This window comes from Alkalibacillus haloalkaliphilus, assembly GCF_007991275.1.
Taxonomy (GTDB): domain Bacteria; phylum Bacillota; class Bacilli; order Bacillales; family Alkalibacillaceae; genus Alkalibacillus; species Alkalibacillus haloalkaliphilus.
In genome coordinates, this window is the sequence record NZ_BJYA01000015.1 from 1 (window position 1) to 57671 (window position 57671).

Here is a 57671-nt window from a genome sequence, read left to right on the forward strand (position 1 = left end):
TTTTTATATAAAAATTCTGTTTATCTATTAACTTAATCATATTTTCACTTATTCCGAATAGGCTAGTACAAATGAGAAAAGGAATGGTGAAATATGAGTAGAAAACTAAATGAAATTAGACATAGTATATCGAAAAGAAAAAAGACACAACGATCAAAACTAGGAAAAGATGCTCCGTATTTGCCTTCTCGTGAAGAAAGCCATGGATATATGCCTTTGTCTGAATATGATTCACAAGGATTCCCGAAGGTTAAAGCTTCTCTTATGTCCAAGCTATTGTTATCTGCTTTTATATTCTTTTTAACTTTCTTTATTTACTATTCACCTGCTCCTTGGATGAATCAAGCACAAAACCAAGTTCATGGATGGTTGACAGAGGACATGCCTTTTGCAACGGTACAAGCCTGGTATGATTCCCATTTTTCTTCTTTGTTTGTATCAACAGCATTGGACCAACCTGCAAGTCAGCAAGACCAAATGGTTGATACAGTACCAGTAAGTGGGCTGCACGTCGATAGGGTTACAGAAGGTTCTAAGGGTGTATATATAGAAGTTCATGAAGAGAAGGGTGTTTACCCTGTTGAACGTGGAACTGTCTTATTTGCTGGCAATATGCCTGATACAGGACGAACAATCATTGTTCAACATGAAAGCGGCGAAAAAACAGTGTACGGTAACTTAGCTGAAATAGATGTTTTTCATTACCAATTCGTCGATCCAACTAAAAAGATGGCAACTGTTAAACCTGATGAACTAGTAGGGTATTCAAATTTATATTTTGCTGTACAAGATGGAGAAGATTATATTGACCCGTTGCAAGTCATTTTAGGAGATTAATATGGCAGTTGTTCGAAAAATACAACTTCATCCTCTATTTATGATTTTATGTGTTGTAGCATACTTTTTTGGTCTATTTGCGGAATTATTTTGTTTAACTTTAATTGTGTTCATTCATGAATTGGGTCATTATATAGCAGCTAGATATTTCAAATGGAATGTATCTAAGATTGTAATTTGGCCTTTTGGCGGTGTGATGGAAACAGAAGATTATTATAATAGGCCAAGTAAAGAGGAACTGATTGTAACTATAGCTGGACCACTTCAACATGTGTGGTTGTATGGCGCCATTTTCATATTGAGTTATGTTGGGGTGCAGGATAGTTTTCTTTTTTTATTACTGGCTATGAATACAGCTATACTCCTTTTTAATTTATTACCAATTCTTCCGTTAGATGGCGGAAGAGTTATTTTTATTGGCCTAAATCAGTTGCTCTCATTTCATAAGTCTATTGCTACAATGACGTTAATTTCAATTATTTTAATTGGTTTTTTAAATGGTATACTATTGTTTATAGGTTGGTATAATATCCAAATAGCATGGATTTCTATTTTTTTATTGTTAGATAATTGGTTTACATGGAGAGAGAAACATATCTTCTTGTTAAAACATCTCTTATCGAGGTATTTTGTTCAAAATGTAGACCGTTCAGACATTCATTTACTTCAAGTCCCTAGTGGAACACCTGTTACCGAATTAGTAAAGTTGTTTAAAAAAGGTTGTTATCACTATATCCATATAGGACAAGAAGTCGTCTTAAGCGAGGATGAATGTTTGAGAATATTGTTTACTGACCGTGAACGCACAATTTCTAATGATAAGCTAAAGGCAGAGGTAATCTAAATTGAGGAAAATATATTTACAAACGAAAACAGCCCATCAAATGATCTATGATTTCGAGGATGGTCATCTGAAAAATATAAAATACCAAAAAGCAGAAAACCTTCAAGTTGGTGATATTGTTTCAGGAGTAGTACATCAAGTTGATCAAAGGTTAAAAGCAGCATTTGTTGATATAGGCCAAAGTGATTTGGCCTATTTGGCATTTGATCAAGTTTATAATGGTCAAGTACATAAAGGAGAGCGCCTAATTTTACAAGTTGAGCGTTTGGCAACGAAAACGAAAAAAGCTTCTGTTAGTAGTATGATTCAGTTAAAAAGCGATGCTTTAGTATATTTGCCGTTAGAGAATTCTATTAACATATCTAATAAGTTAAATGCTGATGAGCAAGTACAGCTTAAGGAGAAGTTGGATCAAATTGTAGACCATGGTGGTGTTGTTGCTCGAACAGTTGCAGGACAATTAAGTTTTAATGAATTAAAAGAGCAATATACTCATTTAAAATCTAAGTGGGACATTGTCAGTCGTCATCACCAAAGTAAAGGGGTTATATTAAAAGAACAAAGTTTATTTAACCAGTTTTTACAAAGTGTTTCACATAGCGGTGTTGATAAAATGATTGTTGATGACTTAGACAAGGTTCAAGCATTTAAACAATCCTTTGATCACCTTAGTCATTTAATACAGTATGATCGTCAATTTTATTCAAATAAACCGATCTCAATTACGGAACTGTATGAACAGTTATCAAACCGCCATGTTAAACTTAAAAACGGCGCAGCCATCACAATTGATCAAACAGAAGCATTAACAGCTATTGATGTTGATTTTGGCTCATTTAAAGACGAAACGAGTAAACATCCTCCATATTTGGACATAAACGTAGAAGCAGCTAAAGAAAGTGCAAAACAAATTCGTAATCGCAATATTTCAGGGGCGATTGTGATTGATTTTCTTAATATGAAAACAAAACGTGAACAACAAATGGTCATGAATGTATTCCGTGATGAAGCGGAGAACGATGATGTGAAAGTACATGTCGTTGGCTTTACTAGACTTGGGATGTTAGAAGTTACGAGAAAGCGTGTGAATGAAAATGTGTACCAATTTTTAGGTGTTGATGAACGTTCATTAGCAAAGTATGATACATTTTCATATAAAGAACTTGAAGAGAATTTGTTAGTTTATGAAGCTAACCCTGATGTCGATTGTGTTTTAGTAGAGGTAGAACCTCATCAAATAGTCAATTGGAAGACAATGATTGAAAAGATCGCTTATCGTCACCGGTTCCATTTTGAATGCTATATTGGTCAAAATAATTCTTTACACGCACCTTATAAATTGTATAAAATAGGTGACGTTAATTGGTTATTATCTCGCCAAGAGGAAGGTCAATTAAATATTGACAAAGTTTTTTAATACGTGATAATATCTATATGTTATGTTTTTAAATGTAGCACCCGTGCTACAACCGCTCAGAGAAGGTTTTTAAACTCTTTAGAGTACCTTTAATGGCGAGTCTGAGTAATTAGAGGAGGTGCAAGTATGTACGCAATTATCGAAACAGGTGGTAAGCAAGTAAAAGTAGAAGAAGGTCAATCTGTATTCATCGAAAAGCTTGATAGTGAAGCTGGTGAAGAGGTGACTTTTGACAAAGTACTTTTCGTAGGTGGAGACGCTACAAAAGCTGGTACTCCATACGTTGACGGTGCGACTGTAACTGGTAAAGTTGAAAAGCAGGGTAAAGGTCGTAAGATTACTGTTTTCAAATATAAGCCAAAGAAAAACTACAAGCGTAAGCAAGGTCATCGTCAGCCATACACGAAAGTTACAATTGACAAAATTAACGCGTAAGGATTTTGGACATGATTGAAGTAATAGAGCAACGTAACTCAAATGGAACGATTAAAGGTTTTCAAATGTCAGGTCATGCTAGTAGTGGACCTCATGGTCAAGATTTAGTGTGTGCTGCAGCATCTGCTGTTTCATTTGGTACTGTAAATGCCATTATTTCAATGTGTGAATGTGAACCTTACATTGAACAAAGTGAAGATGGCGGTTTTCTAAAAGTGAGTTTACCTGAACAATTGTCAGGAGAACGCTTGAATAAAGCGCAAACGCTCTTAGAAGGTATGTTTGTCTCGCTTGAAACAATCGAAAGAGACTATGGACAATATATAAACATCTCAAAACCTTAAGGAGGTGCATGTCAATGTTACGCTTAGACTTACAGTTCTTCGCACAGAAAAAAGGTGTTGGTAGTACGAAAAACGGTCGTGACTCAGAGTCGAAACGTTTAGGAGCTAAACGTGCTGACGGCCAAGTCGTAACTGGCGGTTCAATCCTTTATCGTCAACGTGGTACTAAAGTTTACCCTGGTCACAACGTAGGGATCGGTGGAGACGATACACTATTCTCAAAAGTTGACGGTGTTGTTCGCTTTGAACGCTACGGACGCAATCGTAAAAAAGTAAGTGTTTACCCAGAAACACAAGAAGCATAATGAGTTAAAAAGCCGGCTCTAAAGTTAGAGTCGGCTTTTTTGACTTTTAGTGGTGTCCATTGTTATAACAGTTATGTTAAGATGTTCTACCGTTCGTCACATTCTCAGCTGTAAAAATATAAGTTTGAACATCACATCGTGTGTGTTTATTAGACCACACCCAACAATATTTGAAATATAACCTAACTTCATCTAGAACGATTTAAAACCATGAAATAAGTTATGGTATGATATAAATAAAATCATAATGAAGGTGATGAGGTTGAATACGAGTGAATTTTTACAGTGGCTCCGATTGTATCGCCACGATCTTATGAATGACTTACAAATCATTCAAGGGTATGCCACGATGGGGAAATATGACAAATCAAATGAAAAAATTAACCAACTAACTGAACGGTTAAAAGATGAACGACTGTTACAAGCTTTGAATGCTGATCAATTTGCCTATTGGCTTTTAACTTTGTCTCTTGCTGAGAAGCAGTTAGAAGTCACTTATGATATTGACGTTGAACAAAGCAATTTGAGCAGCATAGATCAGCAAATGAAAACAGATAGTGAAAACATAATTGAACGACTTTTTAAACATATTAATGAGTATGAAATAAAACCTATTCATATCGTGGTATCTGGACACAAATCAATTTTGTTATCTTTTGAAATTGCTCTAAAAAAAGACCAACATGAAGTTTTTATGAATGATTTAACATTCAATGGAAAATTACAAGATAAGACAAGTGAAAATGAAAGTTTAAAATTAACGATAGAATACATCAATTGATGGAGTAAAAGTAGGTGAGTGCAATGTTTGTCGATCGCGTACAAGTATATGTTAAAGCAGGTGACGGTGGTAATGGTTTAGTCGCCTTTCGTCGCGAAAAATATGAGCCAATGGGTGGTCCCGCTGGTGGTGATGGCGGTAACGGTGGTGACGTCGTTTTTGAAGTGGATGAAGGATTGAACACTTTAATGGATTTCCGTTACCAACGCCACTTCAAAGCTACACGTGGTGAAAATGGTATGAGTAAAGGAAAGCATGGTAAAAATGTAGACCCTTTTGTTGTTCCTGTCCCACCAGGAACTGTTGTAAGAAATGCCGAAACGAAAGAAGTTATTGCTGACCTCGTTGAGCATGGCCAACGAGCGGTGATTGCTCAAGGTGGGCGTGGTGGTAAGGGAAACATTCGCTTTGCTAACGCGCGCAATCGCGCACCTGAGCTTGCTGAAAATGGTGAGCCTGGTGATGAGCTTAATGTAGAATTGGAGTTAAAAGTATTAGCAGATGTTGGCTTAGTCGGGTTTCCGAGTGTAGGGAAATCAACCCTTTTATCTGTTGTAAGTGCCGCAAAACCGAAAATCGCTGATTATCATTTCACAACTTTAGCCCCTAATTTAGGGATGGTTAGAACAGATGATGATCGAAGTTTTGTTATAGCAGACTTACCTGGGTTGATTCAAGGAGCTCATGAGGGAGTCGGTTTAGGCCATCAGTTTTTACGACATATTGAACGTACACGTGTAATCATCCATGTAATTGATATGTCAGGGTTAGAAGGCCGTGATCCGTATGAGGACTATCAGGCAATTAATCATGAATTAAAAGAATATGATGAAAAGCTTCTTGAAAGGCCACAAATCATTGTCGCTAATAAAATGGACATGCCAGATGCTGAAACGCACTTTGAGTTTTTTAAAGAGCAATTAGGTGAAGATTTACCGATTTTTCCTGTTTCAGCCATTACGAAGACAGGTTTGAGAGACTTATTACTTGAAGTTGCCAATACGTTAGAAGAGATCCCGAAAGATACATTTGAAACAGCAGAAGAGACAAGTGATGAACGAGTCGTTTATAAATACGAAGGTGATGATGATTCATTCTATATTACACGTGACCCAGACGGTGCTTATGTATTATCAGGGCCAAAGATTGAACGACTATTTAAGATGACAGACTTCAACCGTGATGAATCCGTTCGTCGTTTTGCGAGACAAATGCGTCACATGGGCATTGATGATGCGTTAAGAAAACGTGGTGCTGAAGATGGCGATATTGTTCGTCTGTTAGATTTCGAATTTGAATTTATGGAGTAAGTGTAAGTTATAGTACCTTGATTTTACCGTTTTCATAAAATTTCTCGTCCAATGTCAACATTTTCGCCTAGTTGCATAACTTGTTAGTAGCGCCTAGGTACGACAGAAAGGGGAATGTTGACATTGAAAATTCATATCGTTAAAAAAGGTGAATCAATGGATTCGATTGCTGAGAAGTATGGTGTGTCGCAATCAGAATTACATGACATGAACAAACATTTATCTGAGCCTAAAGATGTTATGGAAGGCATGAAGTTAAAAGTACCGAATGAATCACCGAAAGAACAACCAGTTGTAGAAGTTGAACAAACAAGAGAGGTTGAAACAGATCATAGCTCCAATGAGGAAGTTGAACATAGTCGTCAAGAAGAATTAACAGTGGCTGAGCGCTTCCCGTTACCTAATGACTTTGAAAAGCCAAAGCCGATCCCTTATATTCGTGAAGATGAATACTTTGATAAACAAATAGCACCTTATGATGAAAGCACATCTTATGATGAGCTTCTTGAAGCTGCAAGTTATACGAATATGCCGAACACCTTTGAGGACAGTTGGACTCCAGAAGTTGTTTATGAGCCAATCTATTTTGACCCTTATGTAGTTCAACAACAACAGCAGCAATCACAACAAGATTATGAGCGGTTATACTATGCTTCTTATCGGAGTGGCTGTGGTTGTCAAGGTGCACCAATTAATTATGGATACGGATATTACTATTAGATAATCAATAAGTCGTAAATGACCCCATTTACGACTTATTTTTATTTTCAAAAGCGTTATGATAAAATTAATAAAAATGACTAACGTGGCAAAGGAGAAAAAATATGGAACAACATATTGAACAGTTAGTACAATGGTTACGAGAAACTGTCAAAGAGACTAACACTAATGGACTAGTTGTTGGCTTAAGTGGCGGTATTGATTCAACTGTCGTAGCTTACTTAATTAAAAAAGCATTACCAGATCAATCCTTAAGTGTTATAATGCCATGCAAAAGTGCAGAATCAGACGCTAACGATGCTAAATTAGTAATTGAAGGCTCTGGAATTGACCACGTTACAGTGGATTTAACTGAGCAACATGATGCCTTGTTTAATAATATAAAAGGGCAGATTGGAGCAAAAGGTGAATGGAATGAGGACAAGCAACAATTAGCTGATGCTAATCTCCGTGCTCGTTTAAGAATGAGTACACTTTATACTATTGCAACAAACTACAATTATTTAGTTGTTGGAACAGATAATGCGGCTGAATGGTATACAGGGTATTTCACCAAATATGGAGACGGTGGTGTCGACCTTGTACCACTAACACACTACACTAAGTCTGAAGTACGTGAATTAGGTAAAGCATTAGGTGTACCACAGCAAATTATTGAAAAAGCACCGAGTGCCGGTCTTTGGCATGGTCAAACAGATGAAGAAGAAATGGGTGTCACTTACGACACAATAGATGCGTTCTTAAATGGTGAATCAGTCAATGATGATGATGCACAAACCATCGAGAAAATGCACGAAAGAACAGCACATAAACGTGCATTACCGAAGTCTCCACCTAATTTCCATCATTTCACTCTTGAATAAATGCATGATGTAACACCTCTCATTTCAAACTAATGAAACGGAGGTGTTTTCCATGTTGAAAAAGCTAATATTAATGGCAATTATGGCATTGGTGTTAACTGCTTGTACGTATGTTAATCCAGGTAAAGTCAATAATGATGAAGACAGTGTGACCAATAGTCAACAATCAACTCAAATGCAACAAGATCAACAGTTGACAGATGAGCAAAAAATTAGATTAAATATGTATGAAAATCCTTATGAATACTTCGAAAGAGATGAAGTTGAGGATACATTAGATAACTCTGATGGACGTCCTCACGTTTCTGAAGAAGCATCAGAGCGTATTGAGGAAGAGCGTAAATTATATCATCGCATTATGAACCTAGATGAGGTACGTCAAGCAGGGATTTCATTACAAGATGACCATATTTTTATAGCCATTAATTTAAAAACTCGAACAACTGAAGCTGAAGCCATTGAGCGTGTGACAGAAGTGGTCGAGGATGAAACTGGACGTACAGATGTTACCGTTTGGGTTGACCGAGAGTTTCACAACAGAATAGAAGACCGAAAATATTAAAAACAGTTGAACAGGAGGTGAGTAAATAATCTCCTGTTCAAATACATAATACTGGGGGATTTACATATGAAATTTGCAATAGTTACTGGTGCTTCAAGAGGATTAGGAGAAGAAGTCGCTAAAAATTTATTAAAAGGCGACTACCAACTCATAACTGTTTCACGTAAACGGAAGACGAATGACTTTAAAAACGTAGCGAACGAAAACCGTAAGTCATATTTTCATTTCTCGTGTGATTTAAGTGACTTAGAATCATTAAATGATACTGCTCATGAAATAATTAAAGTATTACAAAAGCATACCGTCGATGAATTGTTAGTCGTTAACAATGCGGGTATGGTATCACCAATGGGAGCTGTCGGCAATTTAGAGAATCATGAAATTGCTAAGCATGTCTCCCTTAATCTGACAGCACCAATGTTACTCGTTAACACAATGAAAGCCCATAGTGGAGCAGATCGTATGACTGTTATAAATGTAACTTCTGGAGCAGCAGAAAAAGCAATTTACGGGTGGAACGCATACAGCTCAACGAAGGCTGCGATTAATAAGTATACTGAAACAGCGGCTTTAGAAGCAGAAGAGTTAAAAGCTCAAGATGTGCATATTGCATTTAGTCCTGGCGTGATGGATACAGATATGCAAGGCGAAATTAGAGAAACGAGCGAAGATGACTTCAAGGACGTTGAGTCTTTTAAACAGTTAAAAGAAGCAGGTCAGCTAAGAAGTCCGAAAGAAGTTGCTGATTTATTACAAACGTTAATTGATGATCAGCAAAGTTTAGAAAATGGTAAAGTGTATAAAGTATATGATTTAGTGAAGTAGCATAAAAGGGAGGGGAACCTATGGCTGGTCATTCAAAATGGCATAATATTAGACATAAAAAGAATGCGAAAGATGCTAAACGTGGCAAACTGTTCATGAAGTTGGCTAAAGAAATTTATGTGGCAGCCAAACAAGGTGGTGCAGATCTAGAAACTAATGCCGCATTAAGATTGGCTGTTGATAAAGCTAAATCAAATAATATGCCTAATGAAAATATAGAACGTGCGATTAAGAAAGCAACAGGCAATCTTGAAGGTGAAAATTACGAAGAATTCACTTACGAAGGATATGGTCCTGGTGGGGTCGCCGTTATGGTTGATGTATTAACCGATAATAAAAACCGTACAGCATCAGAAGTCCGTCATGCTTTTAATAAAAACAATGGTAACTTAGGTGAAAACGGCTGTGTCTCATTTATGTTCCACCGAAAAGGGTATATCGTAATTGAACGATCTAATATTGAAGTGGATGAAGATGAGTTCATGCTAGAGGCAGTTGAAGCTGGCTGTGAGGAAATTGAATCAAATGAAGAAGTATTTGAGCTATTTACAGACCCAACCGACTTCGAATCAGTGCGTAACACACTAACACAACAATATACAACCGCAGCTGCAGAATTAACGATGGTTGCTGATAATTACACACCCGTTAGTGATGAACACAGAGAAGATATGGAAAAATTAATTGATATGCTAGAAGATCTAGAAGATGTACAAGAGGTTCACCACAATATGCAATAAGGTTTTATAAGATTGTCTAAGCCCTCCTCAACTTGGGGAGGTTTTTTCTGTTTTAGTATTATGAAATTAAGGACGAATGAATGAAGTCATGTTAAACTGATAAAGAGAACGTTTGTTCATAAAAGTAGGGGGAACACTATGTATTCATATATTGAAGGTGAACTTAAAAGTGTAACAGAAGATTATATTGTCATTGATATTTCAGGTATTGGTTATGAAATTTGGTGCCCTAACCCGTTAAGGTTCCAAACAAAAATAGAAGAGATTGTTAAAGTTTATACATATTTTTACGTTAGAGAAGATACACAGATGCTATATGGATTTAAGCTTAGTGAAGAAAAAGATCTATTCAAAAAGTTATTAAATGTTTCAGGGATTGGACCGAAAAATGCATTAAGCATTGTAAGTCAAACGTCTGTACAAGATTTCGCTAAAGCTATTGAGCAAGAAAATGATGCTTATTTAACGAAGTTTCCAGGTGTTGGTAAGAAAACAGCGCGTCAAATGATTTTAGATTTAAAAGGAAAAGTAGACGAGTGGATGCAAGTTAAATCGGATGATCTTTTAACAATAGAAACTGAAATTACACCGAGTAATCATCACCTTTATGATGAAGCGGTAGAGGCATTGTTAACTTTAGGTTATACGAAGAGAGAATTAGATAAGATTGCACCTCAACTAAAAGCACATCAAAGTAACTCAACTGACGACCTTGTCAAACACGGTCTTCAATTATTAATGCGTTAAGGGTGAGTATAAAATGGATGAAAGAATGGTTTCAAGTGAAGCACAATGGGAAGACTCTCAAGTAGAGCAAAGTTTACGTCCGTCTAACTTAGCTCAATATATAGGTCAAGACAAAACGAAAGAGAACCTAAAAATATTCATTGAAGCAGCTAAAATGCGTGAAGAACCACTGGATCACGTATTACTTTACGGACCACCAGGACTTGGTAAAACGACTTTAGCTTCAATTATCGCAGAAGAGATGGGAGTGCAGTTTCGAACGACATCAGGGCCTGCTATTGAACGTGCAGGTGATTTAGCTGCCATTCTATCTTCTCTGGAAGCGGGCGATGTATTGTTTATCGATGAGATTCACCGTTTACCAAGGTCTGTTGAAGAAATTTTATATCCAGCTATGGAAGATTTCGTTTTAGACATAGTCATCGGACAAGGTGATGCTGCAAGGTCAGTAAGACTTGAACTGCCACCATTCACATTAGTAGGAGCAACAACGAGAGCAGGCTTATTGTCAGCGCCATTACGAGATCGGTTCGGCGTCTTGAGTCGGCTGGAGTTTTATAATGAGACAGATTTATGTTCAATTATTCACCGAACTGCGAATGTATTTGATTACGAAATTGATCAAGAAGCGGCTACAGAGATCGCCTCAAGGTCAAGAGGTACACCTCGTATAGCCAATCGTTTACTTAAAAGAGTGAGAGATTTATCACAAGTAAATCGAGAAAAGACGATTACATTTAACAGTGCTCAAAAGGCACTTAAGATGTTACAAGTAGATGCATCTGGTTTAGATCACATTGATCATAAATATTTGCTCAGTATTATAGATCAATTTAAAGGTGGACCAGTCGGGTTAGATACTTTATCTGCAACAATTGGTGAAGAATCTCAAACGATTGAAGATGTATATGAACCTTTTTTATTACAACAAGGTTATGTACAACGAACACCTAGAGGTCGAGTAGCTACTCATAAAGCGTATGAACATTTCAAACGGGAGGTTCATGAAACTTGACTAGTTTAGGAAAGTTATTTATTTTGTTAGGGGTACTTTTTATTATAATCGGTATTATTTGGAGTTTTATTGGTAGGTTGCCTGGTGATATTACGTTTAGAACAGGGAACACAACAATCTTCTTTCCAATCGTGACATCAATTGTCGTTAGTATAATTTTAAGTGTCCTTTTTATGTTATTTGGTAGGTTTAAATAGAAGGAAGTGTCGCAACAATGAGAGTAGAGGACTTTGATTTTGAATTACCTGAAGAGCTTATTGCACAAACACCTTTAAAAGAAAGAGCTTCTTCTAAAATGATGATTATTGATCGAGAGGAAGAGTCAGTTAGCCACAAAAGGTTTGCAGATGTGGTTAATTACTTGAATCCAGGTGACTGTTTAGTGTTAAACAATACAAAAGTGTTACCAGCTCGACTCTTAGGTGTAAAAGAAGAAACAGGAGCTAACATTGAGCTGCTTTTACTACACCAAATTGAAGGTGATCGTTGGGAAGTGTTGGCCAAGCCAGCTAAAAAGTTCAAAGAAGGTGCAACGGTAAGTTTTGGTGATGGTCTATTATCTGCAACTTGTATTGAAAGTTTAGATCAAGGTGGTAAGGTTGTTGAGTTTCATTATGATGGAATTTTCCTCGAAGTATTAAACGAATTAGGGGAGATGCCATTACCTCCTTATATTAAGGAGCAGTTAGATGATCAGGATCGTTACCAAACGGTTTACGCTGAAGAATCAGGTTCAGCAGCAGCCCCGACAGCAGGTTTGCATTTTACAGAAGAACTGCTACAACAAATTAAGGCAAAAGGGGTTAATGTCGCATATTTAACGTTACACGTTGGGCTTGGGACATTTAGACCAGTTCAAGTGGATAATCTTGAAGAACATGATATGCATGCTGAGTATTACCGATTAACAGAAGAGACTGCTAACCTTTTAACAGAAACTAAAGCGAATGGTGGAAGAGTTGTTGCAGTTGGTACAACATCGATTAGAACGTTAGAAACGATTATGCGTGATTATGACGAGTTTCGTGCTGTTTCTGGTTGGACTGATATTTTCATTTATCCGCCGTATCAATTTAAAGCGGTAGACGGCTTAATAACGAATTTTCATTTACCGAAATCTACTTTAATAATGCTCGTAAGCGCATTTTCAACGAAAGAATTAATTATGTCAGCCTATCAAGAGGCAATTGAACAACGTTATCGTTTCTTTAGCTTTGGCGATGCGATGTTAATACTTTAAACGTAGGAGAATGAATATGGCAATCACGTATGAACTGATTAAAACATGTAAACAAACAGGAGCTCGTCTCGGTAAGGTTCACACTCCTCATGGCTCATTTGAAACACCTGTGTTCATGCCAGTAGGAACTTTAGCAACTGTTAAAACGATGGCTCCTGAAGAATTAAAAGAGATCGGTGCAAATATTATTTTATCAAATACGTATCATTTATGGTTACGTCCTGGTGAAGATGTAGTAGAAGAAGCAGGCGGGCTTCACAAATTTATGAATTGGGATGGCTCAATTCTAACGGACTCTGGAGGGTTCCAAGTTTTTAGTTTGAGCGATATGCGTCAAATTGAAGAAGAAGGTGTTCATTTTAGAAACCATATTAGTGGTGCGAAACTATTTTTATCACCTGAAAAGGCGATGCACATTCAAAATTCATTAGGTTCTGATATTATGATGGCATTTGATGAATGTCCACCATACCCTGCATCATATGATTATATGAAGGCATCTGTAGAAAGGACAAGCCGTTGGGCTGAGCGTTGCTTAGAAGCCCACCAGAAACCAGGGCAACAAGGGTTATTTGGTATAATTCAAGGTGGCGAGTATGAAGAGTTACGTAAACAAAGTGCAAGAGACCTAACTAGCCTAGACTTTCCTGGATATGCCATTGGTGGTTTGTCAGTTGGTGAGCCAAAAGATGTTATGAATAAAGTGTTAGATTTTACAACACCTTTATTACCTGATGAAAAACCTAGGTACTTAATGGGAGTGGGCTCTCCTGATTCATTAGTAGATGGTGCGATGCGTGGTGTTGATATGTTTGATTGTGTATTACCAACACGTATTGCAAGAAATGGGACGTGTATGACGTCAAATGGTCGTCTAGTTGTTAGAAATGCTAAATTTGCTAAAGATTTTACACCAATTGATGAAAATTGTGATTGTTATACGTGTCGTAATTATACAAAAGCCTACATTCGTCACTTAATTAAAGCGAATGAAACGTTAGGAATAAGATTAACTACTTATCATAACCTATACTTTTTGGTAAAATTAATGGGACAAGTGAGAAATGCCATCAAAGAAGATCGCTTAGGTGATTTTCGTGATGAGTTTTTTGAACAATATGGTTTTAATAAACCAGATGCTAAAAACTTCTAGAAAGGAGGTTGTAATAGATGGATTTACTAATGACGTTAATGCCAATCCTTTTATTTGTACTATTGTTTTGGGCTATTTTAATTCGTCCGCAACAAAAGCGTCAAAAGCAAATTACAGAGATGCAAAATAACCTACAAAAAGGTGATGAAATTATCACTATTGGCGGTATGCATGGTACTGTGCATGCGCTAGATGAAGGTACAGTAGTGTTAGAGGTCAATGAAGGACAGAAGCTTACATACGATCGTACCTCAGTTCGTGAAAAGAAAGCATAATGAAAAACAGGTTGGATATTCCAACCTGTTTTTTTATCTTTAAAGTTAGTTTTTAAAATTCGGCTCTATACTAAATATGGTGGTGTCCATTATCACAATCATTAAATAAAGCATCTATTACAGAATAAAGAGCACAAAACCCTTTTTGTGTTAGGTGAGCTATACTAAGCGGAATCAAAATGCGTAGACTCCAGCGGGAACAGCACGTGTCTCGAGACCCCACAGGCCCCGTTCTTTGGGCCGAGGAGGCTTGAGCCGTGCCCGCGGAAAGCGAAGCATTTTGATGTAGCGATGTTAAATATATTCGTTAAAAGGATAACAAGTGGATGGTGTAAATTTTTACACCTCCACATTTGTAAATAGAATCTCTTTTAATATGCTTCACTTCTTCTTTGCATATTGACACCTAAAATACTACCCGTAACTGTAGCTACGATGAATATTAAGAAATATAAAATTTGATAGCTTTGGATCCATGAATCATGTGCCAAAAATTGATAAAGCATAATCCCTACAACATAAATGATACCAACTATAGCACCTGTCACCCAACCTTTATGAACTGTCATCCTGCCAGATATAAACCCACCAATTAGCATAATGACAATGCTAGTAATAAAAGTGACCCATTGAAGTGTACTAGTCGCCATCCAATCGAAATTAATAAATAAAGCAAATACTAAACTTGCAACTAACATAAGTACTAGAATGGCTGTTAATCCGTAAAAAGTTGCTTTAAGACGCTCATTCATAAAAAAATCCCCCTTTAACAATTTGTGCCTAACTACTTAAACCAAGGCATAAGCTGTCCATTGTTGTCCTATTGGTATAAAACTATGCATGTTTCTAATGAAAAAGACGTATTTATTTTATAAGGACAGAAAGTTAAAAGGGGAAATGAACATGGAAGCGATCATCGCCATTACAGTGTTTGCAATAAGTTACGTCTTTTTATTACTTGATCAGATTAATCGAGCATTAGTCGCTTTATGTGGCGCTGCTATTCTAGTTGTACTTGGGATATTTTCAGTTGATAGTGCATTAACAACCTATGTGGATTGGAGCACAATAGTATTACTATTTTCAATGATGGTATTAATTACGATTACTCAAAGAACAGGCGTGTTTGAGTTTATTGCATTATGGATGATACAAAGAGTGGATGGAAGGCCTATACCGTTGTTTTTCTGGGTAGGTGTATTCACTGCAGTTGGTTCAGCTTTATTAGACAATGTTACGACCGTGTTGTTATTTGTACCAGTTCTCCTACACATGATCAAAAAATTAAACTTACCAGCTTTTCCGTATCTTGTTATGGTGATTATCACCTCTAATGTTGGTGGAACAGCGACGATGATTGGAGACCCACCAAATATTATGATTGGACAAGCTGTTGAACATTTAACATTTATGTCTTTCATTATCCATTTAACTCCTGTAGTCATTGTTATTTTTGCTATTACTATGGTTCTATTAATTCTTATGTTTGGAAGAACGCTATCGAAGGCAGGCGAACAGCGAAGTGATGAGGCAATAAACTTAGACCCAAATGCTGCATTGAAGAAATCACCACTACTTTACCAATCTTTAACGGTACTTGTTCTTACGATTCTAGGGTTTCTTCTCCATGGGTTTATTCATGTTGAGTTAACTACAGTAGCTTTAGCTGGAGCGTTAATTCTTTTACTTCTATCGCAAAAATACGCCGATTGTGAACAAATTTTTGCGAAAGTAGAATGGACGACTTTATTCTTTTTTATCGGCCTATTCGTCTTAGTAGGTGGGTTAGAACAAACTGGTATAATAGATCAAATTGCGATGTCGTTCATTACGTTAACTGAAGGCGATACTGTAAAGTCATCATTTATCATTTTGTGGTCTGCGGGGCTATTATCAGGGTTTCTAGATAATATTCCTTATGTCGCATCAATGATTCCGATTTTGTTTGAGCTTGAGGAATTTGGAATGACGGCGACTGATCCAATGTGGTGGGCACTTGCCTTAGGAGCATGTTTAGGTGGGAATGGTACGCTACTTGGTGCTTCTGCTAACGTTGTCGTTGCAGGGATTGCGAGTACAAACGGAGTGAAAATCCCTTTCGTCCGATTTATGTTATATGGTTTATTCATAGTTGTTGTGTCACTTATTATTGCGACAATCTATATGGCAATCCGTTATTTCTAAAGGCTAGTTAAACCGTATAAATTGAACTATATAGCAAATGCTAAAGGCGAATATATCAACGGAGATGGACAATATGGATGAACTAATAAACTTGATTGTTCGCACAGCAGGGGTTTATATAGCGATTTATGCGGTTTTTCGTTTAATGGGTAAACGTGAGATCGGTGAGTTAAGTATTATGGATTTAATTGTATTTATTATGATGGCTGAAGTTGGGGTTCTTTCTATTGAACAAACGGAAGAATCCTTCTTTTTATTGTTAACACCGATCTTTGTATTATTAATTATTCAAAGGTTAACAGCTGAGGTTTCTTTTAGAAGTAATAAGGCGAGAATGCTTCTTGATGGCACACCATCAATTATCGTTCGAAACGGGGAAATTGATGAAAAAGAAATGAAGAGGCAGCGATATAACATGGACGACCTTCTCGTGCAATTGAGGCAGCAAGGGGCGTTACAGTTAAAAGAAGTAGAGCTTGCCGTATTAGAAACAAATGGCAAGCTCTCAGTATTTCAGAAGAAAGATAATCCTTTAAATTATTTTGATCCAATTATTGTTGATGGTGAATTTCAAGAGGAAGCTTTAAAACAACAAGGAACTACACAAGAACAAGTAATAAATAAACTGGAAAGCTATGGTGTAAACGATATTACAAAAGTGTCTGTTGCCCAAATGCATGAAGATGGATCAATTTTTGTAGACTTTAAGAAGCTCAATTAAAACCGGCCTTGTTTAAGCTGTTCCCATTCGTCTTTTGATACAATTTTAAACAGGAATAAGCCAACGATATATATAAATATTAGAGTTGTGATAATAAGTATTGTAGAGATTAATGCACTGCCAGTTATAAGGATCGACTCAATTTTAGTCCCCATAATGTAAACTAGAATAACTAATGTAATCATTCTAAGCGAAAGCCAAAACGGCATTCTAAATTTGATCAGTTTATAAAGTGTGATGAAGTGTAATAAGGTGACGACAAGTACGCCAACAACAATAGAAATTACAACACCATCAATCCCGAAAGAGGGTTTTGTAGCTAGTAACCATAAGACAGCAAGTTTTACGACAGCTCCAATTAAACTGTTAACCATAGCGTGTTTCGCATAGTCTAGTGCTTGTAAAGCGGCTTGTAGTGGTGCTTGGAAATATAGTAATAAGAAAAAAGGTGCCATAAACATTAAAAACTTAGCACCATTGTCATTGCCATACATGAGCTGCAAAATGACAGGAGCTAATAGTAGAAAGATGATCGTCGCAATACCACCTGAAGCAAATGACAGACGTAAAGCTTGTCTTATTCGGTAGTGTACAGTTTGATAATGTTTTAAAGCATTCGCTTCACTTATTGAAGGAATGAGAGCTACCGATAGAGAATGTGTTATAAAAGTCGGCAAAAGGAGTAAAGGTAGTACGTAACCCGCTAGCTGACCATATAGTTTAGTACTTTCTGATATCGTATAACCGGCAATAATTAAACTTTGTGAGACTAGAATCGGCTCTAAGAAATATGTTGTTGAGCCGATCAAACGTGTTCCTGCTGTAGGAAGTGCAATGTGTAAAATACTATTAAGAGTAGAACGCATTTTTTTAAACCCTTTGTGAACTGTAAGGTCAATAATGGATTTTTTATGCTTTTTGAAACAGTAATACATATAAAATAGTGACACAAGTTCACCAATTACGATTGAAACCATAGCCCCAGCTGCAGCATGGGTAATGCCATAAGGTAGCATCATCTTAACAATAATAACAACAAAGACGATCCTAACTACTTGTTCAATCACTTGTGAGGTAGCTTGTGGCTTCATGTTTTGTAGCCCTTGGAAGTAACCTCTTAAAACTGATGAGATTGCTATGATTATTATAATTGGGCTAATCATCAACATTGGTAAATAAGTACGGTCATCCAAGATTAAATAGTTAGACACGAAAGGTGCTGCAGTTATAAAAAGGGTTGTTAAAACTAAACTTAAAGAAATGGTAATGGTAAAGGACAACTTTAAAATTTGATTAATCTTTTGTTTATTGTTTTCTGTATTCGCTTCTGCAACTAGTTTGGAAACGGCTACGGGAATTCCAATTTGAGATAACGTAATCATGAGAAATAAGGCAGGTAAAGTTAACATGTAAATGCCAATTCCTTCTTCTCCTAACAATCTAGCTAACACAATACGATTTACGAAACCGAGTAAACGACTGATCATCCCTGCGATTATTAATATAATGGCGCCTTTAATAAAAGTCTGCTTAGACAATTTGAATACCTACCTTCTCAAAAGGGTGAAATTTCGGTACAATAATTTATATGCTTGTCTTAGTGCAAGTCATGATAAAAGATTAAAAGTTTGTATGATGAAATAAAGAGTTATTTAAAAGATTGATTGTTGAATAAAATGAAGCGCTTCTGTTAAGAAAGAGGAGTCATACGAAGCTGCCATTAAAGGGGGATTTTAGTTGGAACCGGTTAAAAAGCACGTTGAAGAATGGCGCCCTTACTTGTATGACGTCATTCAAAGTAAAGTAGATGAATTGCGTCTATTAGGTTATGATCACGTCACACATGATGAAGTATGGAATTGTTTGCAGAAGAAAGTATGGCGAAAAAGTAATGAAAAAACATTACATCAAGTCGTACAAGATGTATTACATATGAGTGATCGTCTATTTATGAGTTTTTTAACGGTTCAAGTTCAGCAACAGGACGAAGAGTTATCACAACAAATAGAAGCTTTATCCCAATGGGAACAGGATCATAAAGAAGTGAACTAAATCCCAACGGTGTCGACTTAAAGGAGGTAACAGATAAGATGAAAAGGAAGGGCAGAATTGTCGCCTTTTTCCTAATTGTTTTACTCTTAGGAGGATTAATTGGTACGACAACCAATTCAATAACGAAAGATATTACATTAGGTTTAGATTTGCAAGGTGGCTTTGAAGTTTTATACGAAGTTGAACCATTAAGTGAGAATCAAGAAGTTAACGATCATATGCTCGATGCAGTTGTTCAAAGCTTATATGAAAGAGTTGACGTATTAGGGGTTAATGAACCTTCTATTGATATAGAAGGTGATGATCGAATACGTGTTCAACTAGCAGGTGTTACCGATCAAAATGAAGCACGTGAATTGTTATCGACAACCGCTAATCTTTCATTTAGAGGTGTAGATGATGAACTGTTCTTTGATGGGACAGAGCTAGTCGAAGGAAGTGCTAGACAGAACTTCGATGATATGAACCAACCAATTGTAACAATGGAGACGAAACGTAACTTTGAAGAAAGTGATTATGAGAATTTCCATGAAGTTACACAAGATGTTTCGCAATTGCCAGAAGGCGATAATTTATTAGTTATTTGGTTAGATTATGAAGAAGGTGATTCATTCCAAGAAGAGGTAGGAAGTGATGATCCCAAATTTATTTCTGCACCACGTGTGCAAAATCCAATTGCTAGTACAAACGTTATGATTGAAGGTCAGTTTACTGTAGATGAAGCTAAACAATTAGCTGACTTACTTAATGCCGGTTCATTACCAGCTGACTTAAATGAAGTTTACTCTGTAGCGGTTGGTGCTCAGTTTGGTGAACAGGCGTTAGATCAAACGGTTTATGCTGGTATTCTAGGTGTCATCTTAATCCTATTATATATTATTAGTTATTATCGTTTCCCAGGATTAGTTTCAGCGGTAACATTAAGTGCTTATATTTATTTAATATTACTTGTGTTTGAATCGATTAATGGCGTACTGACATTACCAGGAATCGCAGCACTCGTGCTCGGTGTTGGTATGGCGGTAGACGCTAATATTATAACCTTTGAACGAATAAAAGAAGAATTAAAGGCAGGTAAGACACTTAAATCCGCCTTTAAAGCAGGTAATAGACGCTCATTGGCGACCATTTTAGACGCCAACGTTACAACCATCATCGCAGCTACTGTCTTGTTTATATTTGGTACAAGTTCAGTTAAAGGTTTTGCGACGATGTTAATCATTAGTATTGTCCTAAGCTTTATTACAGCGGTTTACTTAACGCGCTTCCTACTAGGGTTATGGGTTAATAGTAAGGTATTAAACAATAAACCAAAGCTGTTTGGTGTTAAACAAGATGAAATTAAAGATATTACGAAAGGTGAAGAAGTTGAACCTCACTTCTTTGGTAAAACATTTGATTTTGTCCAGCACCGTAAGAAGTTCTTTATAATATCAGGTGCCTTAATTACGGCTGGAGTTATATTTTTGTCTACAGTTGGTTTAAACTTAGGGATCGACTTTGAAAGTGGTTCACGTGTACAAGTGATGGCGGATGAATCATTAACAGCTGAAGAAGTAAATGATGAGTTTGGAACACTAGGCTTAGACCCAACGCAAGTAGTCATGGCTGGTGATGAAGATGAAATTGCGATGGTCCGCTTTGATACAGTACTAGACCAAGATCAAATTGCAGAAGTCAATAATCACTTCACTGATGCCTATGGCAATGAACCAAGTGTCAGCACAGTAACACCTAAAATTGGTCAAGAGCTAGCAATGAATGCGATTTATGCTGTATTAATTGCTTCGATAGCGATTATTATTTATGTAACGTTCAGGTTCGAATTATTCTTTGCTTTAACAGCGATCTTTGCGTTATTACATGATGCATTCTTTATTTTAGCTTTATTCAGTATCTTCCAGTTTGAGTTTGATATTACAATTATCGCAGCAATACTTACTATTGTCGGTTATTCAGTTAACGATACCATTGTTACCTATGACCGAATTCGTGAAAACTTACGGATGGAGAAGAAAGTTAAGACATTTAGTCATTTAGCTGCAATTGTTAATAAGAGTTTAATGCAAACATTAGCACGTAGTTTCAATACGGTAATTACAGTAGTCTTTGCGGCGTTAATGTTATTCATTTTCGGTGCACAAGCGATCACCTACTTCGCGTTTGCACTAATTGTCGGTTTACTTGCTGGTACGTACTCATCACTATTCCTTGGTGCACAACTATGGTTAGTGTGGAGAGGGCGTAACATTGAGAAAAAGCCAGTAGACTTCCAAAAGAAAAAACGTCAAGAAGGACCACAAGTGTAATAATTAAAAGTGATAGAGGGAATTTACCTCTATCACTTTTTTTGAAAATGAGGATTGAGCTTCCTTGTTATAGGGAAACTAAAAACAAGAAAAATAATGGGGGAATTTAAATGAAACAACAAACTTGGATTATATTAACGATTATATTTACAATTTTAATCGCTGTCTTTGCTGTTATTAATGTCGATTCTGTCCCTGTCGATTTCTTATTCGTAGAAACAGAAGCTCCATTAATATTAGTTATTTTATTGTCAGTTCTACTTGGTGCACTATTAGTGATGGGCGTTAGCTTTGCTAAGTTTTATCAATTACAAAAACAAATCAAACAGTTAAAAGCTGATCCAACACTTGAAGAAGAACCAAATCAAGAACTTGAAGATCAAACGGTGCTAGATCACGAAAAAAAAGATGAACAAAAATAATCTCACATTGATACCCCTGATTAGCTCTTGTATAATAAGTTAGTCAGGGGTGAAAATATGTTAAAAAGTAAAATGAATTGGAAAAGTGTATCAAACAATCAAACACCTCAACTAAATCTATCTGTTTCATCTGTGATAGAACGTATGTTAGTAAGAAGAGGTATACATACACAGGAAGAAGCAGAAGCTTTTTTATACCCAACGATAAACGACCTACATGACCCTTTCTTATTCGAACAAATGGAACGAGTTGTGTTAAGAATAAAACAAGCTATTGAAAATGAAGAAAAGATACTAATATATGGAGACTATGATGCTGATGGTGTTACCGCTACTTCAGTGTTAGTTAAGACGTTAAGTTCGTTAGGTGCTATAGTTGATTATTATATTCCAAACCGCTTTACTGAAGGTTATGGGCCAAATGAAGCCGCTTTTAGAGCAGTACATGAAGCTGGTGGTACTTTAATTATAACGGTAGATAATGGAATTGCTGCACCAAAAGAAGCGGCTGTGGCAAAAGAGTTAGGAATCGACTTAATTATTACAGACCACCACGAAGAACAGGATGAAATTCCAGACGCTTATGCGATTATTCACCCACGCTTATCAGAAAACTACCCTTTTAACGATCTAGCTGGAGTAGGTGTTGCTTTTAAGCTTGCTCATGCGCTATTAGGTCGAATACCAAAAGAATTGACAGGTTTAGTTGCCATTGGAACGGTTGCTGACTTAGTTCCGCTTAAAGGTGAAAATCGTGTGTTAGTAAAACAAGGGTTGTCTACGCTGACTCATAATGACATGCCTGGTATTGAAGCGATTAAAACGATCGGCAAAATTGAACCGCCAATTACGACTGAACATATTGGATTTATTATTGGACCGAGAATAAATGCTGTAGGCCGTCTACAAGATGCATCGTTAGCTGTTGATTTAATACTAGAAGACGACCCAATCATTGCTGAAGATATGGCAAAAGAAATTGATGAGTTAAATCTAGAAAGGCAGCAAATAGTCAAAGAGATAGCTGAACAAGCGTTTGAAATGATCGAACAAAATCACAAAGACGATGATGTTATTATTTTAGCAAATGAAGGTTGGAATCCAGGAGTTCTTGGTATTGTTGCTTCTCGAATTGTTAATAAATATTATAAACCGACTATTGTATTAGGAATTGATCGAGATAAAGGCATAGCTAAAGGCAGTGGTCGAAGTATACCAGCTTATGACATGTTTAAAGAAGGTATGAAAGTTAACGACTTGTTTGTACATTTTGGTGGTCACGCTCAAGCAGCAGGAATGACTGTTAATTTAGATCAATTAGATGATTTACGAAAAGTATTAAATGAAAAAGCTAGTGAGATTTTGACTGAAGAAGATTTTATACCTAACTTAATGATTGAAGATGAAGTTAATTGGGCTGAGTTGGATATTAATTTTCCACAAGAATTAGAACTATTAGCCCCATTTGGTATGGAGAATGAGAAACCGGTCTTTCAACTTAATCAAGTGAAACTAACAAACATTAGAAAAATTGGAGCTAAACAAAACCATATTAAACTACACGGGGATATAGATGGTTTAACAGTTGAAATGATCGGCTTTCAAATGGGTGAGGTTGCAGATAAGTTGACTTTAGGCTCTGAAGTTGATGTCGTTGGTGAAATTGAGGTCAATGAATGGAACGGTAATCGAAAGTTGCAAGTTAAATTAAAAGACTTAAGGTGTAACCAGTGGCAACTGTTTGATTATCGAGGAAAAGGATTAACTGATCAAGTTAAATCAATTTTATCTTCGGATCAACTACTGTTTGTCTACTTTAATGAATCACCGACTTTTGAGAAAGAAGCAAATTATTATCATTATAGTGAATTAACGTTACTTGAACGACAACAATATAACAAGTTAGTCTGTTTAGATTTACCTGAATCATTGGAGACTTTTGAAGAAGCTATACAGTTTACGCAGTTTGAAGCTATTTATTTATGTTTCAACAATGAGAATAATCATCTATTTTCATTTATTCCGAGTAGGGAAGCGTTTAAAACATTATACGTCACATTGAAGAAACACCAAGTCATTAAATACGAGCAAAAGGCTCAACTTGCTGAAGCAAAAAACTGGTCATTAGGGCAATTGGATTTCATGCTAGAAGTGTTTTTTGACTTGAACTTTGTTAAAATAACTAATGGTGATATAACTTTTCGAAACGATGTAGAGTTTAAACCGTTAGAGGAGTCAGTAGCATATAAACGAAAACAAGATGCTTTGAAAGTTGAAGAGACGTTGTACTACTCAAATTTTGGAGAATTAAAGGAATGGATTGACAGTAAGTTGCGCTTGCAAACGAAGGAAGGGGAAGTTGTACATGGATTATAAACAACATATAACGATTGTAGAAGACTGGCCAAAAGAAGGTATTAAATTTAAAGATATTACGACATTGATGGATAATGGTCCTGCTTTTAAATCAGCTATAGATGATATTGTAGAATATGCTAAGCAACAAAATGTTGATGTGATCGTTGGACCAGAAGCACGTGGTTTTATCGTAGGTTGTCCAGTTGCTTACGCTTTAGGGGTAGGTTTTGCACCTGTACGTAAAGAAGGAAAACTACCACGTGATACGATTAAAGTGGAGTATGGTTTAGAATATGGTACAGATGCTTTAACTATTCATAAAGATGCTATTAAACCAGGTCAACGTGTGTTATTTACTGACGATTTACTTGCAACTGGTGGTACAGTTGAAGCGACACTCGATTTAGTTGAGCAACTAGGTGGAGAAGTTGTAGGTTGTGCATTTTTAATCGAGTTAAGTTATTTAAACGGTCGAGAAAAGCTAAAAGATTATGATATACTAACTTTAATGGAGTATTAAGCTTAATGGCTGGCCAGATTTTGGTCAGCCAAGTTTATTTGAATTATTGAATACATAGTTTAACTGTTCAACTTTACTTTACAATATTCAAATTATTATTATAATTAGTTAAAAATCTGACTTTAGAAACACCTAGGTGATGTTATGGCTAAACATGAAACTAAAACAATTGAACAAGTAATCCAAGACGCGAGTCGTTATTTAAATGAAGAAAATACGACGTTTCTTAGGCTTGCCTTTGATTACGCCAAAGAAGCGCATGAAGGTCAAATAAGAAAATCAGGAGAAGAATATATTATTCACCCTGTACAAGTTGCTAGTATTTTAGTTGATCTAGAAATGGATCCAGCAACGATCGCGAGTGGTTTCTTACATGATGTTATTGAAGATACTGGGATTACTTATGATGATTTAAAAGAGGAGTTTGGTGAAGAAGTAGCATCGCTCGTTGAAGGTGTAACCAAACTAGGTAAAATTAAATATAAATCAAAACAAGAGCAACAAGCAGAAAACCACCGTAAGATGTTTATTGCGATGGCTAAAGATATACGCGTGATTTTAATTAAGTTGGCAGACCGTCTGCACAATATTAGAACTTTAGACCATTTACCAGAACATAAGCAAAGACGAATTGCTAATGAAACATTAGAAATCTTTGCCCCTTTAGCTCACCGTTTAGGTATATCCACAATTAAATGGGAGCTAGAAGATATATCGTTAAGGTACTTAAATCCACAACAATATTACCGTATTGTTAACTTAATGAAGCAAAAGCGTGATGAGCGAGTCTATTATATTGAAAAAGTAATAAATGAGATTCAAGACCAATTAAAAGATGTTAGCATAACAGCAGAAATTTCAGGACGACCTAAACATATTTATAGCATCTATCGTAAAATGGCGATCCAAAAGAAAGATTTCAACGAGATTTATGATTTACTAGCAGTCCGAGTCATCGTTAAAAGTATTAAAGACTGCTATGCTGTTTTAGGTATTATTCATACTTGTTGGAAACCAATGCCAGGGCGTTTTAAAGACTATATTGCAATGCCGAAACCGAACCTTTATCAGTCTCTTCATACGACGGTAATTGGTCCTAAAGGTGATCCGCTTGAGGTGCAAATTCGAACTCAAGAAATGCACGAAATTGCTGAATATGGTATCGCTGCACACTGGGCGTATAAAGAAGGACAAGATCACGATCAAGAGAATATGTCGAAACAGTTAGCGTGGTTCCGAGAAATTCTTGAATGGCAAAGTGAAACAAATGATGCAGAAGAGTTTATGGAGTCATTAAAAGTTGATTTCTTTTCTGATATGGTTTACGTTTTCACACCGAATGGTGATGTAATAGAACTTCCGAGTGGTTCTGTCCCATTAGACTTTGCTTACAGAATTCATGCAGAAGTAGGTAATAAAACGGTCGGTGCTAAAGTAAACGGTAAGATCGAGCCATTAGATTATCGACTTAAAACGGGCGACATCGTTGAAATGTTAACGTCAAAACATTCATATGGCCCTTCTGAAGACTGGCTTAAAATCACACAAACGTCGCAAGCTAAAAATAAAATAAAACAGTTTTTCAAAAAAACAACGTCGTGATGAGAATGTCGATCGTGGAAAAGAACTGATTGAAAAAGAAATTAAAAGTTTAGACCTTTCACCTAAATCAGTTCTAGTTGAAGAAAACATTCAAAACGCTTTAAGTCGTTTTCATTTAAACACGCTAGAAGATTTGTATGCTGCAGTTGGCTATCAAGGAATTACAGCACAACAAGCAACGAATCGTTTAACTGAAAAATTAATCGAAAAAGAAAAACCTGTTGATTTAGAGAATTCTTTAATTGAAGCTCAACAAGAAGTAGAAACAAAAACTAAGAAAAAATCGACCGGAATTGGTGTCAATGTTAAAGGCGTGGACAACTTAATGGTTCGTCTTTCAAAATGTTGCAACCCAGTTCCTGGTGATGAAATTATCGGTTTTATTACAAAAGGACGCGGTGTTTCAGTTCACCGTGATGATTGTCCAAACATTAAAAACGAAGATGAGGCACGCTTAATTGATGTAGAATGGGAAGGTGTCAATCGTCAACGTAAAAACTATAGTGTCGATTTAGAAATATCAGGTTTCGACCGAAATGGTTTACTAAATGAAATTCTACAAGTCGTTAACGAAACGAATACTGATATCGTCGCTGTCACAGGTAAATCCGACAAAAATAAAATGGCAGTCATTAATTTAACTATTCTAATTCAAAATGTTGATCATTTAAGACGAATTGTTGATCGGATTAAACATATAAGCGACGTATTTACCGTACAAAGAACGATACAGTAAGGAGATTTTGTAATGAGAGCAGTCATACAACGTGTTACGACAGGTTCGGTTGAGGCTAATGATGAAATGACCGGTTCAATTGAATTAGGTTTAGTTGTTCTGCTAGGGGTTACACATGAAGATGATGAGCAAGACTTAAAGTATATTGCTGATAAAGTGACTAACTTACGTATTTTTGAGGATGAACAAGGCAAATTAAACTTATCAGTGAAAGATGTCGGCGGGAAAGTATTATCGATTTCTCAGTTCACTCTTTATGGAGATTGCCGAAAAGGTAGACGACCTAATTTTATGAGCGCAGCAAAACCTGACCAAGCAAATGATCTTTATGAGAAGTTTAATGAAGAAGTGGCAAACTTAGGTGTCCCAGTTGAGACAGGGGCCTTTGGTGAACATATGAAAGTTTCATTATTAAATGATGGTCCTGTTACTTTAATATTAGATTCCAAAGATAAATAGAAAGTAACTTGACATTTTGTGAATTACTATATATGATTATTTAAACATTTGAATATGATTAAAGCCTATGAAGGAAAAAGTAGTGAAAGAAGAGCGATTTCAGAGAAGGTTTATCTTGGCTGGAAATAAACCTATCAGTTCTTTTCATGAAAGACATTCTGGAGGTATGACATCGAACGTTAGCAATATATAATTAGTAGGTGTTCATCGCGTAATCGCGTTACGATAATGAAGAGAAAGCAGTATATGCTTTAATCAGGGTGGCAACACGGGAGAAGTCTCGTCCCTATCAAACGGTAAAGTTTGGTAGGGACGTTTTTTATTTTACGTAAAATTTTTAATATTTATTGATCACATATTGACTAAGAAATCAGAAGGAGGATTTTAACATGAACATTAGCGTTCCAAGAGGTACAGAAGACTTATTACCTGAAAATACAAAACAATGGCAAGTTGTTGAAGAGGCATTGAAAGGTTTAGCTCACACTTATCACTATGATGAAATTCGGACTCCAATGTTTGAACGAACTGAACTGTTCCAACGAGGAGTTGGTGATACGACAGATATCGTCCAAAAGGAAATGTATACATTTGAAGATCGTGGTGGAAGAAGTTTGACTCTACGCCCAGAAGGAACTGCATCTGTTGCAAGGTCTTACGTACAACACAAAATGCACGGCAATGCTGACCAACCTACGAAACTTTATTACTTAGGGCCGATGTTCAGATATGAACGTCCACAGCAAGGACGCACACGTCAATTTACTCAGTTTGGCATTGAAGCAATTGGAAGTGCTGACCCAGCAATTGATGCTGAAGTCATTGCATTTGCAATGGATTGCTATCAAGTATTAGGTTTAAAATCGTTAAAATTAGTATTGAATAGTTTAGGTGACAAAGAAAGTCGTGAAGCACATAGGCAAGCTTTAGTTGAGCACTTCAAACCTTATCAAGAAGAGTTATGTTCAGATTGTCAAATGCGTTTAGAACAAAACCCACTAAGGTTACTCGATTGTAAAGTAGACCGTGATCACCCAACAATGAGTTCTGCTCCTTCAATTTTGGAGTATTTAAATGATTACTCATCACAATACTTTGAAGAAGTTAAAAAGCATTTAGATGCTATGGGAATTTCTTATGTAGTCGATGAGACGCTAGTAAGAGGCCTTGATTATTATACACATACCGCTTTTGAAATTATGAGTGAGGCTGAAGGTTTTGGTTCGATTACGACACTATCAGGTGGTGGACGTTATAACGGCTTAATTCAAGATCTAGGTGGACCTGAAAATTCAGGAATTGGTTTTGCTTTAAGTATCGAACGTTTATTAATGGCTTTAAAAGCAGAGGGAATTGATCTTGAAACAGGCCAAACGCTTGATTGTTTCGTTATTACGATGGGTGATGAAGCGAAGTATACAGCTTCCAGTTTGGTTTATAAACTTAGAAAAGCAGGGTTTAGAACTGACCAAGATTATTTAGATAAGAAAATGAAGGCACAGTTTAAAGCAGCTGATCGTTACAAAGCAAAGTATGCCATTATTATTGGTGAAGATGAAGTAAACAATGGTGTTGCAAACGTTAAGAATTTAGTAGAAGGCGAACAAAAAACAATTGAACTCGATAAAATTATCGAACAGTTAGAAACGTCAGTTTAAGGAGGATCATCATGGAACGAACACATTGTGGACATATTAGAACAGAGCATGTCGACCAGAAAGTAAAATTAAAAGGTTGGGTGCAAAAGCGTAGAGATTTAGGCGGGTTAATTTTTATTGATTTAAGAGATCGTTCTGGAATTGTGCAGACGGTTTTCAGCCCAGAACATAATGAAGAAGCATTACAAGTAGCAGAAAAGTTAAGAAGCGAATACGTCGTTGAAATTGAAGGCACAGTTTTAAAGCGTGATACTTCAACAATTAACGAAAATATGGCGACAGGTGAAGTTGAAGTGTTAGTAGACGGTGTAACTGTTGTTAACGAATCGAAAGCATTACCGATTAAAGTAGATGATCATAAAGACTTAACAGAAGAAACACGTCTGAAATATCGTTATTTAGATTTGCGCCGTGAGCCAATGCAAGAAACGTTAATTTTAAGACATAGAACGGCTCAAGCGATTCGACATTATTTAAACTCAAATGACTTTTTAGAGATGGAAACACCTATTTTAACGAAAAGTACACCTGAAGGGGCAAGAGACTATTTAGTACCTAGCCGTGTTAACCCTGGTCAGTTTTACGCTTTACCTCAATCACCACAAATCTTTAAGCAGTTGTTTATGGTGTCAGGTTTTGAAAAGTATTATCAAATCACCCGTTGCTTTAGAGATGAAGACTTAAGAGCAGACCGCCAGCCAGAGTTTACACAGGTTGATATTGAGACTTCTTTCTTATCACAAGAAGAAATTATGCAAATGACTGAAGAAATGCTTCAGTCGGTTGTAAAAGAAGTTAAGGGGCTAGATGTGACACTGCCATTCCCTCGCTTAACTTATGATGAAGCAATGGAACGTTATGGGTCAGATAAACCTGACACACGATTTGGTTTAGAATTAGTTAATATGAGCGGCGTGTTCCAAAACAGTGGTTTTAAAGTATTTAAACAAGCTGTTGAATCAGGTGGAAAAGTAAGTGCTATAAACGTTAAAGGCTTTGCAGATCAGTATTCTCGTAAAGACATTGATCATTTAACAGAATTCGTTTCTGTGTACGGAGCTAAAGGATTGGCTTGGATGAAAGTCGATGGTGAATCACTAACTGGACCAATCGCGAAATTCTTTGAAGAAGAAGAGGAACATTCAATCTTAGAAGCATTAAATGGCGAATCAAATGACTTATTGTTATTTGTAGCAGACAAACCAGATGTTGTTGCAGCAAGTTTAGGTGCTCTAAGGTCAAAACTAGGTAAAGAGTTAAACTTAATTGATGAGAGCCAATTTAACTTCTTATGGGTTACGGACTGGCCATTATTTGAATATGATGAAGATGATGGGCGTTATCATGCTGCACACCATCCATTTACAATGCCGCAAACAGGTGATATGAACCAGTTACATGAAGATCCTTCTAATGTTAAAGCAAAAGCTTATGATGTTGTTTTAAATGGTTATGAACTAGGTGGTGGTTCACTTCGTATTTATAAGAAAGACATGCAAGAAAAGATGTTTGAAGCATTAGGTTTTTCTAAAGAAGAAGCACATGATCAATTTGGTTTCTTGTTAGAGGCTTTAGAGTTTGGTGCGCCACCTCATGGCGGTATCGCTTTAGGCTTTGACCGTTTAGTCATGATTTTAGCTGGTAAGACGAATTTACGTGATACAATTGCATTTCCAAAGACAGCTTCAGCATCAGACTTATTAACTCAAGCTCCTTCTCAAGTTGATCAACATCAATTGGAAGAGCTTTACTTGCAAAGTATCGCGAAATATGAAGATAATGAAGGCTAATGTACCTAAAAATTGCTACCTACCATAGAACTACTCTTTAGCACTTGAAACGATGTTAGCTTCATGCTATGATTTAATTACAAAATAACAAAGCAACCAATCAATCCTAATGTGTTCGTCTTACTCCACATAAGTTTTGACCGAACACTTATATTGTAGGGAGTCCGGACGTTTCCATATTGCGTAAAAGCCTTTGTTAAGGACTTACAAGATATATGGAACAGGACACCCACCTGCCTTGAGCGGGTTCAAAACAATACGGAGGGACGGCACAATTGGGATTGTTACATAAAGTCGAAAAACACTAATCAAATGATTAGTGTTTTATTTTGATGTAGCTGTACTTTTTTAGGGTCTATACTAAATGTGGTGGTGTCTTGCGATGGACGCTTGCACCCACAGGGCACAAATGCAACATCTGCTCATTAAAGCGCAGGACAAAATCAATGAAAACAAGATTACATAGCAACTTTTGTGTTAGGTGAGGTGTATTAAGCGGAATCAAAATGCGTAGACTCCTGCGGGAACAGCACGAGTCTCGAGACCCCACAGGCCCCGTTCTTTGGGCCGAGGAGGCTCGAGCCGTGCCCGCGGAAAGCGAAGCATTTTGATGTAGCGATGTTCAATATATTCTTTGAAAGTGCAAATTTTCATCACCACATTTGATATAGAACCATAAAAAAGGGTAAGGACTTGTTTTGTTCCTTACCCATTTTTTATTATTTAGCTATTTGCTGTAAATTACCGTTTTTCTCCATCTTAAATGATGGTGTCGTTACTTCATCTTCATCAAATACCATCATCTTACGAGCGCGATCCATAATGTTAATGAATGTTTGATAATCCTCTTGTAAGCTAGCGTATTGTTGCGACATTTCTTCTACCTTCGCTTTTAGTTGCTCGTTTTCATTACGAACTTCTTCATTTTCATGTTTTAAAGCTTCTAGCTCACTATTGATTTGTTCATTCACTTGATTTGAAGTTTTCAGTTGGTTTAATTGATGAATGATAGAGTCAATAGAAGGAGCACTAGTAGATACTTCGTTTGTTTGTACTTGCATTGTCGAATTCTCTACTGGCATTGCTGTTTCTTCTACTGTCATTGGTAGATTTACTTCAGGCTGTACAGTACGTCTTGGTTGAGGTTTTCTTTGTTGTTGTTGGGCTTTCTTCCTCTGTTTTCTTTGCCTTTTCGCTAAATCTACTGCTTTCTCATAGTTTTTTCTAACTTCAGCATTCCATCTAAAGCCACATGCTGCAGCTGTACGATTTAGTTGATCACCAACCTCTTCAAAAGCATTTAACTGTGTACTTCCTTCTCTTATATGCCTTAGCACAGTTTCAGCTAATAATAGGTCATCTTCGTGAGACCAAGCATCTTGACGAACTTTCACCATATGTTTTCATCCTTTCATTTTAAATCATTTATGTTTGTATAATTAATAGTTTTCTGTTTCTATCATGCGCAATAAGCTATTATTTTATACATAAGAGGTGATTATTCGTCAATTTACCTTTGAATATAGTAAAATAATATAAGAGTTTAGACTAAAAGGAGTTCTAACATGTTTTTTAAAGAGCCATTAGCATACCGAATGAGACCTGAAACAATTGAAGATGTGGTCGGTCAAGATGACGTAATTGGTGAAAATACACCATTATATAAAATGATTAACCAAGGACATGTACCATCCATGATTTTATATGGAGAGCCTGGAACTGGTAAAACTTCACTAGCCTTTGCCATAGCAGGATCTACAAATCAAGATTTCTATGCGATTAATGCTACAACTTCTAGTAAAAAAGAAATAGAAGAGATTACAGCTAAAGCCAAAATGAGTGAAGGAGCCATTTTGTTTATTGATGAGATCCACCGATTTAATAAAAGCCAGCAAGATTATTTATTGAAAGCTTTGGAAGAAGGTGTGATTACATTAATTGGTGCAACTACAGAAAACCCTTATCACAGTGTAAATAACGCAATTCGTTCAAGGTGTGGTCAAATTAAACAGTTATCATTATTATCACCTGAAGCCGTTAAAACATTACTGAACAAAGCATTAAATGATGAGTATAGAGGCTTAGGTCATTTAAATATTGATATAAAAGACCATTTAATAGAACAAATTGCTTCTATAACAGGAGATGCGAGGACGGCATTAACTTTATTAGAAGATATTGTTTTTGCATCAGACCAAAATGAAGAAGGTACTTATATTGTCGATGAAGATACAGTCAATTATTGCATTCGTAATAAAGGGTTCTCACACGATAAAAAAGGTGATATTTATTATAATTTATTATCAAGTTTTCAAAAGAGTATTAGAGGAAGTGACGTTAATGCCGCACTACATTACTTAGCTAGACTGTTAGAAGGTGGCGACCTAGAAGCTATTACAAGAAGGTTACTCGTCATTGCCTATGAGGATATCGGTTTAGCGAATCCACAGCTTTGTTCACGAGTATTACCTGCTATTGAATCAGTTGAACGTCTTGGATTACCTGAAGGGAGAATCCCGCTATCTGTAGTGACAGTTGAATTATCGTTATCTCCAAAATCAAACACAGCTTATAAAGCATTAGATCAAGCAATAACCCATGTGCAAAAAGGTATTACTGATGATATCCCTGACCATTTAAAAGACACTCATTATCACGGTGCTAAAGATTTAGGGCACGGTATTGAATACAAATATCCTCACAATTACGCAGGGTCTTGGGTTTATCAAGAATACTTGCCAGAAAAGTTAAAAGATGCTAGTTATTATACACCGAAAGAAATTGGTGAAGAAAAGCGGTTGGCTCAAGTGTATGACAAGTTGAATAACTTGAAGCAGAAAGCACGCCATAATAAAACTTAACTAATGCATGACGGCTTACATCATGCTATAATATCACATGGTTTTTAACAGATGATCTTTACAGTAATTTATATAAATTATGTTGTTACTTTAAGAGGCACAACAACGTGTTATACTGATTAATATAGAAAGATGAGCGTTTAAGGAGGAGCTTTAATTGAAGATTTCAACTAAAGGCCGATACGGTCTAACCATTATGATTGCATTAGCAAAGAATTACGGTGACAAGCCGATTCCATTAAAGTCAATCGCTTCTGAATATGATTTATCTGAACATTATTTAGAACAATTAATTGCTCCTCTTCGAAACGAGGGGTTAGTTAAAAGTGTAAGAGGTGCAAAAGGTGGTTATTTATTAACCCGTGAGCCAAAACTAATTACTGCAGCAGATATTATTAAAACTTTAGAAGGTCCAATTCGACCTGTAGAAGAGATGGATGATGAAGAACCATCAAAACGTGAACTATGGAAAAGAATACGTGATGCGGTAAAAGACGTGTTAGAAACGACTACTTTACAAGATCTCGTCGACTATGATGACAATAACTATCAAGAAGAGCATATGTTTTATATTTAGTTACAAAGAAGGTGAAAGAAGTGTCACATATCTATTTAGACCATGCTGCTACAACGCCGTTACATGAATCGGTTCAAGAACAGATGACTTCAGTTATGCAAAACCATTTTGGTAATCCATCTAGTATTCACTTTTTCGGAAGAGATAGCCGAAAATTGCTAGATCAAGCGCGAACGACTATCGCTAAAAGTATTAATGCGCCATTTACATCGTTAATCTTTACAAGTGGTGGTACTGAAGCAAATAATTTAGCGATTTTTGGTTCTGCTTATGCTAATGAACAGTATGGACGCCATATAATTACGACACAAATTGAACACCATGCCGTATTACATCCGTGTGAACGACTAGAAAGCGAAGGCTTTGATGTCACATATTTACCTGTAGATGAAACGGGACAAGTCGACCTTAATCAACTAAAAGAAGCATTAAGAGACGATACGATTTTAGTGACAATTATGTCTGTTAATAATGAAGTTGGTGTGATCCAACCCATTCAAGAAATTGGTGAATTGTTAGAAGAACATCAAGCTGTTTTCCATACTGACGCTGTACAAGCTTATGGGGTACAACAAATCGATGTTCAAGAGATGAAAGTAGATTTATTAACGGCTTCTTCACATAAAATATATGGTCCAAAAGGCGTCGGGTTTTTATATAAACATGAAAAACATCACTTAAAGCAACAAGTATTTGGTGGTGAACAAGAACGTAAGTGGCGTTCAGGTACAGAAAATACTTTAGCAATTGCTGGTTTCGAGCAAGCTGTAAAAGTATTGATGGAAGAACGAGAAAGCCGTAATACTCATTATCAAGCTCTATTCAATGAACTCATTGCTCAATTAGAAAAACAAGAGATGGAGTTTTCAATAAATGGAGATTTGAATAACCGAGTGTCTAACATTGTTAATATAAGTTTTCCTAAAACAGAGGTCGAAATGTTTTTAACGAATCTAGACTTAGCAGGTATAGCAGTATCGTCTGGTTCTGCTTGTACGGCAGGTTCAATTGATCCATCTCACGTTTTAAAAGCGATGTATGGTGAAGAAGATGAGCGGTTATATAATTCGATTCGGTTTAGTTTTGGGATTCATAATACTTTAGATGAAATGAAGCAAGTCGCTGAAAAGATACAGCCGATTGTCGAACGATTAAAGAGTTTATCATAAAGGTGGTGAGAGCATGGAAGATCGTTCAAATATTCGAGTAGTTGTCGGAATGTCAGGTGGTGTTGACTCATCTGTTACAGCCCTATTATTAAAGCAACAAGGCTACGATGTCGTCGGAATCTTTATGAAAAACTGGGACGATACTGATGAGTTTGGTGTATGTACAGCAACACAAGATTATGAAGATGTTGCACGTGTATGCAACCAACTAGATATTCCTTATTACTCAGTAAACTTTGAAAGCAAATATTGGGATAAAGTATTCCAATATTTCTTAGATGAATATAAAGCAGGTCGGACACCAAATCCGGATGTTATGTGTAATAAAGAAATAAAATTCAAAGCCTTCTTAGACCATGCTGTCGGTTTAGGAGCAGATTATTTAGCTACAGGGCATTATGCTCAAGTTCGTGAAAAAGATGGTCAAGTTGAAATGTTACGTGGCGTTGATGATAACAAGGACCAAACTTATTTCTTAAACCAAATATCTAAAGACATCTTACCTAAGATTATGTTTCCGCTTGGTGGTTTAGCGAAACGAGAAGTACGTGAAATTGCTGAAGAGCATGATTTAGCTACTGCCAGCAAGAAAGACAGTACAGGAATATGTTTTATTGGTGAGAGAAACTTTAAAGAATTTTTAAGTGAGTATTTACCAGCTCAACCAGGTGAGATGCAAACTTTATCAGGTGAAGTAAAAGGTCGTCATGACGGGTTAATGTATTACACGATCGGGCAACGACAAGGTCTTGGCATTGGTGGTTCAGGTGATCCATGGTTTGTAGTTGGGAAAAATTTAACTGATAACGTCTTATATGTAGAGCAAGGTTTCCATCATGAAGCATTGTATTCGGATGAATTGTTAGCTGTTGACGTTAATTGGTTAGTTGACCGCGATCTAACTCAACCTCTTAAATGTACAGCCAAGTTTAGATATCGTCAAAAAGATAGTGGTGTAACAGTTCATGTTAATGAGGATGGTACGGCAAACGTTATATTCGATGAACCTCAACGTGCAATTACACCAGGGCAAGCTGTCGTCTTTTACGAAGGTGATGTTTGTTTAGGTGGCGGTACAATTGATGAAGTTTATCGTGAACAACAACCATTAAGCCATTTAGGATAAATTTAAGTTTAAGCAGAATAAAAAGTCAGCACGATGAGTGGTGACTTTTTTCTCTATTTTTGAAGATAAAAGGAGTAAATTAAAGATGAGCGAGTTACAAAAAGGTATTGAATATATGCAAAATCATCAATTTGAAGAAGCGGCTCAGTCTTTCAATAATTACATTGAAGAGAATCCAGAAGATCCAGTAGGGTTTATTAATTTTGCCAACCTTCTAGTCCATTTACAAGAATATGATTCAGCTGAACGGTTTTATAATAAAGCATTAGAGTTAGAAGAGAAGCTACCGGCTGCTCATTACGGTTTAGGCAACATGTATTATGAACAAGAACAATATGACCAGGCGACTAAACAATTCCAAGATGCGATGAAACAAGGCTTAGATGATGAAGATGTTTATTTCATGTTAGGTATGTCATTATTAAATCAAGAAATGCCTAAACTAGCACTTCCATATTTGCAAAGAGCAAGCGAGTTAAGTCCTGAAGACATTGATATTCAATTCCAATACGGCTTAACTTTAGCTTATGGCAATATGATTGATGAAGCTTATGAACAAATGAATGTCGTCTTATCATTAGATGAAGAACATAGTGATGCTTATTACAACAAAGGTGTTTGCTTACTTTATTCAGAAAAGCCAGAAGAAGCCCTCGTACAGTTTGAAAAAGCGTTAGCTATACAAGAAGAACACTTATTAGCAGGAAATGCAAAGAAACAAGTCGAACAGTTATTACAAGAGCGAGATGGATAGAAGGAGAAACGGATCATGTCTGATCAAAAATATGCTAAAGGCCAATTAAATCACATGATCTTTCACAATCAACAGACGCAATTTTCGATTGCGTCTATTTCTGTTCAAGATACTGACCTTGAATTAGATGAAGAAGAATTAGTTGTGAAAGGTAACTTTCCACCTTTAACACACGGCAATGATTATATATTTTATGGAACTATACAAGTTCACCCGAAATTCGGAGAACAACTACAAGTCTTTACATATGAAAAAGAATTACCGAAAACTGAAGAAAGTCTTGTCAAATATTTATCAAGCGATTTATTTTATGGTATTGGTCAAAAGACAGCGCAAAAAATTGTTGATACATTAGGGATTAATGCAGTCGATGAAGTGCTAAGAGATTCAGCAAAACTTGATCAAGTTGTCGGTTTAAAACCTGAAACTAAAAAACAATTTATTGCAGACCTAAGAATAAACCAAGGTTTTGAGCAAGTGACTGTTGAGTTGGCGAAATATGGGATAGGTTTGCAGTTAGCCGGGAAGCTTTATCATGCTTACCATGAAAATACGATCGAACAATTAAAAGAAAATCCTTATCAATTTGTTTTTGATGTAGAAGGATTTGGTTTTCAACGTGCTGATGAAATTGCTGAGTCCATTGGAATTAAAGATGAACATCCGACTCGAATTCAAGCAGGTGTCCTACATGTTTTAGATCAACAATCTTCTAATGGACATGTTTACGTAGAGAAAGAGCAGCTGTTAAAACAATTAAATTCGCTTTTATATCAAGGACGAAATCATGAGAACGATGAATCGCTAGAGCAACACTTGAAGTTTTTAATCGATGAAGATCTAATTGTACAAGAAGATGATCGAGTTTACTTACCTCAACTTTATTTTGCTGAAGAAGGTGTTGCTTCACAACTGACGCGCATATTAGCGACTGAACAAGATGCATCTTATGACGAAAGTGAACTGTTAAAAGTAATTGGTGAAATCGAAGAACAAGAAGGTATTGCATACGGTGAAGAGCAATATGAAGCGGTCAAGAAAGCTTTAGATGAGAAAGTGATGTTACTTACAGGTGGACCTGGAACTGGGAAAACAACAGTTGTTAAAGGTATTATCCACTGTTATGAAGTACTGTTTCGTAAAAACGAAAACAAACATCAATCAGATTATATATTAGCAGCTCCAACTGGAAGAGCTGCTAAAAGGTTAACTGAATCAACTGGCTTAAAAGCAAAAACGATACATAGTCTTCTCGGTTGGTCGGGTGAAGAGCATTTTGAATTTAACGATGGAAACCAACTGAAGGGTAAAGTTTTAATTGTTGATGAGTTTTCGATGGTTGATATTTGGTTAGCGAACAGTTTGCTTAAAGCAGTTCCTGCCGACATGAAAGTCATCTTTGTTGGTGATGAAGACCAATTACCATCTGTAGGTCCAGGTCAAGTCCTAGCTGACTTATTAAAGTCGAAAGTCGTACCAGTGTGTCAGTTAAAAGAAATTTATCGGCAAAAAAATGATTCTTATATCGTTAAACTTGCTCATGATATTAAAAACGATCAAATACCCATGCAGTCAGTTGGCAAAAAAGATGATTTTAATTTTATTGAAACAAATACTGATCATGCTTTAAATACAATTGAACAGATCGTAAAGAAAGCGTTGGATAGAGGATATTCAATGCGTGATATTCAAGTGTTAGCTCCAATGTATAAAACAAAAGTTGGGATACATGAATTAAATCAAACGTTGCAAAATATCTTTAACCCTAAAGAAGAAGGTAAACGTGAAATCGAACATTTTCAGTCTGTCTTTAGAACGGGTGATAAAATTATCCAACTTGTAAATCAGCCAGAGAAAGATGTGTTTAATGGTGATATCGGTGAAATTGTCGCTATTAAACACGCCAAGGAAGCTGAGTCAAAAAAAGATGAATTAATTATTAATTTCGAAGGACTTGAAGTATCTTATACGAGACAAGATTTTAACCAAATTATGCTAGCTTATGCGATCTCTATTCATAAATCTCAAGGTAGTGAGTTCCCAATTGTGATTTTACCAATTGTTAGATCATTCAAGCGAATGTTAGTGAAAAATTTAATTTATACAGCGATTACACGTGGTAAATCTTCTCTTATTATATGTGGCAGTTATGACGTCTTTTTGGAAGGTATGCAAAAACAACAAGCGTACGAACGTAATACGAGTCTTGTCTCACGTATAAAATCATTTAATCTAAAAGAACGTGAAGAAGATCTTAGTGAATTAGAACCAGATGAACAGTTTGAGGAAGATATTTCACCTTATGATTTTATGTAGAAAGCTCAAACTAAGAATGTTCGTACCATTGGTATAGAACGAAGATGAAACGGGGAGGATGTAGGCAAAAAGGAAAGAGGGTTTTTTATGAACTGCCCGAATTGCCAAACATCTGATATCGGTAAAATCGGTAGTCAACAGTTTTATTGTTGGAACTGTTTTATAGAACTATCCGTAAAAGAAGATGGCAATATGCACGTGCATGAAGTGCAAGAGGATGGGACGATTTCCTCTTTAGACGACCTGTTTTCGGAATAACTGTGGCAAGGTTGACCATTCTTTGCTAATAGGTGGGGAATCAGAAGAAAGCGTAATGCTTGCTTGTTGAAAGGTTTATGCACCATATCAGTAGATAAAGGTTGGTGAACAACTTTGAGTCGAGTAATTTCAACAGGTGTCATGGGAGCTGCCGCGTTATACTTTATGCGTAACCGAAATATACGTAAAAGTGGTATGTGGAAACAGCTTCGTAAATCTGGTAAAAAGCTAAGAAAAAGGTATCTCTAAAACACACACAACCGTTCGAGCTCGAACGGTTGTGCTACATATATAAGTTGACATTAACAAGGCAATTATCTATAATAACCTCATGAAAAACATGTTAAATATTAAGTGATATAAATCAATGATGGAAACGAGTAAATGACAGTCCACTTTCAGAGAGGCATTTTATTAGCTGAGATAAATGCTAAGTGAAGGGTCATTGAAGCTAATCCGGAGAGCGGTTAACCCCCGACGTCTCACCACGTTACGGTGATCTAAGATGATAGATGTTAAGTCTATAATTAGGGTGGTACCGCGCGCAATAGTCGTCCCTACATGTAACGTGTAGAGACGGCTATTTTTTTGTACATAAAAAAGGAGGTAACAAAATGAAACAACTTCAATCACATGAAGTAAGGCAAATGTTTTTAGACTTTTTTAAGGAAAAGAAACACGGTGTTGAGCCGAGTCGTTCTTTAGTTCCTCAAGATGATCCAACTTTATTATGGATTAACAGTGGTGTTGCCACATTAAAGAAATACTTTGACGGCCGTATAGTCCCTGACAATCCCAGAATAGTTAACGCTCAGAAGTCCATTAGAACAAATGATATCGAAAATGTAGGGTTTACAGCAAGACACCATACATTCTTTGAGATGTTAGGGAACTTCTCAATCGGTGATTACTTTAAAGAAGAAGCGATTGAATGGGCGTGGGAGTTTTTAACGAGTGATTATTGGATTGGATTCGATGAAGATAAACTAGCTGTCACGGTTCACCCTGAAGATGAAGAAGCTTATGACATTTGGCTAAATAAAGTAGGGGTGCCTGCTGAACGCATTATTCGAATTGAAGAAAACTTTTGGGATATTGGAGAAGGACCAAGTGGCCCAAACACTGAAATATTTTACGATCGTGGTGAAAGTTATGGTAATGACCTTAATGACCCTGAACTTTACCCAGGTGGAGAAAATGAACGTTACTTAGAGATCTGGAACTTAGTATTTTCACAGTTTAACCATAATCCTGATGATACGTACACACCACTTCCTAAGAAAAATATTGATACAGGTATGGGGTTAGAAAGAATAGTATCTGTTATTCAAGATACGAAAACAAACTTCGAAACGGATCTGTTTAAACCGATTATTGAACGTACTGAGAAGATCTCTAATGTCACTTATGGTCAATCAACAAGGCAAGATACAGCATTCAAAGTAATTGCTGACCACGTTAGAACAGTAGCTTTTGCAATTGGGGATGGTGCCCTGCCATCAAATGAAGGCCGTGGTTATGTATTAAGAAGGCTACTACGTCGTGCCATTAGATTTGCTAAAGACTTAAATATTAATGAACCATTCATGTATCAATTAGTTGATGAAGTCGCAAGCATTATGTTTGAATTTTACCCAGAAGTTCATGAGAAGAAAGACTTTATTAAAGATGTAATGAAAAAAGAAGAGCAACGTTTCCATGAAACACTTCAAGAAGGTTTAGCAATACTAGAGAAAGTTATGAAATCTGAAAAAGAAAAAGGAAGTAACGTTTTTCCTGGCGAAGAAGTATTTACACTTTATGATACTTATGGATTTCCAAAAGAACTAACAGAAGAATATGTAGAGGCAGAAGGCTTCTCCATCGATGAACCAGGCTTTGAGAAGGAAATGAAAAAGCAACGTGACCGTGCACGTGAAGCAAGACAAAAAGTCGATTCCATGCAAGTCCAAGACCAAGTGTTACAACAAATTCATACGAAAAGTGAGTTTGTAGGTTTTGAGCAATTAGCAGTGGATACTACTTTAGACGTTATTGTAAAAGATTCAGATCTGATTGATGAAGCGCAAACTGGTGATGTTGCAACGTTAGTCCTTGCTCAAACGCCATTTTATGCTGAAAGCGGTGGACAAATTGCAGACAAAGGAATAATTACAACTGAAACTGGTAAAGCTTCAGTGATGGATGTTCAAAAAGGTCCAAATGGCCAAAACTTACATCAAGTTGATGTGATTGAAGGGACTTTAAAATCTGGACAATCAGTCTCAGCTGAAGTGACGCGTTATGAACGTCAGCAAGTCATTAAAAACCATACTGCAACACATTTGTTACATCAAGCTTTAAAAGATGTTTTAGGTGATCACGTCAATCAGGCGGGATCATTAGTCGCTCCAGATCGTTTACGTTTTGACTTTACACACTTTAATGCTGTATCGGAAGAGGAATTACAACAAATAGAAACGATTGTAAATGAGAAAGTGTGGGCTTCCATTCCAGTTGCTATCATGCACAAGTCATTAGACGAAGCTAAACAAATGGGTGCAATGGCATTATTTGATGCTAAATATGGTGAAGAAGTAAGAGTAGTAGCTGTTGATGATTACAGTATTGAACTTTGTGGAGGTTGCCACGTCGGTAACACAGCAGAAATCGGTCTATTCAAGGTTACTCAAGAAACAGGGATTGGTGCAGGAACACGTAGAATAGAGGCGTGTACTGGTCCTGGAGCTTATGAGTATTATCAAGGTAGAGAACAGTTACTAAATGATGCAGCTTTCAAGTTGAAGACTAAAACTGAACAAGTACCACAAAGAATTGATACACTATTCCAAGAAATGAAGGATTTACAAAAGGACAATGAATCACTTTCAGCGAAACTAGCCAATGTTGAATCAGCTAACATCTTAGATGAAGTTGAAACAATTGATGGTGTTAACCTTTTAGCACAAAAAGTCGATGTTAGTGATATGAATGCTTTACGCAATATGGTCGATGAGTTAAAACAAAAAGTTGATTCAGGCATCATATTATTAGCCATGGAGAATGGTGACAAGGTACAATTGGCTTCAGGTGTTTCTAAAGATTTAGTTGATCGAGGGTTTCACGCAGGTCATGTTATTAAAGAAGCTGCAACAAGATGTGGTGGAGGCGGTGGAGGCCGTCCTGACATGGCACAAGCTGGTGGTAAACAACCAGAAAAAATTGATGAAGCACTAGCGTCGGCGAAAGATTATATTAAAACTGTTTTAACTTCGTAGCTTTTAGGTATATAATGTAGTTAAAGTGGTTTGAGGGGGATTGAAAATGTCGAACGATCACACTATGAAATTTCAGTTTTCAGATGACTCACAAGAACAATTAGTAAACGAAATTTTACATCAAGTTTATAGTTCATTGGAAGAGAAAGGATACAATCCAATCAACCAAATAGTCGGTTACTTATTATCAGGTGACCCTGCATATATCCCTCGACACAATGATGCTCGTAATTTAATCTCACAAATAGAACGAGATGAAATTATCGAAGAAGTTGTAAAGAACTATTTGCAGACGAATAAAAGATAAAGAGGATTTTGCATGAAAATATTGGGCTTAGATGTCGGTGAAAAAACAATTGGTGTTGCAGTATCAGATGCGTTGCATTTTACTGCCCAAGGTATTGAAACAATCCATTGGGATGAATCTGAATTCGCGTCAGTTAAAGATCGCTTTCAACAACTTATTGATGAGTATGAGATCAGTAAAATTGTCGTTGGTCTACCAAAGAATATGAATGGTACAATTGGAGAACGTGGTGAAGCATGTCAGCATTTTGCAGCGTATTTAGAAGAACAATTTTCACTACCTGTTGTCATGTGGGATGAACGTTTAACGACAATGGCAGCTGAACGTGTATTACTAGATGCTGACATGAGTCGTCAAAAGCGAAAAAAAGTAATTGATAAAATGGCGGCGATGATCATATTACAAGGTTATCTCGATTCAAACCGCTAAAAGGAGTGTAACTGATGCAGGAGAAAGAGCGAATTATTATCCCTGATGAGTCAGGAGAAGAACATTTATTTGACGTTTTATTTACATTTGATGTGGATCATACTGAAAGGTCATACTTAGTAGCAGTTCCAGCTGAACAAGCTGAAGAAGAGGAAGTAGAAGTATTCGCTTTCCGCTTTGAAGAAAAAGAAGATGATCCTGATGACCTAACTTTATACCAAATTGAAACGGATGAAGAATGGGAAATGGTCGAAGAAATGTTAGCTACATTCACTGAATCTGATGATGAGTCTAACTAATCAATAGTTTAAAGTTAATTGATATAACGAAACATTAATCGTGTGGTAAAATACGATTAGTGTTTCGTTTTTATTTAAAATAAATAATTTAGTGACAATGATAGAAAAAAAAGTCGTTTTATTTTATACTTTTTATTGGTATAAAAGAAAGGTAAAGAATAGGGGGAAGTATTTTGTCACCTTCCAATGATTATAACAGTATAAAGCAAGAGCGGGCTAAGGAAGCGGGAATCGTTAGAAAAGTCGTTTTAATCGTAATCTTAGTTGCTCTAATTGTATTTGGTATCGCTGGTTATTTTATTTACAATTATGTTAGTGAAGGTTTAAGTCCTGTAGACCCAGAAGATGATGAGCTTGTAGAAGTGGAGATTCCAATGGGGTCAAATGTGGGTGATATCGCAGAGATTTTGGAAGAGAACGACATTATTAATAATGCTACGATCTTTCAAACGTATGTGACGTTTAAAAATGAGTCTGGCTTTCAAGCAGGGGAGTATACTTTATCTAGAAGCCTTGAACTTGATGAAATTATTGAGTCATTAAAAACAGGCCGTATTATGCTTGAGCCACTATTTTCTGTCACTATTCCTGAAGGCTCAAACATTGAACGCATTGCTGAGATTCTAGATAACGAGACATCCATTGAAGAAGATGAGTTCATGGAGTATATGACAGATGAAGAATATATCGAATCTTTAATGGAAGAATATTCAGGGTTATTAACTGAAGATATCTTACATGAAGACGTGAGGTATCCGTTAGAAGGGTACTTATACGCTATTACTTATGATTTCCATGAAGAAGATCCTTCAGTAGAAGAAGTTGTCGATAAAATGCTTCAACAGACTCAGAACAGAGTATACGAATATATCGATGACATGGATGCAAGAGGGATGTCAATTCATGAGGCATTAACTTTAGCTTCAATTATTGAATTAGAGGCTGTTGGTGAGGACGATCGCTTGAAGATTTCTGGTGTTTTCCATAATCGTTTGAATGAAGATCCACCAATGGCGTTACAGACTGACCCAACAGTTCTTTATGCAATGGGTGAACATCACCAACGTGTGTTGTACGAGCATTTGGAATACGAACACCCTTATAATACGTATCAAAATACAGGTTTACCACCTGGTCCGATCTCTAACTTCCATGAAAGCGCATTGAGAGCTTCAGTCAACCCAGAGTATCACGAATATTTATACTTTGTGGCTTCTTATGAAGGTGAAAACTATTTTGCAGAAACATATGAAGAACACCAGCAAAATATAGAAGAACATCGACCTAGAGATGAGGAATAATAAAAATTAAAAGGGAGTGCGTAAAATCATTCGCATTCCCATCTTTTTTTATGGTAAAATATTAAAATTGTATAGGAATGAAATTGTTAAACCCTTGATGGAGGTTTAGAAATGAATAAAACAAAGCAATACGTGCAGTCTTTATATAATGATGAATCTAACCCTCTAATCGCATCGATGGAACAATATGCAATTGAAAATAACGTTCCAATTATGGAGAAAGATGGTATTGAATACTTAAAGCAGTTAATTCGAATACAACAACCTAAAAAGATAATCGAAATTGGTTCTGCCATTGGTTATTCTGCGATTCAAATGGCCAATAGCATACCTGATGTACAAGTGTACACTGTTGAACGTGATGAAATAAGATATGAAATTGCTAAACAGTATATTCAAGAAGCCAATCTTGAAGGCAGAATCCATATTGATTTAGATGATGCATTAAATTGGATCGATCATAGATTTACGACAGAACGCTTTGATTTAGCTTTTATTGATGCTGCTAAAGGTGAGTATATAAATTACGTAGAAAAAATCACGCCACTTTTACCAAAAGGTAGTTTGTTAGTAGTTGACAATGTGCTATTTAAGGGGTATGTTTCAAAAGAGAAACAAGACAACAAACGTTTTGTTAAGATCGGAGAAAAGATTGCATCATTTAATGAGTGGCTATTGAACCATCCACAATATCAAACAACGATCATTGAAACTGGAGATGGAATTGCTATTGCTTTAAAAACTAACTAGATATGACATGTGGGAAGGGAGTACTCATAAATTGAATGATAAGCCGATTATTATTGGTGTAGCAGGTGGGACAGGCTCTGGGAAGACAACTGTTACTCGCACTATTTGTGAACAGTTCGAAAATACATCAATTTTAATGTTAGAACAAGATTCATATTACAAGGATCAATCACATATACCATTTGAAGAACGTTTAAATACAAATTATGACCATCCTTTGGCCTTTGATCATGATCTATTACGTGATCATTTAAAGAGCTTATCGCAACGTCAACCAGTAGAAAAGCCGGTCTATAATTATGAACTTCACACTCGTTCTAATGAAACGATTAAAATTGATCCACAAGAAGTTATAATTTTAGAAGGAATTTTAGTATTAGAAGACGAAAGATTACGTAATATGATGGATATAAAAGTATTTGTGGATACGGATGCTGATATTAGAATTATTAGAAGAATGATGCGTGATATAAAAGAACGTGGCAGAACTATTGAATCTGTTATGGATCAGTATATAAACGTAGTAAGGCCTATGCATTTACAGTTTGTAGAACCCGCCAAGCGTTATGCTGATATTATTATTCCAGAAGGCGGACAAAATCATGTTGCCATTGATCTATTATCAACAAAAGTAAAAAGCATCATTGATCAAAAGCAAATATAGATTCTCATCATATATTTAAGTAATAATTGAAACAGAGAACTGAATTTAAAAGGAGTGTTAAGTCATGGCAGAAGAGAAAAGCTATTATATGACTGAAGAGGGGAAACAAAAGTTAGAAGATGAATTAGAAGAGCTGAAAACCGAAAGGCGCCCAGAAGTAGTAGAGCGTATTAAGGTAGCAAGAAGCTTCGGTGACCTTTCTGAGAACTCTGAGTACGATGCAGCAAAAGATGAACAAGCATTCGTAGAATCACGTATTTCTCAAATAGAAAATATGATTCGTTATGCTGTTATTATTGAGAATGATGAAGATAACAATGAAGTAGTTCAGCTAGGTAAAACGGTTGTTTTTGAAGAATTACCTGATGGGGATGAAGAAGAGTACCAAATCGTTGGTAGTGCAGAAGCTGATCCTTTTGAAGGGCGTATCTCAAACGATTCTCCAATGGCACAAAGCTTACTTGGTAAAAGAGTAGGTGACCAAGCTATGGTGCAAACACCAGGTGGGGAATTTGAAGTGAAAATTAAAGAAGTTAAATAAAACACCAAGTAGTCCTACACAACATTGTGTAGGACTATTTACCAAATAAATGAAATCATATTATTTCATTAGTTGAATTCATTGAGGAGGGGAACCTTGTGGATCATCAATATTCACGATCTGAACGTTACGAGAAACGTCGTAAAAATACGAAAACAATGAATATACTAATATGGGCTTTTATCATATTATTTGTTGTTTTGATTGCTTTCTGGATCTTTGGAGGCGACGATGAAGTAGAAGAGGAACAAACTGAACAAAACACTTCATTAGAAGAGGAAGACGAAGAAGACGAGCATGAAGAAAACGAAGTGACTGAAGATGAAGAGGAGCAATCATCAGAACAAGAAGAATCGACAACTGACGAATCGACAGAAGAAGAAAGTAATGAACAAGAATCTGAAGAAGAGCATGTATATGAATCTGATGAAGATAATGTTGTTCGTGTATTTGAACGTAATTGGGACCCGGTTGGTACTGAACAAGAAGAACCGCATACAACACAATTTAGTGAAGGTACACAAGACCGCGAAGAAATGGAACAAGCGATCATATATGCTACAGGCTTGTCAGAAGATGATATTATCTTTTGGAGATTGGAAAGTGGTGGTGTAGCGAACCAAGTGATAGGTACTGTAACAGATTCAGCTCAACAAGAGATTTATCGTGTTTATTTAGATTGGGTTGAACATGAAGGTTGGCTACCACAAAAAGTAGAAGAGTTATATGAGAATGATCGACACCCTGAATATGGTAATGATGATGAAAACGAAGAAGAAGACACATCAGAAGATGATGAAGAATAATTAAAGGCAGGTTGTACAACGATGAAATACGGTATAATTGGAGCAATGGAAGAAGAGCTAGATTGGTTGAAATCACAAGTTAATATTAATGAAGAACTTGTAGTAGCTAATTGTAAATTTTATGTAGGTGAGTTTGCAGGACAAGAAGTAGTGTTACTTCAATCTGGTATAGGTAAAGTGAATGCGGCTATTTCAACTACTATATTACATGAACGGTTTGCACCAGATTATGTTATTAATACAGGATCCTCAGGTGGTGTAGATCCAGATTTAAATGTAGGTGACATAGTAATTGGAACAGAAACTGTACACCATGATGCAGATGCAACAGGATTTGGTTATCAATATGGTCAAATTCCACAAATGCCTGAAACGTTTCCTTCAAATGGACAACTAGTGAATAAGGCAGAAAAAGTTAAAGAAGTACTACCGAGCGATGTAAAAGTAACAAAAGGGTTAATAGGTACTGGTGACTCGTTTATGTCAGACTTAGACCGTGTTACAAAGGTCAGTGAACGTTTTCCAAGTATTAAAGCACTTGAGATGGAGGCAGTATCAATCGCACAAGTGTGTTATCAGTATGATACCCCGTGTTTAATTATTCGCTCATTATCAGATATTGCAGGTAAAGAATCGGATATCTCATTCAAAGAGTACTTAGATCGTGCAGCTAAAAACAGCGCTTCATTTATTTTAGAAATGTTAAAATAGACAACCTAAAAAGCACAGCTATCTTATCAAACAGTTAGCTGTGCTTTTTTAAGTTTTAAAATGCTCGATTGTTTTGTGACCCATAACTCTAACTCCTAAACAAAGTTAACAATATGCCGTATACCAATAGTAACCACCACATATTAAAAGCAACAGTAGAGAAATGACTAATAATGCATAACCGATGTTTGAGTGGCCGTGATGATGGTGATATAAAGGGTAAGGTGGGTACGATGGTTGACCATAATAATACATATAGTCCCACTCCTTTTGTCGTTCTTACTGATAAGCTATGAAATTAATTTAATTAGTGAGTGGGTTGATGGCCTATTTCGATTGGTTATTTTTCTTTTTTCTCTCTTCTTCTCTGTAAAAGGCGTGAAACATTTTCATTAAAGCTCTTTTTTCAATTCTTGAAACATAACTACGAGATATACTGAGTGATTTAGCAATCTCGCGCTGTGTATACTCCTCTTGATTACCAAGGCCATAACGCTTTGCGATCACTTCTCTTTCACGATCATCTAATAAATGAATGTATTGAAAGATTTGCTCGATCTCAATAGCTGTTTGTATTTTTTCAGTAAGGTCAGGTGAATCAGATTTTAACACATCAATTAAACTAATCTCATTACCTTCTTTATCATGACCGATTGGATCCTGTAACGAAACATCTTTATTACTTTTTTTCGAAGACCTTAGAAACATAAGGATTTCGTTGTCAATACACCTTGCAACATATGTAGCAAGCTTTGTTCCTTTGTCTAAAGAAAAACTTTCTACTCCTTTAATAAGACCAATTGTCCCTATAGATATTAAATCTTCTTGGTCTTCTTTGTTTTGTTCATATTTTTTGGCAATGTGAGCTACTAGCCTTAAATTGTGCTCGATGAGTTTATTTCTGGCATCTAGGTCACCTTCTTGCCATTTTTGTAAATAATACTTTTCATCTTCAGGGGACAAAGGTTGTGGAAATGCATTACCTTTTACATAAGCAATAAATAAATAGGGGTTTTGAAAAATGAGGGCAAGCAACTTCAATAAACTAATCATGTCATCAACTCCAAATCGTGATGGGTTGTTGCCTATAGTTAATTGTATGGCTGATGAGAGCAAATGTGCGTGTACACATAAAATAATTTTAAAAATATTAGTTATTACTGCAATAAGAGACTTTATATGGCTCTGTGCTAAATGTGTGGTGTCCATTGTCACAACAATCATGTTGAGAGATTGATGAATGAACCGTTGGTTTGTGACTCGCTTTCGGCGGACGCTTGCCGTGGGCACGGCTTCAGCTAACTGAGGAAAGAAAAGCACTTTCCTCAGTGGATCTTCAGCTCGTGCTGTTCCCACTGGCGTCGCCGCCTATCGCTCGTCACAGTATGACATTTCTAACAGGTTGAACACAAAATTCAAACAAAAATACACTCATTTGTCTAATTGACCACCAAAGTATCAACACACAAAATATTTTATCAAGAGCGATTTCGATTGATGAGATTAAAAAAGGTGCAGATGGATAAAGGTTACAAACCGTAATTGTCGATGTCGACAACCACTCCTTTATGTATCCAGAAAATAAGGGTATTACAGAAGTGATTAATAATACTATTAATGTATTGAAGTGTACATATCATAAGGCAAAAAATCATTTGAAAGGTTACGTCGAAAGATCTTATGGCTCCAATTGGTGCTACAATCATTCAATAAAGCATCTATAATAGAATAAAGAGCACAAAACTCTTTTTGTGTTAGGTGAGCTGCACTAAGCGGAATCAAAATGCATAGACTCCAGTGGGAACAGCACGTGTCTCGAGACCCCACAGGCCCCGTCTTTTGGGCCGAGGAGGCTCGAGCCGTGCCCACGGAAAGCGAAGCATTTTGATGTAGCGATGAAAAATATATTCATTTAAAGGATAAAAGTGGGTAGTGTAATTCTTTATACTATCACCAAATTGAAATAGAACCCTTTATAATAACTTCTATAAAGAAAAACACCAATTAAAAGGGATAAACCCTTATAATTGGTGTTTCTTTTAATATGAGGCTATTTATAAGCTTATTTCGACTCGTTTTTTAAATGGTCACGCTTCGTTTTTTCCCACAACTCGACACCAGAATTATATGCGGCTCTTGAGATCATGTGTCCACTAATTGGAGCTGTAATTAAAACGAATACAATACCTAACAACAACTTCCCACTTACAATACCTTGGTCAAATAAGAGGTATAAAAATGAACCTAGAAGTACACCAGCTACACCTAAAGTTGCGGCTTTAGTCGCTGCGTGCAATCTTGAATAAACGTCAGGGAATCGTAAAATTCCTAATGAACCAGAAAGGATAAAAAATGTCCCTAACAATAACAATAGACTAATGATTATGTCGATCAATGATAACACCCTTTTCTAAGAATTTCGCTATGGCGATCGTACCAATAAACAATAGAATACCGATTAATAGAACAACATCATTTAATCGATCAGTACCCAAGTTAATTGCCTGTAAGCCAACTAAGGCCATCATATTAATACCAATCGCGTCTAAAGCTACAGCTCGATCAGGGTTTGTAGGGCCCTTAATGGTTCTATAAACTAAGATAAAAATGGATATTGTGACACCAACAAAGCTAATCCATAAGACAACATCTAACATTTGCGCGCCGAATTCGTTAAGCATTTATCGTGTCACCTCCATAATTGCTTTTTCAAATGTTTCTTTAATTTCAGTGATGGACGCTTCCACATCTGGAAGGTCCATCGCATGAATGTAAATTTTCGAGTTATCATCTGCTACTGCAACTGATAACGTTCCTGGAGTTAATGAGATTAAGTTACCTAAAAGCGCAATTTCCCAACTGCTTTTTACTTCTATAGGTAAAGCGAAAATACCAGGTTCGATGTCTAATTTAGGCTTATAAGCTAAGGCTACGATACTTACACTTGATAAGATTAATTCTCGTAAAAAGATCAAGTTTAATTTAACGATTCTATATAAACGAATGACATAAAAGATGTCTGGTACAAATCGTCTTAGGAAAAACAGTAACCCCATACCGATAAATAAACCGATGAAAAATGAGAGCACTGTATACGATTCACTTAAGAACATCCACATAACCGCGATTAATAAGTTAAAAATAATCTGTATGGCCATATCACACTACTCCTTTAAAACAGAACTGATATAATCTGTTCTGTCCATTAGCATATTTGCAATTGATTCAACGTGAGGATATACAGCCTCTGCACCTACTCCTAAGAAAATAGAAATGCTGACTAAGACGACACCAGGGATTGTTAAGTTGCGTACTCGTTTGCGATCATCTGAGATGTTATCCATTAAGTCGCCCCAGAACCCTCGAATGAAAATGCGCATCATTGAGAACAAGATTAGTAAACTTGAAATTAAGGCGATAATAACGAGTAAAAACTCTTCTTGTTCTAAACCACCACGCAACAATAGTATCTTTCCAATAAACCCACTGAATGGTGGTACTCCAGCTAAGATTAATGAGGCAACGAAGAAAATCCACCCAAGTAGTGGGAACTTCTGAATAACCCCGCTCATCTCTCTTAAATCTTTTGTTCCTGCTGCAACTATTAATGCCCCGATTAAGAAGAATAATGCTCCTTTAATCACCATGTCGTGCATTAAATAGTAAACAGATCCAGCAATTGCATCTTCGGTATATAGGCCAATACCCATTAACATGAAACCAACTGCAGGGATAATGTTATATGTGATGATCAGTTTCACATTATTTGTCGATAATGCACCAATGACACCAAATAACATCGTAAACATTGCTAACCAAATGAAAATTTGGTGTGTTACTCCTGTGTCATGTACGAAAATTAAAGTAAACACTCTTAATATTGAGTAAATTCCTACCTTCGTTAATAAAGCACCGAACAATGCTGAAACTACAGCATTAGGTACTACATAAGAATTTGGTAACCAGTAGTATAGAGGGAATATAGCAGCTTTAACAGCGAATACAAAGAATAAAATAATCGCTACTGTTGTTAAGATTCCCGCTTGTTCTACATACTCGACGCGTTCTGCTAATTGAGCAAAGTTAACAGTACCTGTTATTGCATAAATAAATGCAATGGCAGTAACGAACAGCATAGAAGAGAATACGTTAAACAATACATATTTCATCGATTCTCTTAGCTGTACTTTACCATTACCAAGTACGATTAATCCGTACGAAGCAATTAATAACACTTCAAAGAATACGAATAGGTTAAACAAATCACCTGTCATAAATGCACCGGATACACCTGAAATAAGCAAGAAGAAAAACGCATAAAAGTAAAAGCTTTCTTGTTGCTTATCAAGTACTGATGGAGCATAAAAGACAGCCGCAGTACCAATGATGTAAGTTGTCATAACTAAAATCATGGATAGGCCATCACCAACGATTGAGATTCCGAAAGGTGCTTCCCAACCGCCGGATTGAACAACAATTGTACCGTTTGTTAATACATGCCAAGTTAATGCAGCTGTCATAATAGTTAATATGACAGACGTAATTTGAGCAAATTTACGTGATAAATTTAGCTTTTTAGGAAAGAACGCAGCGATAACACTTGCAATAAGTGGTAGGACTATAGGCAAAAATATTAAATTATTCATGATCACTACCTCGCAATTCTTCCATATTATCTGTCTTATTTAACGTATAAGTACGGTATGCTAACACTAATAAGAAACTTGTTACACCAAAGGCAATTACAATTGCTGTAAGGACTAGTGCCTGTGGTAAAGGGTCAGCATATTCCGTCACACCATCTACAACTAATGGAGGGGCACCTCTTTTTAGTTGAGCCATAGTTAAGAAATATAAGTGTGCCCCGTGAGAGACTAACACTGTTCCAACTACAATTCTAAGTAGTTGCTTTTGTAATAGATTGTATATACCAGCACCGAACAAGATCGATGCTAAACCTGTCATAATAATCTCCATTTATTTCGCCCCCTTATCTCGGCGAAGTTTAATCATTGCAATAATCGCTAATGCAGCTCCGAATAATACTGCTACTTCAAATAGAGTATCAATACCACGGAAGTCAACAAGGATTACGTTTACCATATTGTAACCACCTGCTAGAGGGTCGGCATTTTCAATATAGTAATCAGCAATTGAATCAAACGCACGACTGTTATACGCGCTTACACCAATAACCATTAGTAATAGTCCGAAACCAACGGAAATCGCAACGTTAACCCCTTTAGTGAGTAACGGTGTTGTAGATTTCTGTAAGTTCGGTAAGTGGTAGAAACATAACATAAATAATACAACAGTTACTGTTTCTACGATTAATTGTGTAAGTGCTAAGTCTGGTGCTCGGTAGAATACGAAAAGAATCGCTAATCCATAACCAATTACACCGACTATAAGAATAATGGCTATTCTGTTATGAACAAAAATCGTTGCAATTGCAGCAATTGCCATAATAGCTGCTACAATTAGTTCTTTTGTCGTAATTGGTGCAACGTCAGTAACTTCAAAGTTAACACCATTTGTTTGAATTAATACACCTAACGTAATAGCAAAGATCGCAGTTAACGTTAAAACCATGTAAAACCTTAATGAACCTGTCATGTAAGAAGTTGTAACCTTATTTGAACCAGTTTCAATCTTCTCAATTAACCAATCATATACACGGTTGAAGCTTAAACGACCTGGTAAGACAGAATATATGCCTTCCCACTTACTTTTCGTAAGGTAAAGCGTAATACCTAGGACAACGACAGCTACTGACATATAGAAAGCTGGAACTAATCCGTGCCAGAAATAAATGTCTTGATTATTTTCAGCACCAAATACGGCATCAGCAGCATGCGTAATTAACCCTTGATTGAACATCTCAGGGAATAAACCAATCGTAATCACACCAAGTATTAAAATAAATGGTGGAAGAAGCATCATCTTAGGTGCTTCATGTGGTGTTTGTGGTAACTCTTCTTCTTTATATTTACCTGTAAATGTACCGAAGAATAGATACATTGAGTAAACAAATGTAAAGATACTACCAATGACAGCTAAAACAGGTAAAGCAGCTACTAAAGCTTCCATGAATGGACCAGATGCACTGTTAACTAATGTCGCATCAAAGAACATCTCTTTACTGTAGAAACCGTTTAAGAATGGTAATGGAACACCAGCCATTGAGAATGTACCGAAAATCGCTAATGTAAACGAAATCGGCATAAATGTCATAAGGCCACCGAGTTTTCGAATATCTCTAGTACCTGTTTCGTGGTCTACAATACCAGCAACCATAAATAAACTACCTTTAAAGGTTGCGTGGTTTAAGATATGAAACACTGCGGCGAATAAGGCTACGTCTGTTCCAAAACCTAGCATGGCCATAATCATACCTAATTGACTGATTGTTGAATAAGCCAATATTCCTTTTAGGTCTGTTTGTCTTACAGCCATGAAAGAACCCCAAACTAATGTCACGATACCAAATAAACTTAGTAAGAAGAAGAAGTTTGGATCTCCTGCCAAAATTGGTGAAAAACGAGCCATTAAATAAATACCCGCTTTTACCATTGTAGCTGAGTGTAAGTAAGCACTAACTGGTGTTGGTGCTTCCATCGCATCTGGTAACCAAATGTGAAACGGAAATTGTGCAGATTTGGTAAATGCACCAAGTAATAAGAACGCTAAAATAAAAGGAAAATAATGGCTGTCTACAATGACATCTGCTTGTGCAACCATTTCACGAATACTAGTAGTTCCGGTAACAATAGTTAGAAGGATAATACCTGCAAGTAAACTGAAACCACCGAGTACTGTGATTAACATTGATTTTAATGCACCATATCGTGAACGTTCACGATAATGCCAGTAACCAATTAGTAAAAATGACGAAATTGATGTAAACTCCCAAAACGCATATAAAGCAAACACGTTATCTGATAGTACTACACCTAACATAGCGGTCATGAAAATATAAAGATAAGTATAAAAATGACCTAGTTGTTCCTTATGATTTAAGTAATAAATTGAATAGAGAACAACTAAAGTTCCAATACCGCTAATTAATAAGGCAAATAATAAACTTAACCCATCTAAATGAAAAGATAATGAAATATCGAGAGATGGAATCCATTGTACTGATTGTACTTGTGGTTCGAAGTTAGGACCTACGAACTGTAAAAAGTACAAGAAGATCAGAAATGGTACAGGCAGTATAAGCCAACCTGTATGTACTTTTTCCTTCCATCGACTTAAGAAAGGGATAAGTACCGCAAATAATAATGGGGCAAAAACTGCATAGATCATACTTGTTTCATCCTTTCGAAAAATCTAAGCCGCAATAAATACAGTAACATTATAACGATATTTTATGTTCTTTGAAAAGAAAAACTCTGTGAACATTAAATAAAAAAAAGTGACACTCACGGTGAGTGCCACAGACTTATATATAGGAAGAAACTCTAACTAGGATGATTCTTTAAGGTGATCAATTAATTTTCGTTTTTTTAATTCTTTTTCGATTAGCTGAATGAAATCATGATTTAAGTTGAGATTTTTCGCCTTGTAATATGAATCAATTAATAACTGATCAGATAAGGTTTCCATAAGTCTTAAGCCGTAATGGCTTGCACCTCCCGCACGCTCACTTTAAAACTGTATTTATAATACCACTCTTTTTTCCTAGTCTCAAACTCACATGTATGTGTGTAACCTGTGTATAAATTGTTGATATATTAGGGGGTAAAGCTCATGAAAGTTGTCTTTACGCTGTGGGTAATGTGCGTAAAGTTATCCACAGGTGTGAAAAATGATGGTATTTGTCGAACGAAAATGAAAAAATACATGAATTGAATTGTATTTCGACGCATATTTATAATATTTTACACAGACATACATAAAAGGTTTGCAGTTCTATAGAATTTCTTTGAAAGATGGCGTCTGATTGTTTATGATGTAGAATAGTGAGAGTATAAAATTAGAGGTGAATTCGTTGTTAAAGAAATTTCTGCCAAATGAGCATGTCGAAACAGTTTTAGAAATTACACCGATTTATTTGAAAGATAAAGGCATTAAAGGTGTCATTACTGATTTAGACAATACTTTAGTAGCCTGGGATCAGCCTGAGGCAACCCCTGAAATCAAAGAATGGTTCGAAACATTAGAACAAGAGGGCATTCATGTAACAATTATGTCGAATAATAGTGAAGATCGAGTAGCTAAGTTTAGTGAACCGTTAGACATTACGTTTATTTCAAAAGCAAGAAAACCTTTAGGTAAAGCCTTTCAGAAAGCGCAAGAGGAAATGGGTCTAAGAGATG

The 57671-nt window shown here is 36.3% G+C and carries 60 protein-coding genes, 1 other RNA gene, 1 pseudogene and 3 other annotated features (1 of these 65 running past the window's edge); of the genes and pseudogenes, 50 read left to right on the top strand and 12 right to left on the bottom strand.

The features are described 5' to 3' along the window. Positions 1-93: 93 nt before the first annotated feature. The 19 genes from AHA02nite_RS10845 (at position 94) to yajC (ending at position 14413) form a co-directional block, all read left to right on the top strand. On the top strand, positions 94-837 hold the full coding sequence (locus AHA02nite_RS10845) for a M23 family metallopeptidase (protein WP_146817220.1): 744 nt from the start codon (positions 94-96) through the stop codon (positions 835-837). Between the two features lies 1 nt (position 838). Next, positions 839-1681 (top strand): M50 family metallopeptidase, encoded by an 843-nt coding sequence (locus AHA02nite_RS10850; protein WP_146817222.1) that lies wholly within the window; start codon positions 839-841, stop codon positions 1679-1681. Position 1682: 1 nt separating this feature from the next. Continuing rightward, positions 1683-3098, top strand: a complete 1416-nt coding sequence (locus tag AHA02nite_RS10855) for a ribonuclease E/G (protein ID WP_146817224.1) — start codon at positions 1683-1685, stop codon at positions 3096-3098. Between the two features lie 40 nt (positions 3099-3138). After that, positions 3139-3211: a sequence feature (ribosomal protein L21 leader region), on the top strand. A 13-nt stretch (positions 3212-3224) separates the two neighbouring features. Beyond that, on the top strand, positions 3225-3533 hold the full coding sequence (gene rplU, locus AHA02nite_RS10860; RefSeq protein ID WP_017185556.1) for a 50S ribosomal protein L21: 309 nt from the start codon (positions 3225-3227) through the stop codon (positions 3531-3533). An 11-nt stretch (positions 3534-3544) separates the two neighbouring features. Then, positions 3545-3877 (top strand): ribosomal-processing cysteine protease Prp, encoded by a 333-nt coding sequence (locus AHA02nite_RS10865; protein ID WP_146817226.1) that lies wholly within the window; start codon positions 3545-3547, stop codon positions 3875-3877. Positions 3878-3891: 14 nt separating this feature from the next. Further along, on the top strand, positions 3892-4182 hold the full coding sequence (gene rpmA / locus AHA02nite_RS10870) for a 50S ribosomal protein L27 (RefSeq protein WP_146817228.1): 291 nt from the start codon (positions 3892-3894) through the stop codon (positions 4180-4182). Positions 4183-4444: 262 nt separating this feature from the next. After that, positions 4445-4963: a Spo0B domain-containing protein gene (locus tag AHA02nite_RS10875; protein WP_218025419.1), complete on the top strand. Its 519-nt coding sequence runs from the start codon at positions 4445-4447 to the stop codon at positions 4961-4963. 23 nt (positions 4964-4986) lie between these two features. Continuing rightward, complete coding sequence (obgE, locus tag AHA02nite_RS10880) at positions 4987-6273, top strand: GTPase ObgE (RefSeq protein WP_146817465.1); 1287 nt, start codon at positions 4987-4989, stop codon at positions 6271-6273. A gap of 123 nt (positions 6274-6396) precedes the next feature. After that, positions 6397-6993 (top strand): LysM peptidoglycan-binding domain-containing protein, encoded by a 597-nt coding sequence (locus AHA02nite_RS10885; RefSeq protein ID WP_170236078.1) that lies wholly within the window; start codon positions 6397-6399, stop codon positions 6991-6993. Positions 6994-7097: 104 nt separating this feature from the next. Beyond that, positions 7098-7856 carry an NAD(+) synthase gene (gene nadE / locus AHA02nite_RS10890; protein ID WP_146817234.1) on the top strand — a complete coding sequence of 253 codons (759 nt, stop codon included), beginning with the start codon at positions 7098-7100 and terminating at the stop codon, positions 7854-7856. Positions 7857-7908: 52 nt separating this feature from the next. Next, positions 7909-8418, top strand: a complete 510-nt coding sequence (locus tag AHA02nite_RS10895) for a YhcN/YlaJ family sporulation lipoprotein (protein ID WP_146817236.1) — start codon at positions 7909-7911, stop codon at positions 8416-8418. Between the two features lie 66 nt (positions 8419-8484). Continuing rightward, a complete protein-coding gene (locus AHA02nite_RS10900) occupies positions 8485-9243 on the top strand; it encodes a (S)-benzoin forming benzil reductase (protein WP_146817238.1) in 759 nt (252 codons plus the stop codon). A gap of 20 nt (positions 9244-9263) precedes the next feature. Then, positions 9264-9983, top strand: coding sequence for a YebC/PmpR family DNA-binding transcriptional regulator (locus AHA02nite_RS10905; RefSeq protein ID WP_146817240.1), 720 nt, complete (start codon positions 9264-9266; stop codon positions 9981-9983). 138 nt (positions 9984-10121) lie between these two features. Beyond that, positions 10122-10730, top strand: coding sequence for a Holliday junction branch migration protein RuvA (gene ruvA, locus AHA02nite_RS10910; RefSeq protein WP_146817241.1), 609 nt, complete (start codon positions 10122-10124; stop codon positions 10728-10730). A gap of 13 nt (positions 10731-10743) precedes the next feature. Further along, positions 10744-11745: a Holliday junction branch migration DNA helicase RuvB gene (gene ruvB, locus AHA02nite_RS10915; protein WP_146817243.1), complete on the top strand. Its 1002-nt coding sequence runs from the start codon at positions 10744-10746 to the stop codon at positions 11743-11745. Further along, positions 11742-11942 carry a DUF2905 domain-containing protein gene (locus AHA02nite_RS10920; RefSeq protein ID WP_017185545.1) on the top strand — a complete coding sequence of 67 codons (201 nt, stop codon included), beginning with the start codon at positions 11742-11744 and terminating at the stop codon, positions 11940-11942. Before ruvB ends, AHA02nite_RS10920 begins: the two co-directional genes overlap by 4 nt. 17 nt (positions 11943-11959) lie before the next feature. Next, a complete protein-coding gene (gene queA / locus AHA02nite_RS10925) occupies positions 11960-12985 on the top strand; it encodes a tRNA preQ1(34) S-adenosylmethionine ribosyltransferase-isomerase QueA (RefSeq protein WP_146817245.1) in 1026 nt (341 codons plus the stop codon). 16 nt (positions 12986-13001) lie between these two features. Beyond that, positions 13002-14138, top strand: coding sequence for a tRNA guanosine(34) transglycosylase Tgt (gene tgt / locus AHA02nite_RS10930; RefSeq protein WP_017187787.1), 1137 nt, complete (start codon positions 13002-13004; stop codon positions 14136-14138). A gap of 17 nt (positions 14139-14155) precedes the next feature. Beyond that, positions 14156-14413, top strand: a complete 258-nt coding sequence (yajC, locus tag AHA02nite_RS10935) for a preprotein translocase subunit YajC (RefSeq protein WP_146817247.1) — start codon at positions 14156-14158, stop codon at positions 14411-14413. A 371-nt stretch (positions 14414-14784) separates the two neighbouring features. On the opposite strand, the gene AHA02nite_RS10940 is transcribed toward yajC, so the two are convergent. Further along, complete coding sequence (locus AHA02nite_RS10940) at positions 14785-15165, bottom strand: TIGR04086 family membrane protein (protein WP_146817249.1); 381 nt, start codon at positions 15163-15165, stop codon at positions 14785-14787. A gap of 151 nt (positions 15166-15316) precedes the next feature. Between AHA02nite_RS10940 and AHA02nite_RS10945 the strand changes: the two genes are divergently transcribed. Then, positions 15317-16597, top strand: a complete 1281-nt coding sequence (locus tag AHA02nite_RS10945; RefSeq protein WP_146817251.1) for an ArsB/NhaD family transporter — start codon at positions 15317-15319, stop codon at positions 16595-16597. A gap of 73 nt (positions 16598-16670) precedes the next feature. Next, on the top strand, positions 16671-17318 hold the full coding sequence (locus AHA02nite_RS10950; protein ID WP_170236079.1) for a DUF421 domain-containing protein: 648 nt from the start codon (positions 16671-16673) through the stop codon (positions 17316-17318). Here AHA02nite_RS10950 and spoVB read toward each other — a convergent pair. Then, positions 17315-18856 (bottom strand): stage V sporulation protein B, encoded by a 1542-nt coding sequence (gene spoVB / locus AHA02nite_RS10955; protein WP_146817255.1) that lies wholly within the window; start codon positions 18854-18856, stop codon positions 17315-17317. The genes AHA02nite_RS10950 and spoVB overlap by 4 nt on opposite strands. Before the next feature lie 199 nt (positions 18857-19055). Here spoVB and AHA02nite_RS10960 point away from each other — a divergent pair, with 199 nt between their 5' ends. From AHA02nite_RS10960 to ssrS, 10 genes and pseudogenes are all read left to right on the top strand, one after another. Next, positions 19056-19370, top strand: a complete 315-nt coding sequence (locus AHA02nite_RS10960; RefSeq protein ID WP_146817257.1) for a post-transcriptional regulator — start codon at positions 19056-19058, stop codon at positions 19368-19370. A 38-nt stretch (positions 19371-19408) separates the two neighbouring features. Beyond that, entirely contained in the window at positions 19409-21679 is a 2271-nt protein-coding gene (secDF, locus tag AHA02nite_RS10965; RefSeq protein WP_146817259.1) for a protein translocase subunit SecDF, read from the top strand. A 110-nt stretch (positions 21680-21789) separates the two neighbouring features. Beyond that, positions 21790-22101, top strand: a complete 312-nt coding sequence (locus tag AHA02nite_RS10970; protein WP_146817261.1) for a lipopolysaccharide assembly protein LapA domain-containing protein — start codon at positions 21790-21792, stop codon at positions 22099-22101. A gap of 57 nt (positions 22102-22158) precedes the next feature. Beyond that, complete coding sequence (gene recJ, locus AHA02nite_RS10975; protein ID WP_146817263.1) at positions 22159-24477, top strand: single-stranded-DNA-specific exonuclease RecJ; 2319 nt, start codon at positions 22159-22161, stop codon at positions 24475-24477. Next, a complete protein-coding gene (locus AHA02nite_RS10980; protein WP_146817265.1) occupies positions 24467-24979 on the top strand; it encodes an adenine phosphoribosyltransferase in 513 nt (170 codons plus the stop codon). Before recJ ends, AHA02nite_RS10980 begins: the two co-directional genes overlap by 11 nt. Before the next feature lie 144 nt (positions 24980-25123). Then, positions 25124-27317: pseudogene (locus AHA02nite_RS10985) on the top strand (RelA/SpoT family protein). Between the two features lie 12 nt (positions 27318-27329). Then, positions 27330-27776, top strand: a complete 447-nt coding sequence (gene dtd, locus AHA02nite_RS10990; RefSeq protein ID WP_146817267.1) for a D-aminoacyl-tRNA deacylase — start codon at positions 27330-27332, stop codon at positions 27774-27776. 58 nt (positions 27777-27834) lie between these two features. Beyond that, positions 27835-28067, top strand: a binding site (T-box leader). A 98-nt stretch (positions 28068-28165) separates the two neighbouring features. Next, positions 28166-29434 (top strand): histidine--tRNA ligase, encoded by a 1269-nt coding sequence (gene hisS, locus AHA02nite_RS10995; protein WP_146817269.1) that lies wholly within the window; start codon positions 28166-28168, stop codon positions 29432-29434. 11 nt (positions 29435-29445) lie between these two features. After that, the gene (aspS, locus tag AHA02nite_RS11000; protein WP_174758192.1) at positions 29446-31224 is read left to right on the top strand and encodes an aspartate--tRNA ligase; all 1779 of its coding nucleotides are present in this window, start codon (positions 29446-29448) and stop codon (positions 31222-31224) included. 100 nt (positions 31225-31324) lie between these two features. Next, positions 31325-31510, top strand: a non-coding RNA gene (gene ssrS, locus AHA02nite_RS11005) — 6S RNA. 433 nt (positions 31511-31943) lie between these two features. Here ssrS and AHA02nite_RS11010 read toward each other — a convergent pair. Continuing rightward, a complete protein-coding gene (locus AHA02nite_RS11010; RefSeq protein ID WP_146817273.1) occupies positions 31944-32621 on the bottom strand; it encodes an RsfA family transcriptional regulator in 678 nt (225 codons plus the stop codon). A gap of 168 nt (positions 32622-32789) precedes the next feature. Here AHA02nite_RS11010 and AHA02nite_RS11015 point away from each other — a divergent pair, with 168 nt between their 5' ends. The 18 genes from AHA02nite_RS11015 to mtnN all read left to right on the top strand — a co-directional run bounded on the left by AHA02nite_RS11015 (position 32790) and on the right by mtnN (position 49350). After that, positions 32790-34085: a replication-associated recombination protein A gene (locus AHA02nite_RS11015; protein WP_146817274.1), complete on the top strand. Its 1296-nt coding sequence runs from the start codon at positions 32790-32792 to the stop codon at positions 34083-34085. Positions 34086-34242: 157 nt separating this feature from the next. Continuing rightward, positions 34243-34662: a cysteine metabolism transcriptional regulator CymR gene (cymR, locus tag AHA02nite_RS11020; protein ID WP_146817276.1), complete on the top strand. Its 420-nt coding sequence runs from the start codon at positions 34243-34245 to the stop codon at positions 34660-34662. A gap of 20 nt (positions 34663-34682) precedes the next feature. After that, entirely contained in the window at positions 34683-35831 is a 1149-nt protein-coding gene (locus tag AHA02nite_RS11025; RefSeq protein WP_146817278.1) for a cysteine desulfurase family protein, read from the top strand. Between the two features lie 13 nt (positions 35832-35844). After that, entirely contained in the window at positions 35845-36957 is a 1113-nt protein-coding gene (gene mnmA / locus AHA02nite_RS11030; protein WP_146817280.1) for a tRNA 2-thiouridine(34) synthase MnmA, read from the top strand. A gap of 85 nt (positions 36958-37042) precedes the next feature. Further along, on the top strand, positions 37043-37711 hold the full coding sequence (locus AHA02nite_RS11035) for a tetratricopeptide repeat protein (protein WP_146817282.1): 669 nt from the start codon (positions 37043-37045) through the stop codon (positions 37709-37711). 15 nt (positions 37712-37726) lie between these two features. Beyond that, on the top strand, positions 37727-40027 hold the full coding sequence (recD2, locus tag AHA02nite_RS11040) for an SF1B family DNA helicase RecD2 (protein WP_146817284.1): 2301 nt from the start codon (positions 37727-37729) through the stop codon (positions 40025-40027). Between the two features lie 87 nt (positions 40028-40114). After that, positions 40115-40285 carry a hypothetical protein gene (locus tag AHA02nite_RS15160; protein ID WP_170236080.1) on the top strand — a complete coding sequence of 57 codons (171 nt, stop codon included), beginning with the start codon at positions 40115-40117 and terminating at the stop codon, positions 40283-40285. A gap of 114 nt (positions 40286-40399) precedes the next feature. Further along, positions 40400-40534 (top strand): hypothetical protein, encoded by a 135-nt coding sequence (locus tag AHA02nite_RS15385; protein WP_281284099.1) that lies wholly within the window; start codon positions 40400-40402, stop codon positions 40532-40534. A gap of 109 nt (positions 40535-40643) precedes the next feature. After that, positions 40644-40847, top strand: a binding site (T-box leader). A gap of 52 nt (positions 40848-40899) precedes the next feature. Continuing rightward, positions 40900-43542 carry an alanine--tRNA ligase gene (gene alaS / locus AHA02nite_RS11045; protein WP_146817285.1) on the top strand — a complete coding sequence of 881 codons (2643 nt, stop codon included), beginning with the start codon at positions 40900-40902 and terminating at the stop codon, positions 43540-43542. Positions 43543-43588: 46 nt separating this feature from the next. After that, positions 43589-43849 carry an IreB family regulatory phosphoprotein gene (locus tag AHA02nite_RS11050; protein WP_146817287.1) on the top strand — a complete coding sequence of 87 codons (261 nt, stop codon included), beginning with the start codon at positions 43589-43591 and terminating at the stop codon, positions 43847-43849. A gap of 12 nt (positions 43850-43861) precedes the next feature. Then, positions 43862-44278 (top strand): Holliday junction resolvase RuvX, encoded by a 417-nt coding sequence (ruvX, locus tag AHA02nite_RS11055; protein WP_146817289.1) that lies wholly within the window; start codon positions 43862-43864, stop codon positions 44276-44278. A 14-nt stretch (positions 44279-44292) separates the two neighbouring features. Continuing rightward, the gene (locus AHA02nite_RS11060; RefSeq protein ID WP_017185308.1) at positions 44293-44577 is read left to right on the top strand and encodes a DUF1292 domain-containing protein; all 285 of its coding nucleotides are present in this window, start codon (positions 44293-44295) and stop codon (positions 44575-44577) included. Positions 44578-44750: 173 nt separating this feature from the next. After that, entirely contained in the window at positions 44751-45878 is a 1128-nt protein-coding gene (gene mltG, locus AHA02nite_RS11065) for an endolytic transglycosylase MltG (RefSeq protein WP_146817291.1), read from the top strand. Between the two features lie 111 nt (positions 45879-45989). Next, complete coding sequence (locus AHA02nite_RS11070) at positions 45990-46628, top strand: O-methyltransferase (RefSeq protein WP_146817293.1); 639 nt, start codon at positions 45990-45992, stop codon at positions 46626-46628. 31 nt (positions 46629-46659) lie between these two features. Then, positions 46660-47292: a uridine kinase gene (udk, locus tag AHA02nite_RS11075; RefSeq protein WP_146817295.1), complete on the top strand. Its 633-nt coding sequence runs from the start codon at positions 46660-46662 to the stop codon at positions 47290-47292. Between the two features lie 64 nt (positions 47293-47356). Next, the gene (gene greA / locus AHA02nite_RS11080; RefSeq protein ID WP_146817297.1) at positions 47357-47833 is read left to right on the top strand and encodes a transcription elongation factor GreA; all 477 of its coding nucleotides are present in this window, start codon (positions 47357-47359) and stop codon (positions 47831-47833) included. A gap of 98 nt (positions 47834-47931) precedes the next feature. Beyond that, positions 47932-48639, top strand: a complete 708-nt coding sequence (locus AHA02nite_RS11085) for a YrrS family protein (RefSeq protein ID WP_146817299.1) — start codon at positions 47932-47934, stop codon at positions 48637-48639. A gap of 21 nt (positions 48640-48660) precedes the next feature. Next, on the top strand, positions 48661-49350 hold the full coding sequence (mtnN, locus tag AHA02nite_RS11090; protein WP_146817301.1) for a 5'-methylthioadenosine/S-adenosylhomocysteine nucleosidase: 690 nt from the start codon (positions 48661-48663) through the stop codon (positions 49348-49350). 105 nt (positions 49351-49455) lie between these two features. Here the strand turns inward: mtnN and AHA02nite_RS15165 are convergent, their stop codons facing one another. The 9 genes from AHA02nite_RS15165 to sda form a co-directional block, all read right to left on the bottom strand. After that, entirely contained in the window at positions 49456-49605 is a 150-nt protein-coding gene (locus tag AHA02nite_RS15165) for a hypothetical protein (RefSeq protein WP_170236081.1), read from the bottom strand. A 72-nt stretch (positions 49606-49677) separates the two neighbouring features. Beyond that, a complete protein-coding gene (gene sigK / locus AHA02nite_RS11095) occupies positions 49678-50403 on the bottom strand; it encodes an RNA polymerase sporulation sigma factor SigK (RefSeq protein WP_146817467.1) in 726 nt (241 codons plus the stop codon). Between the two features lie 1009 nt (positions 50404-51412). After that, positions 51413-51745, bottom strand: a complete 333-nt coding sequence (mnhG, locus tag AHA02nite_RS11100) for a monovalent cation/H(+) antiporter subunit G (RefSeq protein WP_146817303.1) — start codon at positions 51743-51745, stop codon at positions 51413-51415. Continuing rightward, positions 51726-52031 carry a Na(+)/H(+) antiporter subunit F1 gene (locus AHA02nite_RS11105; protein WP_146817305.1) on the bottom strand — a complete coding sequence of 102 codons (306 nt, stop codon included), beginning with the start codon at positions 52029-52031 and terminating at the stop codon, positions 51726-51728. The genes mnhG and AHA02nite_RS11105 overlap by 20 nt, the downstream gene beginning before the upstream one ends. Beyond that, positions 52032-52508 (bottom strand): Na+/H+ antiporter subunit E, encoded by a 477-nt coding sequence (locus AHA02nite_RS11110; RefSeq protein WP_146817307.1) that lies wholly within the window; start codon positions 52506-52508, stop codon positions 52032-52034. Between the two features lie 6 nt (positions 52509-52514). After that, a complete protein-coding gene (locus AHA02nite_RS11115; RefSeq protein ID WP_146817309.1) occupies positions 52515-53996 on the bottom strand; it encodes a Na+/H+ antiporter subunit D in 1482 nt (493 codons plus the stop codon). Further along, on the bottom strand, positions 53989-54327 hold the full coding sequence (locus AHA02nite_RS11120) for a Na(+)/H(+) antiporter subunit C (protein ID WP_146817311.1): 339 nt from the start codon (positions 54325-54327) through the stop codon (positions 53989-53991). Before AHA02nite_RS11120 ends, AHA02nite_RS11115 begins: the two co-directional genes overlap by 8 nt. Beyond that, positions 54328-56658 (bottom strand): Na+/H+ antiporter subunit A, encoded by a 2331-nt coding sequence (locus AHA02nite_RS11125; protein WP_146817313.1) that lies wholly within the window; start codon positions 56656-56658, stop codon positions 54328-54330. A 159-nt stretch (positions 56659-56817) separates the two neighbouring features. Further along, positions 56818-56958 carry a sporulation histidine kinase inhibitor Sda gene (gene sda, locus AHA02nite_RS11130; RefSeq protein ID WP_017185295.1) on the bottom strand — a complete coding sequence of 47 codons (141 nt, stop codon included), beginning with the start codon at positions 56956-56958 and terminating at the stop codon, positions 56818-56820. Positions 56959-57343: 385 nt separating this feature from the next. Here sda and AHA02nite_RS11135 point away from each other — a divergent pair, with 385 nt between their 5' ends. Beyond that, positions 57344-57671, top strand: the 5' portion of a protein-coding gene (locus tag AHA02nite_RS11135) for a YqeG family HAD IIIA-type phosphatase (RefSeq protein ID WP_146817315.1). The gene runs 188 nt beyond the window's last position; 328 of the gene's 516 nt are visible here — the first part of the coding sequence; its start codon is at positions 57344-57346; its stop codon lies off the right edge, out of view.

Coding starts and splice junctions, on each gene's coding strand:
- AHA02nite_RS10845 (WP_146817220.1), top strand. CDS start 94: ATGAGTAGAAAACTAAATGAAATTAGACATAGTATATCGAAAAGAAAA.
- AHA02nite_RS10850 (WP_146817222.1), top strand. CDS start 839: ATGGCAGTTGTTCGAAAAATACAACTTCATCCTCTATTTATGATTTTA.
- rplU (WP_017185556.1), top strand. CDS start 3,225: ATGTACGCAATTATCGAAACAGGTGGTAAGCAAGTAAAAGTAGAAGAA.
- AHA02nite_RS10865 (WP_146817226.1), top strand. CDS start 3,545: ATGATTGAAGTAATAGAGCAACGTAACTCAAATGGAACGATTAAAGGT.
- rpmA (WP_146817228.1), top strand. CDS start 3,892: ATGTTACGCTTAGACTTACAGTTCTTCGCACAGAAAAAAGGTGTTGGT.
- obgE (WP_146817465.1), top strand. CDS start 4,987: ATGTTTGTCGATCGCGTACAAGTATATGTTAAAGCAGGTGACGGTGGT.
- nadE (WP_146817234.1), top strand. CDS start 7,098: ATGGAACAACATATTGAACAGTTAGTACAATGGTTACGAGAAACTGTC.
- AHA02nite_RS10895 (WP_146817236.1), top strand. CDS start 7,909: ATGTTGAAAAAGCTAATATTAATGGCAATTATGGCATTGGTGTTAACT.
- AHA02nite_RS10900 (WP_146817238.1), top strand. CDS start 8,485: ATGAAATTTGCAATAGTTACTGGTGCTTCAAGAGGATTAGGAGAAGAA.
- AHA02nite_RS10905 (WP_146817240.1), top strand. CDS start 9,264: ATGGCTGGTCATTCAAAATGGCATAATATTAGACATAAAAAGAATGCG.
- ruvA (WP_146817241.1), top strand. CDS start 10,122: ATGTATTCATATATTGAAGGTGAACTTAAAAGTGTAACAGAAGATTAT.
- ruvB (WP_146817243.1), top strand. CDS start 10,744: ATGGATGAAAGAATGGTTTCAAGTGAAGCACAATGGGAAGACTCTCAA.
- queA (WP_146817245.1), top strand. CDS start 11,960: ATGAGAGTAGAGGACTTTGATTTTGAATTACCTGAAGAGCTTATTGCA.
- tgt (WP_017187787.1), top strand. CDS start 13,002: ATGGCAATCACGTATGAACTGATTAAAACATGTAAACAAACAGGAGCT.
- yajC (WP_146817247.1), top strand. CDS start 14,156: ATGGATTTACTAATGACGTTAATGCCAATCCTTTTATTTGTACTATTG.
- AHA02nite_RS10940 (WP_146817249.1), bottom strand. CDS start 15,165: ATGAATGAGCGTCTTAAAGCAACTTTTTACGGATTAACAGCCATTCTA.
- AHA02nite_RS10945 (WP_146817251.1), top strand. CDS start 15,317: ATGGAAGCGATCATCGCCATTACAGTGTTTGCAATAAGTTACGTCTTT.
- AHA02nite_RS10950 (WP_170236079.1), top strand. CDS start 16,671: ATGGATGAACTAATAAACTTGATTGTTCGCACAGCAGGGGTTTATATA.
- secDF (WP_146817259.1), top strand. CDS start 19,409: ATGAAAAGGAAGGGCAGAATTGTCGCCTTTTTCCTAATTGTTTTACTC.
- AHA02nite_RS10970 (WP_146817261.1), top strand. CDS start 21,790: ATGAAACAACAAACTTGGATTATATTAACGATTATATTTACAATTTTA.
- recJ (WP_146817263.1), top strand. CDS start 22,159: ATGTTAAAAAGTAAAATGAATTGGAAAAGTGTATCAAACAATCAAACA.
- AHA02nite_RS10980 (WP_146817265.1), top strand. CDS start 24,467: ATGGATTATAAACAACATATAACGATTGTAGAAGACTGGCCAAAAGAA.
- dtd (WP_146817267.1), top strand. CDS start 27,330: ATGAGAGCAGTCATACAACGTGTTACGACAGGTTCGGTTGAGGCTAAT.
- hisS (WP_146817269.1), top strand. CDS start 28,166: ATGAACATTAGCGTTCCAAGAGGTACAGAAGACTTATTACCTGAAAAT.
- aspS (WP_174758192.1), top strand. CDS start 29,446: ATGGAACGAACACATTGTGGACATATTAGAACAGAGCATGTCGACCAG.
- AHA02nite_RS11010 (WP_146817273.1), bottom strand. CDS start 32,621: ATGGTGAAAGTTCGTCAAGATGCTTGGTCTCACGAAGATGACCTATTA.
- AHA02nite_RS11015 (WP_146817274.1), top strand. CDS start 32,790: ATGTTTTTTAAAGAGCCATTAGCATACCGAATGAGACCTGAAACAATT.
- mnmA (WP_146817280.1), top strand. CDS start 35,845: ATGGAAGATCGTTCAAATATTCGAGTAGTTGTCGGAATGTCAGGTGGT.
- AHA02nite_RS11035 (WP_146817282.1), top strand. CDS start 37,043: ATGAGCGAGTTACAAAAAGGTATTGAATATATGCAAAATCATCAATTT.
- recD2 (WP_146817284.1), top strand. CDS start 37,727: ATGTCTGATCAAAAATATGCTAAAGGCCAATTAAATCACATGATCTTT.
- AHA02nite_RS15160 (WP_170236080.1), top strand. CDS start 40,115: ATGAACTGCCCGAATTGCCAAACATCTGATATCGGTAAAATCGGTAGT.
- alaS (WP_146817285.1), top strand. CDS start 40,900: ATGAAACAACTTCAATCACATGAAGTAAGGCAAATGTTTTTAGACTTT.
- AHA02nite_RS11050 (WP_146817287.1), top strand. CDS start 43,589: ATGTCGAACGATCACACTATGAAATTTCAGTTTTCAGATGACTCACAA.
- ruvX (WP_146817289.1), top strand. CDS start 43,862: ATGAAAATATTGGGCTTAGATGTCGGTGAAAAAACAATTGGTGTTGCA.
- AHA02nite_RS11060 (WP_017185308.1), top strand. CDS start 44,293: ATGCAGGAGAAAGAGCGAATTATTATCCCTGATGAGTCAGGAGAAGAA.
- AHA02nite_RS11070 (WP_146817293.1), top strand. CDS start 45,990: ATGAATAAAACAAAGCAATACGTGCAGTCTTTATATAATGATGAATCT.
- greA (WP_146817297.1), top strand. CDS start 47,357: ATGGCAGAAGAGAAAAGCTATTATATGACTGAAGAGGGGAAACAAAAG.
- mtnN (WP_146817301.1), top strand. CDS start 48,661: ATGAAATACGGTATAATTGGAGCAATGGAAGAAGAGCTAGATTGGTTG.
- AHA02nite_RS15165 (WP_170236081.1), bottom strand. CDS start 49,605: ATGTATTATTATGGTCAACCATCGTACCCACCTTACCCTTTATATCAC.
- sigK (WP_146817467.1), bottom strand. CDS start 50,403: ATGATTAGTTTATTGAAGTTGCTTGCCCTCATTTTTCAAAACCCCTAT.
- AHA02nite_RS11105 (WP_146817305.1), bottom strand. CDS start 52,031: ATGCTTAACGAATTCGGCGCGCAAATGTTAGATGTTGTCTTATGGATT.
- AHA02nite_RS11110 (WP_146817307.1), bottom strand. CDS start 52,508: ATGGCCATACAGATTATTTTTAACTTATTAATCGCGGTTATGTGGATG.
- AHA02nite_RS11115 (WP_146817309.1), bottom strand. CDS start 53,996: ATGAATAATTTAATATTTTTGCCTATAGTCCTACCACTTATTGCAAGT.
- AHA02nite_RS11120 (WP_146817311.1), bottom strand. CDS start 54,327: ATGGAGATTATTATGACAGGTTTAGCATCGATCTTGTTCGGTGCTGGT.
- AHA02nite_RS11125 (WP_146817313.1), bottom strand. CDS start 56,658: ATGATCTATGCAGTTTTTGCCCCATTATTATTTGCGGTACTTATCCCT.
- sda (WP_017185295.1), bottom strand. CDS start 56,958: ATGGAAACCTTATCTGATCAGTTATTAATTGATTCATATTACAAGGCG.